This window comes from Thermogymnomonas acidicola (genome assembly GCF_014646795.1).
Lineage (GTDB): Archaea > Thermoplasmatota > Thermoplasmata > Thermoplasmatales > Thermoplasmataceae > Thermogymnomonas > Thermogymnomonas acidicola.
Window position 1 is genome coordinate 139129 of record NZ_BMNY01000002.1, and the last position, 57671, is coordinate 196799.

The 57671-nt window shown below is 48.6% G+C and carries 48 protein-coding genes and 1 pseudogene (1 of these 49 running past the window's edge); 26 read left to right on the forward strand and 23 right to left on the reverse strand.

What is annotated here, in order from left to right; translation table 11 throughout:
- From IEW66_RS06640 to IEW66_RS06650, 3 genes are all read right to left on the reverse strand, one after another.
- Window positions 1-1065 (reverse strand): hypothetical protein (locus IEW66_RS06640; protein WP_188681460.1); only part of this gene is annotated, 1065 nt, incomplete at its 3' end.
- An 890-nt stretch (window positions 1066-1955) separates the two neighbouring features.
- On the reverse strand, window positions 1956-3122 hold the full coding sequence (locus IEW66_RS06645; protein WP_188681461.1) for an ATP-binding protein: 1167 nt from the start codon (window positions 3120-3122) through the stop codon (window positions 1956-1958).
- Between the two features lie 205 nt (window positions 3123-3327).
- The gene (locus IEW66_RS06650; RefSeq protein WP_188681462.1) at window positions 3328-4614 is read right to left on the reverse strand and encodes an MFS transporter; all 1287 of its coding nucleotides are present in this window, start codon (window positions 4612-4614) and stop codon (window positions 3328-3330) included.
- 503 nt (window positions 4615-5117) lie between these two features.
- On the opposite strand from IEW66_RS06650, the gene IEW66_RS06655 reads away from it, so the two are divergent.
- From IEW66_RS06655 to IEW66_RS06690, 8 genes are all read left to right on the forward strand, one after another.
- Entirely contained in the window at window positions 5118-5732 is a 615-nt protein-coding gene (locus IEW66_RS06655; RefSeq protein WP_229657540.1) for a hypothetical protein, read from the forward strand.
- 120 nt (window positions 5733-5852) lie between these two features.
- The gene (locus tag IEW66_RS06660) at window positions 5853-7175 is read left to right on the forward strand and encodes an ATP-binding protein (protein WP_188681463.1); all 1323 of its coding nucleotides are present in this window, start codon (window positions 5853-5855) and stop codon (window positions 7173-7175) included.
- 350 nt (window positions 7176-7525) lie between these two features.
- Window positions 7526-7765, forward strand: a complete 240-nt coding sequence (locus tag IEW66_RS06665; RefSeq protein ID WP_188681464.1) for a hypothetical protein — start codon at window positions 7526-7528, stop codon at window positions 7763-7765.
- Between the two features lie 249 nt (window positions 7766-8014).
- A complete protein-coding gene (locus IEW66_RS06670; protein WP_162509217.1) occupies window positions 8015-8317 on the forward strand; it encodes a hypothetical protein in 303 nt (100 codons plus the stop codon).
- Between the two features lie 159 nt (window positions 8318-8476).
- The gene (locus tag IEW66_RS06675; RefSeq protein WP_229657563.1) at window positions 8477-9643 is read left to right on the forward strand and encodes a glycosyltransferase; all 1167 of its coding nucleotides are present in this window, start codon (window positions 8477-8479) and stop codon (window positions 9641-9643) included.
- Window positions 9644-9725: 82 nt separating this feature from the next.
- Window positions 9726-10424 carry a class I SAM-dependent methyltransferase gene (locus tag IEW66_RS06680; protein ID WP_188681466.1) on the forward strand — a complete coding sequence of 233 codons (699 nt, stop codon included), beginning with the start codon at window positions 9726-9728 and terminating at the stop codon, window positions 10422-10424.
- Between the two features lie 410 nt (window positions 10425-10834).
- Window positions 10835-11929, forward strand: a complete 1095-nt coding sequence (locus IEW66_RS06685; protein ID WP_188681467.1) for a glycosyltransferase — start codon at window positions 10835-10837, stop codon at window positions 11927-11929.
- 16 nt (window positions 11930-11945) lie between these two features.
- Window positions 11946-14042 carry a DUF2079 domain-containing protein gene (locus IEW66_RS06690; protein WP_229657541.1) on the forward strand — a complete coding sequence of 699 codons (2097 nt, stop codon included), beginning with the start codon at window positions 11946-11948 and terminating at the stop codon, window positions 14040-14042.
- Between the two features lie 749 nt (window positions 14043-14791).
- Here the strand turns inward: IEW66_RS06690 and IEW66_RS06695 are convergent.
- The 3 genes and pseudogenes from IEW66_RS06695 to IEW66_RS06705 all read right to left on the reverse strand — a co-directional run.
- Window positions 14792-15064 (reverse strand): glycosyltransferase family 2 protein, encoded by a 273-nt coding sequence (locus IEW66_RS06695; RefSeq protein ID WP_162509222.1) that lies wholly within the window; start codon window positions 15062-15064, stop codon window positions 14792-14794.
- Window positions 15065-15345: 281 nt separating this feature from the next.
- On the reverse strand, window positions 15346-16227 hold the full coding sequence (locus tag IEW66_RS06700; RefSeq protein WP_229657542.1) for a transposase: 882 nt from the start codon (window positions 16225-16227) through the stop codon (window positions 15346-15348).
- Window positions 16228-16303: 76 nt separating this feature from the next.
- A pseudogene (locus tag IEW66_RS06705) lies at window positions 16304-16531 on the reverse strand (phosphoadenosine phosphosulfate reductase domain-containing protein); the annotation flags it as partial.
- Window positions 16532-16971: 440 nt separating this feature from the next.
- Here IEW66_RS06705 and IEW66_RS06710 point away from each other — a divergent pair.
- The 4 genes from IEW66_RS06710 (at window position 16972) to IEW66_RS06725 (ending at window position 22044) form a co-directional block, all read left to right on the forward strand.
- Window positions 16972-17139, forward strand: coding sequence for a hypothetical protein (locus tag IEW66_RS06710; RefSeq protein WP_188681470.1), 168 nt, complete (start codon window positions 16972-16974; stop codon window positions 17137-17139).
- Window positions 17140-17389: 250 nt separating this feature from the next.
- Window positions 17390-18703: an MFS transporter gene (locus IEW66_RS06715; RefSeq protein WP_229657544.1), complete on the forward strand. Its 1314-nt coding sequence runs from the start codon at window positions 17390-17392 to the stop codon at window positions 18701-18703.
- A gap of 85 nt (window positions 18704-18788) precedes the next feature.
- Window positions 18789-20573 (forward strand): thiamine pyrophosphate-binding protein, encoded by a 1785-nt coding sequence (locus IEW66_RS06720; RefSeq protein WP_188681471.1) that lies wholly within the window; start codon window positions 18789-18791, stop codon window positions 20571-20573.
- A 4-nt stretch (window positions 20574-20577) separates the two neighbouring features.
- Window positions 20578-22044: an aldehyde dehydrogenase family protein gene (locus IEW66_RS06725; RefSeq protein ID WP_188681472.1), complete on the forward strand. Its 1467-nt coding sequence runs from the start codon at window positions 20578-20580 to the stop codon at window positions 22042-22044.
- A 1-nt stretch (window position 22045) separates the two neighbouring features.
- Here the strand turns inward: IEW66_RS06725 and IEW66_RS06730 are convergent, their stop codons facing one another.
- On the reverse strand, window positions 22046-23050 hold the full coding sequence (locus IEW66_RS06730; protein WP_188681473.1) for a zinc-dependent alcohol dehydrogenase: 1005 nt from the start codon (window positions 23048-23050) through the stop codon (window positions 22046-22048).
- Between the two features lie 16 nt (window positions 23051-23066).
- On the reverse strand, window positions 23067-23438 hold the full coding sequence (locus IEW66_RS06735; RefSeq protein ID WP_075056499.1) for a cupin domain-containing protein: 372 nt from the start codon (window positions 23436-23438) through the stop codon (window positions 23067-23069).
- 200 nt (window positions 23439-23638) lie between these two features.
- On the opposite strand from IEW66_RS06735, the gene aroQ reads away from it, so the two are divergent.
- The gene (aroQ, locus tag IEW66_RS06740; protein ID WP_188681474.1) at window positions 23639-24076 is read left to right on the forward strand and encodes a type II 3-dehydroquinate dehydratase; all 438 of its coding nucleotides are present in this window, start codon (window positions 23639-23641) and stop codon (window positions 24074-24076) included.
- A 42-nt stretch (window positions 24077-24118) separates the two neighbouring features.
- On the opposite strand, the gene IEW66_RS06745 is transcribed toward aroQ, so the two are convergent.
- The gene (locus tag IEW66_RS06745; RefSeq protein ID WP_162509226.1) at window positions 24119-24772 is read right to left on the reverse strand and encodes a helix-turn-helix domain-containing protein; all 654 of its coding nucleotides are present in this window, start codon (window positions 24770-24772) and stop codon (window positions 24119-24121) included.
- 1015 nt (window positions 24773-25787) lie between these two features.
- Here IEW66_RS06745 and IEW66_RS06750 point away from each other — a divergent pair.
- Window positions 25788-26354, forward strand: coding sequence for a hypothetical protein (locus IEW66_RS06750; protein WP_075056501.1), 567 nt, complete (start codon window positions 25788-25790; stop codon window positions 26352-26354).
- 1017 nt (window positions 26355-27371) lie between these two features.
- On the opposite strand, the gene IEW66_RS06755 is transcribed toward IEW66_RS06750, so the two are convergent.
- The 5 genes from IEW66_RS06755 to IEW66_RS06770 form a co-directional block, all read right to left on the reverse strand.
- Window positions 27372-27665 (reverse strand): NAD-dependent epimerase/dehydratase family protein, encoded by a 294-nt coding sequence (locus tag IEW66_RS06755; RefSeq protein ID WP_075056502.1) that lies wholly within the window; start codon window positions 27663-27665, stop codon window positions 27372-27374.
- A gap of 518 nt (window positions 27666-28183) precedes the next feature.
- Window positions 28184-28570, reverse strand: a complete 387-nt coding sequence (locus IEW66_RS08690) for a glycosyltransferase family 4 protein (protein ID WP_229657545.1) — start codon at window positions 28568-28570, stop codon at window positions 28184-28186.
- A gap of 251 nt (window positions 28571-28821) precedes the next feature.
- Window positions 28822-29259: a glycosyltransferase gene (locus IEW66_RS08695; RefSeq protein ID WP_229657546.1), complete on the reverse strand. Its 438-nt coding sequence runs from the start codon at window positions 29257-29259 to the stop codon at window positions 28822-28824.
- A 61-nt stretch (window positions 29260-29320) separates the two neighbouring features.
- Window positions 29321-30334 (reverse strand): glycosyltransferase family A protein, encoded by a 1014-nt coding sequence (locus IEW66_RS06765; RefSeq protein WP_188681475.1) that lies wholly within the window; start codon window positions 30332-30334, stop codon window positions 29321-29323.
- 218 nt (window positions 30335-30552) lie between these two features.
- A complete protein-coding gene (locus IEW66_RS06770) occupies window positions 30553-31701 on the reverse strand; it encodes a glycosyltransferase family 4 protein (protein ID WP_188681476.1) in 1149 nt (382 codons plus the stop codon).
- 577 nt (window positions 31702-32278) lie between these two features.
- Here IEW66_RS06770 and IEW66_RS06775 point away from each other — a divergent pair.
- The 3 genes from IEW66_RS06775 (at window position 32279) to IEW66_RS06785 (ending at window position 35411) form a co-directional block, all read left to right on the forward strand.
- Window positions 32279-33139, forward strand: a complete 861-nt coding sequence (locus tag IEW66_RS06775) for an O-methyltransferase (RefSeq protein WP_188681477.1) — start codon at window positions 32279-32281, stop codon at window positions 33137-33139.
- A gap of 9 nt (window positions 33140-33148) precedes the next feature.
- Window positions 33149-33928, forward strand: coding sequence for a hypothetical protein (locus IEW66_RS06780; RefSeq protein WP_188681478.1), 780 nt, complete (start codon window positions 33149-33151; stop codon window positions 33926-33928).
- A 367-nt stretch (window positions 33929-34295) separates the two neighbouring features.
- Window positions 34296-35411 (forward strand): hypothetical protein, encoded by a 1116-nt coding sequence (locus IEW66_RS06785; RefSeq protein WP_188681479.1) that lies wholly within the window; start codon window positions 34296-34298, stop codon window positions 35409-35411.
- A gap of 579 nt (window positions 35412-35990) precedes the next feature.
- On the opposite strand, the gene IEW66_RS06790 is transcribed toward IEW66_RS06785, so the two are convergent.
- From IEW66_RS06790 to IEW66_RS06815, 6 genes are all read right to left on the reverse strand, one after another.
- Complete coding sequence (locus tag IEW66_RS06790; protein WP_188681480.1) at window positions 35991-37004, reverse strand: glycosyltransferase family A protein; 1014 nt, start codon at window positions 37002-37004, stop codon at window positions 35991-35993.
- Window positions 37005-37007: 3 nt separating this feature from the next.
- The gene (locus tag IEW66_RS06795) at window positions 37008-38015 is read right to left on the reverse strand and encodes a glycosyltransferase family 2 protein (protein WP_188681481.1); all 1008 of its coding nucleotides are present in this window, start codon (window positions 38013-38015) and stop codon (window positions 37008-37010) included.
- Between the two features lie 427 nt (window positions 38016-38442).
- Window positions 38443-38955, reverse strand: coding sequence for a class I SAM-dependent methyltransferase (locus IEW66_RS06800; protein WP_229657547.1), 513 nt, complete (start codon window positions 38953-38955; stop codon window positions 38443-38445).
- Window positions 38956-39531: 576 nt separating this feature from the next.
- Window positions 39532-40548, reverse strand: coding sequence for an NAD-dependent epimerase/dehydratase family protein (locus tag IEW66_RS06805; RefSeq protein WP_188681482.1), 1017 nt, complete (start codon window positions 40546-40548; stop codon window positions 39532-39534).
- Window positions 40549-40794: 246 nt separating this feature from the next.
- Window positions 40795-42627, reverse strand: a complete 1833-nt coding sequence (locus IEW66_RS06810; RefSeq protein WP_188681483.1) for a peptide-N4-asparagine amidase — start codon at window positions 42625-42627, stop codon at window positions 40795-40797.
- Window positions 42628-42966: 339 nt separating this feature from the next.
- Window positions 42967-43548, reverse strand: coding sequence for a ribbon-helix-helix domain-containing protein (locus IEW66_RS06815; RefSeq protein WP_188681484.1), 582 nt, complete (start codon window positions 43546-43548; stop codon window positions 42967-42969).
- Window positions 43549-43692: 144 nt separating this feature from the next.
- Here IEW66_RS06815 and IEW66_RS06820 point away from each other — a divergent pair, with 144 nt between their 5' ends.
- From IEW66_RS06820 to rfbC, 5 genes are all read left to right on the forward strand, one after another.
- Window positions 43693-45048: a cytochrome ubiquinol oxidase subunit I gene (locus tag IEW66_RS06820; RefSeq protein ID WP_188681485.1), complete on the forward strand. Its 1356-nt coding sequence runs from the start codon at window positions 43693-43695 to the stop codon at window positions 45046-45048.
- Complete coding sequence (locus tag IEW66_RS06825) at window positions 45039-46001, forward strand: hypothetical protein (RefSeq protein ID WP_188681486.1); 963 nt, start codon at window positions 45039-45041, stop codon at window positions 45999-46001. The genes IEW66_RS06820 and IEW66_RS06825 overlap by 10 nt, the downstream gene beginning before the upstream one ends.
- A 214-nt stretch (window positions 46002-46215) precedes the next feature.
- Window positions 46216-47262: a glucose-1-phosphate thymidylyltransferase gene (locus IEW66_RS06830; RefSeq protein ID WP_188681487.1), complete on the forward strand. Its 1047-nt coding sequence runs from the start codon at window positions 46216-46218 to the stop codon at window positions 47260-47262.
- A 5-nt stretch (window positions 47263-47267) separates the two neighbouring features.
- Window positions 47268-48119, forward strand: a complete 852-nt coding sequence (rfbD, locus tag IEW66_RS06835; protein ID WP_188681488.1) for a dTDP-4-dehydrorhamnose reductase — start codon at window positions 47268-47270, stop codon at window positions 48117-48119.
- Between the two features lie 6 nt (window positions 48120-48125).
- Entirely contained in the window at window positions 48126-48671 is a 546-nt protein-coding gene (gene rfbC / locus IEW66_RS06840) for a dTDP-4-dehydrorhamnose 3,5-epimerase (protein ID WP_075056651.1), read from the forward strand.
- A 97-nt stretch (window positions 48672-48768) separates the two neighbouring features.
- On the opposite strand, the gene IEW66_RS06845 is transcribed toward rfbC, so the two are convergent.
- Entirely contained in the window at window positions 48769-49758 is a 990-nt protein-coding gene (locus IEW66_RS06845; RefSeq protein WP_188681489.1) for a glycosyltransferase, read from the reverse strand.
- Window positions 49759-50371: 613 nt separating this feature from the next.
- Between IEW66_RS06845 and IEW66_RS06850 the strand changes: the two genes are divergently transcribed.
- Together IEW66_RS06850 and IEW66_RS06855 are read left to right on the forward strand one after the other, a co-directional pair.
- The gene (locus IEW66_RS06850; RefSeq protein ID WP_188681490.1) at window positions 50372-51625 is read left to right on the forward strand and encodes a glycosyltransferase family 4 protein; all 1254 of its coding nucleotides are present in this window, start codon (window positions 50372-50374) and stop codon (window positions 51623-51625) included.
- A gap of 343 nt (window positions 51626-51968) precedes the next feature.
- Window positions 51969-53060: a glycosyltransferase family 4 protein gene (locus tag IEW66_RS06855; protein WP_188681491.1), complete on the forward strand. Its 1092-nt coding sequence runs from the start codon at window positions 51969-51971 to the stop codon at window positions 53058-53060.
- Between the two features lie 343 nt (window positions 53061-53403).
- Here IEW66_RS06855 and thiD read toward each other — a convergent pair whose 3' ends face one another.
- Together thiD and IEW66_RS06865 are read right to left on the reverse strand one after the other, a co-directional pair.
- Window positions 53404-54207 carry a bifunctional hydroxymethylpyrimidine kinase/phosphomethylpyrimidine kinase gene (thiD, locus tag IEW66_RS06860; protein WP_188681492.1) on the reverse strand — a complete coding sequence of 268 codons (804 nt, stop codon included), beginning with the start codon at window positions 54205-54207 and terminating at the stop codon, window positions 53404-53406.
- 308 nt (window positions 54208-54515) lie between these two features.
- The gene (locus IEW66_RS06865) at window positions 54516-55574 is read right to left on the reverse strand and encodes a mannonate dehydratase (protein WP_188681493.1); all 1059 of its coding nucleotides are present in this window, start codon (window positions 55572-55574) and stop codon (window positions 54516-54518) included.
- A gap of 110 nt (window positions 55575-55684) precedes the next feature.
- Between IEW66_RS06865 and IEW66_RS06870 the strand changes: the two genes are divergently transcribed.
- Both IEW66_RS06870 and IEW66_RS06875 read left to right on the forward strand, forming a co-directional pair.
- Window positions 55685-56989, forward strand: a complete 1305-nt coding sequence (locus IEW66_RS06870) for an MFS transporter (protein ID WP_188681494.1) — start codon at window positions 55685-55687, stop codon at window positions 56987-56989.
- On the forward strand, window positions 56986-57671 hold the 5' portion of the coding sequence (locus tag IEW66_RS06875) for an MBL fold metallo-hydrolase (RefSeq protein ID WP_188681495.1). 247 nt of this gene lie beyond the right edge of the window; 686 of the gene's 933 nt are visible here — the first part of the coding sequence; the start codon lies at window positions 56986-56988; the stop codon falls past the right edge of the window. Before IEW66_RS06870 ends, IEW66_RS06875 begins: the two co-directional genes overlap by 4 nt.

Below are 57671 nucleotides of genomic sequence, written 5' to 3' on the forward strand. Positions count from 1 at the left end.
GAGGTACTGGCCCACGTGTCCCACTACCACCGTGCTGTTATGCCCTCCCTGCTGCATCACATAGAAGTACTGCGCCTGCCCGGATGTCAGGTTGGTGGCGTTCCCCGTGCTGTTCGCGGAAGCCTGGATCGATGAATAGGCCCTGTCGGCAAGGCTCGTGTTGTTCAGTGCAACATATCCCAGGAGGAGCAGTGAGGTGCTTGTCGTGTACCCGGACACGCCGAACCCGTGTATGAGGCTGAAGTTCCTGTAGTCCTGGTATGTGGCGTTATACGAGGAGTTCTGGAGTGCATTCCTGATGTCCTTCAGACCAGGGCCCTGCAGCGCAATGCTGAAAGAGACGTTGAAGTCGCTGGCCCAGCTCTGTCCCGTATCAGACATGAGGTCACTGTCCGTGAGGGCACCCGGAGGCGTCAGGGCACTCAGGTTGTACGACCTGAATATGGAGACCTGGTAGGAGGCGATCTGCAGGAAGCTGCCCGATGACCTGAACTGTGTTGAGTTGTAGAACTCGAACATGAAGAACTGGCCGTATATTGCATACAGTGCCTCCACGTAGCCGGTCGAAGTCCTGTTCCAGCCGAACACGTAGAAGTAAGAGTCGTTCACCCCATATGACACGTTGGCCTTCCCGAGCCTGCTCAGGTTGCCGAACACGGTGGTGTTGAAGGACAGGATCGAGGATGAGTTCCTGAAATGCAGGAAACCTGAGATGAGGTTGCTCATATTCGTGTTCACGAACACTGCAGCCTGCATCTCCGTTATGTTACCGGGCACGCTGCTCATGCCTATCAGGGGCGGCGATGAACCGTTGGAAACGTATTCATACATCCTCTGGAACTGACTCACGTTATTCGCTCCCACAGTCAGGTTCATAACCTCATACCATGAGCCGCCTATCGACCTGTTCACCTCGCTCCCCGGCACAACCAGCATACCCGGGGCTGTCTCGGGCTTCGCAGGTGATGTGGATGGCAGCTTGCCATGGTAGACGTAAACGTAAACCCCGACAGCGGCGACAACAACAACCACGGCCACCACGATGGCCACAGCCGATGACTTCATGCTAACTGCTAACGCTCTTTGATAATAAATTTTCGTATTCGCATATTAATAAATTAATAATATACTTTCCCATAAAATATTAACTTTGTTCATCAGTGCGCACTCCTGACCTGCACCGTCCAACGGGTGCTGCCCTCTTCCTGCCCAGGGAACTGATGCGACAAAAGGCAGGGCGGTCCAGGGATAAAGGGGATGGGTCAAAGAAGGTGCCACGGAGAGATGCCGGGCCACGTTCAGGCGGACGGCACGCGGGCACCGACCTCAGGCGTTTCCACCGTGGTTGCACTTGCGCAGCGCTGTGACCTATTGGCCAGGCCCGGCCAGTCAACTGTAAGACGCCAGTGCTCGGGACAGCTGCAACATCATGGTCCTGCACCCATAGGGTCACCTGGAAACAGCGAGCGTTAAGACTGTACCCGCCCGTGCCGGACACGATCGCTGGAGATCCCGGGATTCCGATCCTTCCCTACGCGTATCCCGTACTGAGCGCAGCCCCTTTTTTTCTGGCCCGGAGAGCAATTCCTGGCCCCCATTTGGTTTGCGGGTTTTCCCTGTTTTGCTCCCTTCCCCTGCACCAGGGAATTTGGAACTATAGTTGTACTGTTATCTTTGATGGTTAAAATCAATTAATATTTCTCATAGAATTATTATAACTATATTTACAACTCGATTAAAATAACTATAATATTGAATTTTTTAAGTATTCTTATCGTATTATCAGCTTAATTCAATTAATTGAAATAATTTATCATAAATTTATAGATTATTGTCAATTCAAAGTTTCTATAAATTTCTGTACGTTCGTATATACTATATGTTTGAATGGGAGCGGCCACTCTCCTGGCAGGGCGCCTGAAGGGCCACCGTCCGCCTGTTACACCTAATCTGGCCTACATATCGGCAACGTGCACTATTTTCGCGTCCTGGGTGCTGAAGTCGCAGCCCTCCTTCGTGTAAATCACAAACACCTCGTTCCTGTCACCGTTGTGCCAGTGAAGGTTTGCCGCCTGGCGCACCAGCCCCGTGAGGGCGCCCTTCTTCACCCGCCCCTCCCACTGTGCGTGTATGAAATGAGCAGTCAGCGTTTCCTCATCCAGGACGACACCGAAACTGCTCTCCCTGTCCCAGTACTGCCCTGCCTGCGAATACCTCCCGTGCAGCAGGCTGATGCGGTAGTGTTCCAGGGCAATGTCCGCAAAGGCCGATGAAACATGCTTCGTGAATCCCTCACTGATGCGGGCGAACACCTCCTCCCTGTCCATGGACTCCGCATCCCTCAGGAACCTGGACCAGAACAGCATGTACAGGTCGTTGAATGAGTACCTGGCGGACATGTGCCTGTTCTCCAGGGTCACGGGATACTCCTTCCTCAGGATGGCCATGCCCTCAGTTAGGAAGGATAGGTACCTGGAGAGCTCCCTTGCGGGGATGCCTGTGAACTCAGATATGGCTGAGTGTGTCCGGAAACCGGATGCGACCGCCCGCATGATGTCCAGGTACCTGGTGTATTCCCTCGTGTGCCTGGCCATAAGATCGGTGGGGAAGTGCAGTGCGTAACCGTCCTGCTCAATGAGGGAGAGGACATTCGAGAGGGCATCCCTCTGCCGCACCCAGTTAAGGGCAACCGGCATGCCGCCGAAGGCCGCGAAGTTCTCTACCCTCTCGGCCGGAGATAGGTGTGGGAAGCTCCTCGAGAAGTCCGCGAAACTCATGCCAGTGACCCTTACCCTCTCAGACCCGGGGATCGAGTGCCTCTCCATCGCCTGTGCGTCGTTCCACACGAGGACCAGGAGGGCACCAGAGTCGTCCGGCACCCCCGACCATGCCTGGAACACCGGCTCAAGCGTCAGGCCTGAACCCCAGGGCAGCTCGCAGTTGTCCACCACAAGGGCACCGGGGGCTGCCTTCCCCATCCGGCTAACTATGGATACGCATTCACCTATCCTCTCCCTCATCTCGCCGTACGACCCATAGAGGCTCACAAACGCTGTCCCGTCCCTAGAGAGGTACCTGGCCAGCGTGCTCTTGCCCAGCCCTTCATGGCCGCATATATTCACAACATGTTTCTTCTGAAAATGTCTTTTCAGAAAGAGGTATTTCTCATAGTGACTGTAGTAATTCATACACTGTCAGCGGCGCAACTCATATAAAGGTCTCCACTTGCAGTTACAGAAACAGGGAGAGGTATGCACCTTGAGGCGTCCCTGGCCCCGGGTGCGCCGAGGGCCCCGGCAGAGTCCGGGCACCTGCCGCCCACTGCGCTCAATCAGCAGGCTCCAGCCTGGCAGCCCCCTCCTCTGGCCCCGGCAGCCGAGACCCCACAAGGTCCCTGCTGTAGCCATATATTTCCCTGAAGACCAGGACAGATGAGAGGAGGCCGGCTGCGGGTGCCAGGGAAACGGCGAGCGTGGCTAACCCAAGGCCAACAGAGTGCACGAAGCCCTGGAAGAGGCTCACCGTCACGAAGGTGGGGAGCAGCGATATGAAGTTGCTGAAGCCCGTGGCCTTTCCCCTGTAGCCCGTGTCCGCCACCATGGACTGCGATGTGAGTGTGGGCTGGCTGTTCCAGTGGTTGCCCCAGACGAAGAGGAGCGCGAACAGGGGCACCAGGAGGTACTGCCTGAGGACGAGCGACAGGCCCGCACCCACAAGTGACACTATGGTCGAGGCGTACCCGACCGTGCTGACCTTCCTGAGGCCGAGGCGCGGGAGCAACAGCGGGCCCGCTATGCCTGCGGGGACGCCGAAGGAGTATATGGCTATGGTCACCTCCCTGGAACCTATGGGGCCCGTTATGCCAAGCCCGGAGACGATCACCGGTATGAAGAAGGCGAATGTCCCCACCTCAAGCGTGCTTGCGGCCCCGGATATCCAGGAAAACACCGACGCCCTCCTCCTGGTCTGGTCGGAGAAGATCGACCTGAACATGGCCCTGAAGGTAACCCTCTCCTCCATCCTCTCCCGCCACTGGCCCGTCTCCGGCACCCTGAGCACCATGATGGCACCGGCCAGGGCGGGGAGCGCCGACAGGGCCATTGGCACCCTCCAGTCCATGGCAGAGGCGGGCCATGTAAGCATCATGAGGAGTGCAATGGTGTTGACCGAGAGGATGGCGAATGATGCCATGAGGGTGTTCATTGTGCCAGTGACCTCCCTCCTCCCGGGCCTTATCGTCTCCATGAGGAACGCGTACCCGCTTGCGAGATCCGCGCCCACAGGGAACCCGGTAATGGCCCTCAGGGCGAGAAGCGAGGCGAAGTTCCGGACGAAGAGTGTCGATATGCCCGTGGCCGCGAACAGCACCATGTTGAGGAGGAAGACCCTCTTCCTGCCGAGGGCATCGGTCAGGTAACCGCCCGCAAGCGATCCGACGGCAGCGCCCCCTATGACGGCAGAGGTTACAAGGCCCATGGCCAGGGAGCCCAGGTGGAAACCCCTCTCTATGAACGCGGAGAGCATCGGGACCGAGAAGTAGTTCCACTCGTCCACGAATATAGCCAGGAGCGAGACAGCACTGATGTATCTGGGTGACACCGACGTTCCTGCCAACGGCACACCTCCTCCTGCGATTACGATGCCATAGTTATGCCTGGGCATGTGTGCAACACTTGCACAGATTTTCTCTGGCCTGTAATGGCCCAATGTGAGATGGCCACAAGAGAGAGCGTCTCCTGTGCCCTCCTCCCAACGGTTTTATTCCTCACGTTCCGATCCCTTATACGTATATGGATACAAACAAGGTTGACTGCACGGGGCCCACGTGCGAACTTAAAGGGTGGTAAAAGGGCAAGTCAGGGAAGTATAGGCCTGGAATTGCGTCAGCGCCGATCCTCCGGCTGCCTACCATAATAAATATTGTCTGGATGTCCTAAACCCTTCAATTCTGTTTTTATTAATGCGCCATATATATCCTTCCTTCCCTTGTGGTACCAGGTGAATGCGCATGGCACTGCCAGGCAGGACCGACCATCCGCCTACCCCGTCCTGTTGCCATTGTGGCTGAATTCGTGACAGCATGTTTTTATAATAATGTGCTAATAGAGACATGGTAATTGGAGTTGTCAGATTTCGGTTCACAGAAAGTGGTACAGAGGGTCAGGGACTGGGCTCACAGTAACTACGGTGTTCCTGAGAATGGAGTGAACATCTATTACCTCAAGAGGCTTGGGAACGGCACCTGGAGGGCGAGGTGTTCGTTCATCTACAACAACGAGGAGAAGAAGTTTACCCTTACCATAGGCAGCGACGGCGAGATCACGTCATATTCTGACCTGTCAAGGTCAGGGCCCTCAGAGATGGGGGCCGCGCCCACCATGGTGCTGATAGCAGAAGTCTTCGCTATACTGGCGCTCATAGGCTTCACTTTGGGCGCCATAGTGCTCCTCGTATCCTATGCAACTTCTGTTTCTGTGGCAGGCGCCGGATTGTCCTTTATCAGTCCTGCAATCTTCATATTCCCGGGCCTGCTCATCATCCTGGCCGTTATCAGCGGTTATATAGTTAGCAGGACACTGAAGATCAGGAGTTACATTGAGCAGGGGGACGCTGTAGCTGCCCTCCAAATAGACAGTGTTGGCCTGGGCGTGCTGGCACTGCTCTTCAGCGGCGTCATCTCTGGCATCCTGCTCCTCCTGGCCAGGGAAGACCTCCGGAGGGCCTCACAGTAAAGCAGTTGAGGAAGGCGATTGCACCCTGAACCTAGAGTTTTCCGGTTCGGAAGGCCCTTATGTTCATTCGTTTATCATACTATACGAATAATTGATATATTCGTATATTATAGTAAGCTAATGTGGGAGAGATATCCCATGAACGACAGGGCACTGTACAGGTTCAACGAATGGTGGGCAACCGGTTCAGTGAGGAAAAACCTGACCGGGACGTTCAGGCGTGAGGACTACGCGAAGTGGAGGGAACTGCTGGGCCACAGGAGCATCCTCCTTTTCTACGGCCTCAGGAGGGTTGGCAAGACCACAATGATGCACCAGCTCATAGATGACCTCCTCAGGTCAGGTGTGGAACCCGAGAGGATACTGTACTTTTCATTCGACGAATCCCCTGGCGATTTGGACGCAGTGATTTCATCGTACGCCAGGTCGGTCCTCAAGAGACCTTTGGCCGAGGCCCGAGGCGTATACATCTTCTTCGACGAGGTGCAGAAGGCCAGGGACTGGGAAAACAAGGTCAAGATCTACTACGACCTATACCCGGGCATCAAGTTCGTCCTCTCAGGCTCATCATCGCTGAACCTGGCCAGGAGGTCTTCTGAAACTCTTGCAGGCAGGATCATGAGGGTCAGGGTTGAGCCCCTCTCGTTCAGGGAGTTCTGCAGGCTCAGGGGCCATGACATTTCCTACGATAGGCTTAGGTATGCCGGCGACGCCCTGGAACCACTGCTGTCAGAATACATGGAAAAGGGCGGCTTCCCTGAACTTGTGGGGGAGAGCGATGGGTTCAAGATAAGGGAATACGTGAGGAGCATAGTCATCGACAGGATAGTGGCCAGGGACATACCGGAGGAGTTCGGTATCAGGGACCTGGACCTGCTGAGGAGGCTCACCGAGGTCCTCATGCTCAACCCGGGCATGATCGTGAACCTTGACAAGCTGGCCTCGTCCCTGGGGAGGAACCGCATTACCGTGTCGAACTTCCTCTCATACATGGAGTATTCATTCCTGATAAGGACGGTCGGGAACTACCGGCCGGGCGTGGAGGCTGCATCCAGGAAGCTGAGGAAGGCCTACCCGTACCTGCCCGCATTCCACACCGCCATGCTCGGGGCCAGCGGAGCCCAGGACCAAGGGAGGATCCTGGAGAACACCATGGCCTCGGTACTTGAGCCTGAATTCTACTACAGGAGCGGTGATACCGAGATAGACTTCGTCTTGAGAGAAGGGGGAAAGGCAATACCTGTGGAGGTGAAGAGCGGAACCTACCGAAAACAGGACTTCGCAAGGGCATTACAGAGGATTGGATCTGACAGGGGCATAATCGTGAACCGGGAGCGGTGGGCTGTCACCGGCACAGACCACATGAGGATACTGGAGTGCCCCGCATATGTGATGGCGATGGATCCACAACGTGTCTTGGGCGACCTGGCCTCCATTCCATGAGGTGGGCCTGTGCTCCAGTTTCAGGGGTGGCTGCCCATGGTACCTGGCTCACGAATGCCGTATAATAATAGTTATACTGCGTTATGGAGCCTGTTCACAAACCTGGAGTTCTACGAGAAAAACTTCTAATTATTACTGCTAGATGTGTGTTGCAAAATTCCTCTGTACAATAAAGTAAGGTAGAGTGATTTATCGTTGTCACTGCAAGACAATCACACCTATAAGCAATAGAAGCACAGAGAGGTATCGGATCGGTCCAGATAGAGGGTTGGACATGTACAAGAGGGCCCAGTGGGCAGGATCGAGAAAATGAAGGGATCCATCATTTTTGATGGGCTGGAAGGCCCTCCTTGGAAAGCAACGGGGGAAAGAGGAAGCATCCCGATAGGACACCAGATACATTCATAACATTCCTTGCCAGGCTAAGGGCAGTATACGATGTACCTTACAGACCATTTGAAAGCTTTGCAAGAATATTTGCAAAAGCCACAGGTACAGCAACAGTATCCTGTACAAGCATATTCCGAAGAATAAGGAAGATCGTGCTTGAACTCCCTATTCCCGTGGAAGGCCCCTGGACTGTGCAATAGATACAACAGGATTCGAGAGCATTATCAGGGTGACTATATGGGAACAATGTGGATCAAGGAGAGAAGGTGATGATCAAAGCTCCAATCTGTCCCTAATGGGTGTCCCTGTGCTATCATTTGCAATCGTAGACGGACGTGTTCCATGATGCCAAAATTGGAACAAAAATTCTGAAAGAAATTAGTGACAGGACAAAGAAAATATTTGGAGGCAAGAGAAATGATTCCAAGTAAACTCACAGTATGTTAGGAGTGTACATACAGTCATATATTTATATTGGTGTTGCCATTCTATGCACTGTCAAAGGTTCACTGATCGTTTTTACCGTTGAAAGGTCCGGAAAAGGTGTCAGCCCTGCATCATATTCTGCGTTGTACAGGAAGCTATATGGCTACAACAACTCATCCCACTACGGAAAGTACCACTCCAGGATCCCAGGATTCCTTGACCGGATTGGATACATCAAATACGCAAATGGTGTGATCCTTGTACCGAGTGAGAAGAGCAGCCTTGTTATCGAGTACCTCAAGGAGAACGGTGCAAAGGTTTTCTAGTGGGAGGTGGAGCTGTCAGAGAGGGAGGAAAAAGATCTGCGGGATGGGAAACATTAGCAGAACCGGCTAAACTCTATTTATATATTTATTCAACACAGCACTGATACTGTGATTTTATGCTTAACTTTAAGAAATCTAGAGTTATGCACCATTGTGAGAATGGCCTATATAGGGGATTTCATAAACCATGGAAAATCATTAAAAACCAGTGGGACATCAATTATAATCCTTCTCTCTCTTCTAGAAGATGTGGATTCCATCGATGTGTTTTGTCCGCAAGTGAATGAAGATATTGAAGAATTTGAAATCCCACCCAAGGTTAAGTTACAAGAATTTTATACATATGATGATTCAATATCGATTCTTCGTCTTTTGAAGATAAAATGGAAGAATTATGACACTGTCATTTTCAATATGCTACCAACCGGCTTTGGTAATGGGACTCTTGCAAATGCCATTGCTCTATTTGTACCAATATTATTGGTGAAGTTTTTCAGAAGAAAAAATATTAAGATTATATACCACAATTCAGTGTTCACCAATGATGTCAGGAAATTAGGTTACAACTCTACATTCGACAAGATACGGTCATTTTTTCTCAGAATAGTTGAAAGGATCTTGTTCAAAAATGTCGCTACATTTGTACTACTTAATTTATATAAGAAGCGAATAGATGATGCAATAGGATATAATAAAGTACATTTTTTGAATTGGAAATATCTCGAAACAGTTCCTACGCTCTATCTAAATGAGATAATAAATTTTCATGATATAAAAACTCAAGATAGTAATATCCCAACAATACTTATGCATGGTTCATGGGGGCCCCAAAAGAACATTGAATTAGGTTTAATGGTTCTAAAGAAACTTAAAGATGAAGGTGAGGAATTTAAGTTAGTAATTTCCGGTGGTATAAATCATCATTTCCCAGACTACGAGATAAAATTTAAGGAAATCCTGCGTTCATATTCCGGGCTAATTGATGAATACCTTGGTCCTATTACAGAAAGGGAGATCACGAAAATTTTTTTGGAAGCCTCTCTATTAATTCTACCGTATAATGCACCAGGGGGGCTTTCTGGAGTGCTGGAACAGGCCATATTCTTTGAAGTGCCAACTATTGCTATCGATTTTCCTGAGTTTAGGGAGCAAGCGGCAGGAGTGGGCTTTGTGAGACTAGCAAATTCTGTGAGTGATATAGAAGACTATGTCCGCGAATTTCTAATGAATTGGGATGCGTATAATGCAAGACAAAGGAGGATAAATATTAGCAAAAAGATAACACAGGCAACTGATAACATTAGAGTGCTTTTACGCAATGATTAACGAAATGACGCATACCCGTTGAATCATGCAATCAATCATAAGACGAAAAATTTTGATATGATTAGAATATATCACCCTGAGAATGCTGTCACGCCAAGAGAAAAAGCAATTTAATAGGTATATGTCTCAATTTGAGAATTTCAGAAGAGTTGAACTTAAGAATGGTGTGGACCCGGAACCATTCAGGATGCCGTTGTTCAGTAAAAATTTTGCCAAGAGGGTTGGGGTGTTAAGTAAATACAGGCATATAACGCAATACCTTAAAGTAAATTCAAAGAGAGGAAAAGCGCTGGATTTCGGCACAGGGTTTGGAGCATTTCTTCCAGTTTTATCCGAATTGAACGATGAGGTCATAGCGGTAGACGCATTTGACGATCAATTAAGGGCAGCCAAAGATCTCTGTCTCTATATGGGTCTGAAAAATGTGACAGTGTTGAAAGTAGCAAGAATTAATGGCCTTTCTGGGTTCGAAGATTCCACTTTCGATACTATACTTGCCACTGATGTGCTTGAGCATAATCTCAATTATAAAGATATAGTAGTTAAGTTAAAGCGTGTATTGAAAACCGGAGGCCCGTTAATTGTGTCACTTCCCCGGGAACATTTGCTTTACAGAATCTTTGCAAGGAGAGAAGTTGAACATGACAGGGAGAGAGGACACGTATATCACTCAAGCAAGGGAGCTGACGAGGTGGAACTGTTTTTGCTTAAACACTTTGATCTAGAATTGAAGGAGAGCGCGCACACATTCATACATTATACCTTATTAAGAGGTGGGTGATCACGAGGATACTTTCTTATTCTGATCATTTGGTCGTTGGTGACATTGCAAAAGCCGTCGCTATACGAGACGCCTCACGTCTTGATGGGCACGAATTTGTCAAAAATAACATGATGTTAGAAATAGTCCATTCTATTTACGATTATATCTGCGATACTACTCTCTTTAAAGCAATATCAAACCTATTCTATCAATATACCTCTATTCTATTCTATCAATATACCTCTATTCTCACTGAAATGATAGCCGATAGGTATATTGTGAGCATTCCATATGGTTTCTTTGGCTTTAAATTCGTTGTTGATGCGATTGTAAAATGTTGATTACTTTGAAATTTATCACTATGTGGGAGATGACCGAGCAATTAAGACACCAGGCAGGGTAGAGAAATGCTGCGCCAGTGGTGAAAGATGAGTATTGGAAAAGTTGTCTTAGTAAGCGATCAGCCAATTACTACCGGGATAGGTAGGTATGCTTGGGCTTTAGCAAAAGCGCTCTCAAAGAAACAAATTGATGTGAGTCTTATATATAACGGATATTTTGATCCTGGCTACAAAGGCGAATATTTTGACGTTATAGAATCTTCAATTTTTAAAAAAACAACTAATTATCTTGCCATTCCTCTGGCTAGAAAAATGAACTCGGTGGCCCTTAAATTCTACGCTAAAGAGTATGAAGATTCGATAGTGCATTTTTGCGGTTCAGATTATTCCGGCCTGAAATTGTTTAATAATACGGTAGCAACGATTCACGATGTAAGGTTTGATCTTTTATTCGACTTTAAAAGCGGTGGATTTATTCGCAACTTGCTCGATTCTATATATAGAGATTTTATAAACCTAAAGATGTTAAGGGATGTCCGGAGCGCAGCGAAAATTATTTCTATCAGCAACGTAGTTAAATCTCAATTAGAAAGACATAGGATAAGATCCCAAGTGATACATCATTGGATAGATTCCTCAGTCTTTAAAAAAAGAGATAAAGCACTATCAAGGAGGAAATTGGGGCTACCAGAAAATTCGAAGTTGATCTTAAATGTCAGTAATGGAACAAAAAATAAGGCGTTAAGCTTTCTTCAGGAAACCGTTAACTTATTACCTGAAGGATATATGTTAATAAAGATAGGAACTCCATTGAAGGGTAGGAATATCTTGAACGTTGGCAAAGTTCCAGATGAACTTTATCCGCTTTACTTTAATGCAAGTGATCTGTACCTGAATGTCTCGACTTTCGAGGGCTTTGGCATACCACAAATAGAGGCATTGGGATCTGGTTTGCCAGTATTAGCCAGAGATATTTCAATAAACAGGGAGGTTTTGGCTGAAGCAGGTATGTACTTTGATGCTTATATAGAACCCCATGATCTTGCGCAAGTTGTCGTGCATTCCATTGAGGAATATGAAAGAGATGGATTGGGAGATAAGATGGAGAAAGTCGCCAGAAGGCTAAACGAGGACACCGCAATCAGCGAGTATTTGAAAGTGTACAGCTCTATAGGGCATTAACGGAGGCAGATGAATAATGAATTTTAAATTAAAGCTGGTCTTCAAAAAGCATGCTAATCTTGCAAGAGATGATCTGGGCGGAGATGGATTGAGGTACATAGCGTTCGTCATATTATTTATCGCTAATATATTATACATAGCATATTTTTCTTCACTTTCCCTTATGAGAATGTGGTCATTAAACGCCAGTGTATACGACCTTGGGGTTGCAATGGAGCAGGGCTGGCTTGTCTTTCACACCCACTGGACTCTACATCTTTTTATTTCAGATTTTGGATTATATTCTGGAAGATTCCTTCTTTCTCCCCTTTTTATTTTAGCGAATTTCAGTCTGATTCTCGTTGTGCAGACTGTTGCCATAGCAATACCGTCTTTTTTTGTTTACGGGATCGCTTTAAAGTTTATCGGAAAAAGGCTACCATCCCTTTTGATTTCACTATCGTACCTGATCTATTTCCCACTGGCCGGTATGAATCTGTTTGATTTCCACTACATGGCCTTCTTCCCATTGTTTTTCCTGGCAGCGGTGTACTATTATTTTGACAATAAGTATACGGCATCGTTGATCCTCTTTCTTGTTGCGGGCCTCGTCAAGTTCCCATTCATTGCATTTTCCGCTGGTTTCCTGATATTGGAAGGCATATCGCATCTACGGGCAAAGGAATTTAACCTACTCCCAGAGAACAAAAGGAAAACCATGTTCATAATCAGCGGCGTTTTGCTTTTCATGCTTGTTTTCGCCATATCTTATTATTCAGTGTCCTTGTTTGGGGTATCTTCCTATCTTCATTCTGGACCGTTTCAATTCAGCAATGTAAGGGACGATATAGACAATAAGATCTTCACCCTTCTGCTGATATTCATGCCGTTCCTGGCGCTCCCATTGTGGTCTAAGTATTCCTTGCTCCTCATTCCCATTATGGCTTTTGCTCTTTTTTTCACCAACGGTGCATTTATGTTCCCGGGCCTTTTTCACGATCAGTATTCCGCCATATTGGTGCCATTTGTGTATCTGGCGTTAATCGACGGTCTTGTAAACCTTAGCAGCGGATCAGATTCCATTAAACATATGCGGCAAGAAACGACTAGCGAAAATATCCGATCTGACAAAGATCTCAAGAAAATTGATGGAAGGTTTTTCCTGAAGGTTTCTGTTGCCCTTATCATTTCCATGATTCTCTTTGCCCTCGTGTTTCAGCCTTACGGGCCGCTAAACGCATCATCTCAGGATGATTACCACCTGTCTGCTATAAAATCGTACAATTATACCGTTTATGAGAACATGCTCAAGGTTGCATCCCTCATACCAAAAAACGTGAGTGCCTCCGAGATACTCGTGGAGAATAACATACCCTTCATCTTCCCTAGGGTAGATAGCTACGGTCTTAACGTCTCTAATCCTCTAACTGCACCCTTAGAGGTGGACTACAATTATAACTTCTTTTATAATTTTACGGAACTTGGCCCCGACGGAGAGTACATCCCAATCGTTCCCGAATATATAATTATGTATCCCTATGGAGGCATGTATAATCAGGGATACTGGGGATATGCCGGCACAGATGGGCCATACCCTCATAACATATCAAATGCAGCTCTCATCGATCATCTTGTTTCAACGCACCATTACGGTATGGTGGCAGAGGCTAGTGGCATTTTTCTGCTAGAGCTGAATTATTCAGGCCCTCTTAGATTCTATGTCCCATTCAATTATTACTATCCGCCCAATTACTTTAACACCTATCCAGATTCAAGCCTTACGATGGCAGGGATTACTGGAACAGATATTAGAAACGGGGGACTATTCTGGGGCCAAACAGTATTACTTCCAGGCACCTACAATATTACCTTTTCCTTTACAGGAACCTCGCAGAGTTCGAATAACTCTTTGATCCTAAATGTTGCTCATGATAATGGATTGATCGACTTAGCCTCTAGAACTATATATCCCCATAACCTCACCAGTCTCGATAACTTTAATGTAACTTTCACTGTGAGTACAGAAAGAATACTTGCATACACCATATATTCCGTATGGGTACCAAACTGGGAAGGAACTATAACCTTTACCGGTATACACGTCACACAGATCAAACCTCCAGGTCAAAATTAGCGCTACGTTGTTTCTCTATGCTGGTTTAAAGCTTATCGTTCATAACCTCAAAGCGTGACAGGTTGAATCAGGCATTCGAACAATGGAGATCGGATATTCAAAGCATAGAATAAACGCCCGGTTTCATCAAGATTATTTCAGAGGGGGAATTTTCTATGCAGCCTGTACATGGAAAGTAGGTAAGAGAATGAAAGATAAGCTCTTTTTGAGATTAAAAGAACAATTCCCAAAAAAATATGCAATGATATGTGGGGGATAATTTCCGGAAATGTGTACCCATTTGAAATAAGGGATGGCCTATTTGATCCTCTAGGGCTGATCCACGTTTTTTCTGGGCAAAAGCAGAGTATAGGAAAATATAATATGACTTCCTCAGCACCTCAATATCCCTTATCTCCCTGTGCTGGAATATCTCCAGGAACAACGAATGCAACTTGACATTTTCCATAAGCTTATCCTCTCCCTTTATTCTGTATCTTTTGAAGTCGCCAGAGAGCGAGGTTATTCCTTCATTATGAACTCTATAAAATGTTAGTTTGTCGGTAATCCACCCAACATCATATCCACTGGCAAAAACACTATATAAGGCAAGGCTGTCATCCGATGTATTGAAAAATGAAAAATAGTCTAGATACCTTATCCCTGCACTTTTTCTAATGCTTATTGAACTGAGATTTCTGTCACAATTATTCCTTAGCGCATCCTTTAAACCGTTTGCAATAATTAAACGTGCATTTCTCCTGGGTAAATCATTGATTATATATGAATAGGCTTTTGGTATCTTCGCCTATTGTTAAGCTTCCGTTGTGGATCAAGCCGAGATTTTGGTTTTTCTTGAAGAGAGGCACTATGGTTTCAGCCCTGTCTTTAGCAATGATATCATCAACCAGAAAAAGAACAATGTTGGAGGATGCCTCCTTTACTCCGATCTCAACTAGTTCGCTCTTGTTCTTTGCCGTTTCAGCAAATATAATTTTGATCTTTCTGTCTTTATCAGTTAAGTTTAAGTGCTCTGCGGGCATCTTTGTCACTAAAATAATCTCTAAATTTTTAAAGTCTGATTCAGTGCGGATGATATCGCATCTTCCAGAAATGGCCTTTTAAAGAACGCGGTCAAGACAATCGTAGCCTTGGGAATAGTTAAAATCGCCTCCTCTTGCTTAAGATATAAAGCTGATCATAATACTTGCTTTCGAAATAGGCACGATTGCAGATGTCTTTAAGAACTCTAAATTCTCCTGTTCCAAACGAAGACGCAACGAAGTAGCCAAGCTTAAATTTTATCCATAGGGCGTCTCATGTTTTAGCAACTGACGATTTTCATTATCTCCCTTGGCTTTTCTCCTGCTTTCATGTTTGATACAACCACGAGATTGTATGCAATTGCCTTAAGGCCAATTGCAATATCATATGATCTGTTCCTTGTGTACCAGATATTCTCTGCCCTCATGATCTCTTCAAGTATTGAGAATGTCCTCTCTATTTCCCATCTCAGGGAATACAGCGAAGCGTATTCCCTGAGATCAATTCCGATCTTCCTGTTCATGGACAGTCTTTCAGGGATAATGCCCCTTCTTCTGTTTGTGTAAATCACAGGAAGAGAATGTGTGTTCTCGAACACATAATCGTATATGTCAGATGTATCATATGCTGAGTCTGCAAGAATATATGAGAAATTCCTGACAGAATCCACCAAGTCATGTGATACGCGTGAATTATGCATGTTACCTCTGGTAACAATCCAGTCCATGACAAGGAGGGAATCCACATCCAGTGACATATGGCACTTCCTGCCATATGTCCATCCCTTTGTTGTCTTGGACCATCCGCTCTCAGGATCCTTATAATTTCCCCGGTGTTTCATTCTCATTGCAGTGGAATGCTTGGATGTGTGGATCATGAAGGAATCCACCGCTGCAATTTCCTTCATAGAATACAGGAATACTATCTCACGGTTTATTGCATGCAGATCAAATTTCCTTGCTCTTCTTGACAGGGTCTGAAATGATGGTATCTCGCTGATGCGAATCATCCTGAGATATTCCTCATGATTGGTGAGGAATATCCTGGCTGATGGATAGGAAATTCCGGAAATCTGCAGCAGCACAAGAATCTTCAGGATCTGCCGATCTGTATATTTTCTTCTCCTCTGATCTGGCGAAACAATATTGTTTATGATATCCATTATCAATGGGATATGCTGCGTGGGCATATCCCAATATTCTCATTCTGTTAATAATGTTCGACATCTGTCTGACTACTCATGAAATGTGAGACGCCCTAACATGTATAACATTATTCTTAACCTTTGAAAGTGCATCATCGTTTCTCGCATATATGGCCTTGAAGCTACATTCCTTGGGTATCTCATCAACCATTTTATAGGTCTCATCGTAGTGCTGACCATGGTCGATGAAAAGCGCTGGAATCATATCCATCTTCAGCTCCTCGCACGTGGTCTTTACCAGATGCAGAACAACAGTGCTTTCCTTTCCTGCTGATCAGACAACAAATGGTCTTTTGAACCTCTGAAGCGCATTTCTGATTACGATCCTGTCTATATCCCTCTTGGCGTCAAGGGATAGGTGGCGCTCTGCCCTGACGGTAGTATCCATGATTGGCAGTAAACAGCATCTATATTAGTTTCTTCATTTAATCCCCTCCTCCCACTAGGTACGGGCAGGAAAATTCATGGGATCTGAATTCTAGCCTATGGCATCTGGTGGATACTGACTGAACGGCGAAGGCTGAATCCTCCACATGTCCAGTTAACTGCGAAATCACTGCGCCAATCGTATTGTACGTTAAGGAGCAAAGAAGTCAGGCAATTATGGATATTATTGCAATTGTTATAATAGTTGCATCATCTTTTAATTGTAAAAGTCATATATTATAATAATATTTTAATATGTTTTATTGATCCTAGGCAATGGCTCATGGAGGAAAATTGATAGATACGAGCAAGGCTACTCTGACCAACCGCACATTGAGGATCTCATTAACAAAGAGGATAGCGAAGCTTCTTGATGCGTCCCAAGGTGACATAATCGGGTTTTATCAGGCGGATGGTAAAATTTACATCGCTGTCGTGAAATGACAGAATAAATAATTTTCAGGTATCATGCTGAAATGTAGGTCAACATTATATTGATAGTATCTGCGATCATAATTGCCTCGTCAGATCGGTTTGAACATTGTAAATGGAAGAAGATATTTCAGTAAAGATCCCTCGGGAAATGTCCATCAAGCAAAGCCGATTGCCATTATATTTTCCTCCATTTTCTATCTGCAATTTCTTCTAATGTATTTGAAATGGGATATAAATAAAGCTTGCTCCATGTTAGAATATGGCTGAAAAATTGACAGAGGTTAAGAATGCAAATAGGCCGGTAGGGCACATACGGTGGACGATAGTCCTCATGGTCTTTGGCTTCATAACGTTCGACTATATAGACCGTGGGCTTGTCACCTCAGCGCTTCCGGTGCTGACAACGGAATTCCATCTCAGCCCACTGCTTCAAGCAGCAATCGGAGACGGATTCACCTACGGATATCTTATAATGAATCCAGTAGTAGGATACATACTGGATCGCTATGGGGCGAGGCTTTCAGTGACGAGATTTGGGCTTGGATGGGGCGCAGTGCAGACCATAACCGCCGGAGCTTTCTCGGCAGCCTATCTGGTCATAGCGAGGGTGTTCCTGGGAATAATGGAAGCCGTAGGTTTCCCTGGGGTCACAAAAATTACCGCGGAATGGATGCCTAGACAGGAAAAGGCAAGAAGTGGAACCATAGGGGACAGCGGTGTCAACGTTGGAATAATACTCGGCTCCCTTCTCCTCCTTGGGGTCGACCTAATCATCCCATCCAGCATTGCATGGAGGTATGCGCTACTTATAAGCGGTATCCTGACCATCCTGCTTTCCTCTGCGCTGATCTTCATACTGTACGATACGCCTGAAAAGCATCCTAAAATCAGCAAGGAAGAACTTGACTATATAAGATCGAACCAGGAGAAAGCTGTTGAGCAGGTAAAGGCACCAGTGTCCAGCTGGTTCAGGACCAGCGATTACTGGGGTTCCATGATGGGGCTCGGTGCACAGGCTGGTATATTCTTCGGTCTCCTTACATGGCTTCCACTCTACCTCTATGAGGCCAGGCATTTTACACTCACATTCACGCTGGCCTACACGGCACTGATATGGGGCTTCGGATTCATAGGAGAGATAACCGGCGGTTTCGTCATAGACTACATAAACAGGACTCGCGGCCCAAACACCGGAATGAAGGTTGGCTTCACAGTGAGCTCGCTCGGCGTGACGTTCGGTCTCTTGGCAACAGCATTGGCAAGATCGCCTATCCTCGCAGTTGAGATCCTTGCGGCGACCTTCTTCTTCCTGAGGTGGTCTGGCATACAGTGGGCTGTAAGCTCATTCCTCGTACCCAAGGAGTATGCAGGACAGTGGGGTGGCCACATAGGATTCTGGGAGACGCTGTGGGGCATAATTGTACCTCTGGCCTTCGGGGAGTTGCTGTCTGTTACGCACAAGTATACGCCCGGGATATACATGTTTGTGCTCATTGGCATCGTCTACTTCGTCGGCACAGTAATATTTACCAGGTACCGCCCACTGATGTTGAAAACGGCTGTTCCCTCTTAGGGACAGCATTTAACCTTTTTTGATACCTTTTTGGTTTAATGCATTAGATAACAAGTATATTAACAAATTTCGGTTTCTTTTTCATATGGCATCAGAGAAAATTGCTAAATCTGGAGCGGATATAATAGCCGAGTATCTCGAGAGAAATGGCGTTGAGTATGTCTTTACTCTGACAGGCCATACAATATTGAGTCTGTATGAAGCGATAAGAAAGACGAAGATAAAACTCATCGCCGTCAGGCACGAACAGATAGCAGCGCATGCCGCTGATGGTTATTTCCGGGCATCCCATAAGCCAGGCATCGTGATAACACATATCGGTCCGGGACTCCTCAACGCCACCACTGGTGTTGCCACGGCGGCACTCGATTCATCACCACTCATAGTAATATCTGGAGACGCCCCGTCCGTTTATGAGGGAGCTGGACCACACCAGGAAATAAACCAGGTCACCGATCTGTCCCAGTATCTTGTATACGTTCCCTTTGTAAAGCGGGCTTGGAGAGTAAACCACGTGGAAAACATAGAGAGAATAATGGATCGTGCCTTCTCAATAGCTCTGGGTGGCAGGCCCGGAGTCTCGCTCGTTGATGTACCGATGGATATATTCGCATTAAAAACTGACAAGCATAGCCTATACACCACCAGGCACAGCCTGAACGAAGCCAGGTTTGCACCGGATCATGAGACCATAGAGAGAGCCGTTGATTTTATACTAAAGCATAAAAAGATACTCATACTGGCAGGCGGTGGTGTCAGGCTATCGGAGGCAGGCAGGGAGATTGCTGATCTGTCAGAGGCTCTGAACGCTCCAGTGGTTTCGACCATGGGAGGTAAGGGAACCTTTCCGGAGCACAATGAACGTGCGCTGGGCTTTCTCGGTGGCTGGGGGAACCCCTATGCCAACAGGGCATCGCTTGAGTCTGATCTCATAATAGCCGTCGGCACGAGGTTTGGAGAGGTAAATTCCAGCTCATGGATAGAGGGCTACACCTTTGATTTCAGCAAGACCCATTTGCTGCGCATAGATATTGACGAGAAGGAAAGATCAAAAGATTATCCGGAGGATATGTTCCTTCAGGGCGATGCCAAGACCACCCTGTCAGAGATCATCGCCGAACTGAAGAAGAGATCTGCCGCTCGGCCTGCTGCAAATTCAAGCTGGTACTCTGAGTTGAGAAAGGGCCTTGATGACTATTACAGGGACTTCATGAACTGTGAAATGGGCAGCGACAAGATAAAACCAAATTACGTAATACGTGTTCTCCAGGAGCTGATGGATGAAGACCGTTCCATATCGCTGATCACAGACGTCGGCTGGAGCAAGAACGGCATAGCGCAATATTTCAGGATAGACGATCCCCTGAACTTCATCACCCCAGGAGGCCTGGCGACCATGGGCTTTGCCCCAGGGGCGGCTGTCGGCTTCAAGATTGGAGCTCCAGACAGGAAAGTCATCGCAGTTGTTGGTGATGGTGGCTTCAGCTCAGCCATATCAGCGCTCTTCACTGCCGTTCAATACAGCATCCCTGTTGTTTTTCTGGTCATGAACAACTGGAGTTTCGGCACCATTCAGGGACTGCAGAGGTCATACTTTGACAGGAAATTCATAGGCACTGCCTTCACGGGTTCCGGAACTGATCTATACAATCCAGATTTCGTGAAGATAGCAGAGGCGTCCGGAGCCCTGGGATTTGATGTGAAGAACGGATCAGAACTCAAGGCTACTGTCAGAAAGGCCCTCAACGGAGGCAGACCTGCTGTCATAAACGTTCCAACCGATCTTGAACCCGATGTGCCGATAACAGGCCATTGGTCAATAACCGATATCTATGCGGGCAACGTGAAATACATGTTCGATAGAAGGTGAAGGAATGATAAACGCAGATCCTTACATAAACGGCGAATTTGTCAGATTCCCAAGCAGGAAGAAAACCATAAATCCTGCAACAATGCAGGGGGTAACCGAATACAGCGAGGTGGATGAAGGAGGAGTGGAGAAGGCCCTTGCCTCAGCTGAGCATGCGTTCAGATCATGGAGCAGGACAAACGTGACCGAGAGGGCGGTATTTTTGAAGAAGGCGGCTGATTACATAGATGCACACAGACAGGATATAGCAGAGCTTATAACGGATGAAGAGGGAAAAACAATTGGTGAAGCCCTCAACGAGGTTAACAATGCCTACAAGGTCCTCTATTATTACTTCGGAGAGGGCAGACGCGTCACCTCTTACGTGGTTCAGAGCGAACAGAACGAGGTCTTCGCAGGAACGATACGCATGCCACTCGGTGTTGTATACGTTGTGAGTCCGTTCAATTCGCCATTCTCTATCCCATTCTGGAACATAGCTCCGGCTCTGCTGCATGGCAATACAGTGATATTCAAGCCCTCAAGCATAACCACGGGCGTCGGTTATATGGTATCAGTGGCGTTCCATGCGGCAGGCATACCGCCGGGAGTTTTCAATACCCTCTTCGGAAATTCGGACATGATATCGCAGAAGATACTCTCCAGGGAATCTGTCCAGGCCTTCGCATTTACTGGCGGAACTGAGGTCGGCAATAAGCTCTCAGAGATCAATGGCAGGTACAAGAGGAGGCAGATACTGGAACTTGGAGGAAAGGATCCGGCGATCGTGTGCGCTGATGCCAACCTGGACCTTGCCGTGTCAAGTCTGCTGTTCGCCTCATTCAGCAATGCCGGACAGAGATGCACGGCCGGATCGAGGATAATAGTCGAAGAAAAGGTTTACGATGAATTCAAGAAGAGGTTCGTGGAGGGTGTAAAAAAAATAAAGGTGGGGTATGGAAAGAACAGGGACGTGAAGATGGGCCCAGTGGCAGGCCACAGGCAGTATTCCAAGGTTAAATCGTACATCGAAGACGCAGTAAATCGTGGTGTGACCCTTGCTACACAGAGGAGGGAATACGCAGAGAACCCTGAGGGCTATTTCATCTATCCCACCGTCTTCTCAGAGGTTGACAAGGACGATGTTCTGTTTCAGGAAGAGATATTTGGCCCTGTTGCAGTCCTGACGCCTGCAAGGGATGTGGATGAGGCAATAGAGCTGGCAAACCACACGAAGTATGGCCTAGTATCTGCAATATACACAACCGATGTCAGAAAGGCGTTCAGGGCGATAGACGAAATACATGCTGGCGTTACTTTTGTAAACCAGGGCCCAACTGGCATAGAATATTCCCTTCCCTACCTCGGACATAAGGAATCTGGATTTGGGGAGGAACTTGGCCTCACATCTATAATGAATTACACCAAGACGAAGAGCATATACATAGACTATTCCTACAGTGAAAGGCCATTTTTCTGGGATCTAAAATAGATTAAATTTTTAAAACTAATTTTATGTCTGCGGAGTTCAGTATCCGTGATCTGAGTTCACCGACGATCCTTTGTGCATCGGCAACAGCGACGGTCTTGGCCAGGGCATCAACGTTATTGTAAAGGATCTCCCTGGCCATCACAAAATCATTCGGTATGTATATTATCGACCCGTGCAATGTCATCTCCCTCCTGACCAGATAGGCCTGATGCATGGCATACTCCTGCGATTCAAGGCCGTTTATGACGAATTCAGATCCAGAGGCTACCATTTCCGAAAGATGCTCGATCTCTGAAATTGTCTCTGCTGACCCCACCGTATCAAGCACGCAGACAGGATCAGTGGAATATCCAATGGCCTCTTCCAGGCTACCGTAAACGCTATCCACATGTTCCCTGAGCTCGGATACCTTTCTTTCGATCTTCTCAACGATGCGGACGTCATTGAACCCGAGATATCTGGCAGTTATGTACGATGATATTCCAACGCTTCCTCCCCCGATTATTATAAGACGGCGATCTCTGCTGGTAAACTTCCTGATGGCATGCACGGCAACGGCGATCGGCTCGATAAGTGGCGCGATCTCCGGATCTATTCTGTTGTCCACACGTATGGTGAACTTCGGATCAACATCGAAAAACTCCTGCATAGCTCCCTGGGCGTTGACGCCTATGCTGACCTTGTTCTTGCACGTGTTGTAATGGCCATGGCGGCAGTCTTCACACTCTCCACAGTAATAATTGGGCAAAACAACTATCCTGTCTCCCTCACCCAGGTGATCTCCGGCAAGATCCAGCCCATGGCCTTCCAGTATTTTCCCGGTTATCTCATGTCCCATTACCAGTCCATTGTAGACCTTACGCTTACCGGAAAGTATTGATTTATCCGACCCACATACACCTATGTAGTCTGGCTTTATCCTGATGTTTGGCGCCTGAAGAGGCTGGATGTCGCCTGACACCTTCTCAAAGCTGCCCTCAGCCTGATGGTAGATGATCCGCCACATATGATTCACAGATGCCTTAATCCTTTGGGAGCTCGCCCGGCGGAGTATAGGCCCAGAACAGAATGAGGGTCTCACTTCCCGTGTTCACGTGCCTGTGCATTACTCCCTTTGGAATAAACATGTAGTCGAACTTCTTGAACTTGGCCTGTTCATTGCCGCTGTAGACGATTCCTTCTCCCTGAATTACGAAGTCTATCTCCTCGGACTGCGGGTGGTTATGCATAGACGATGACTCGCCTGGCTCAAAATAGGTTATGCCAGAGACGAAATACTGCGAATTGACCAGATCCTTATCTATAGCCCTGAAGACTTTCCTTATGTATCCTTCCTTATCTCCAAGCCATATCTTCTTGCCATCCTTGATAGGGTCTATCACTTTTATTTCCATTCTTTCACCATATGATTAAACCGTTGTTTCTATATTACCGTTGATTATAACCTGTTAGAACTTCTATGCAAGCGGAACCCACATTTCAGGGCATGCAATGATTGACAATGACTATCTATTTGGCGTTCGATCAGCCACCTCAACGGAAGGTCTATCCTGTTTGATGCAAACTTAAAATATATCCCATTGCCTTAACAATCATGAAGAAGATTCTGGTTTTACATGGGGTAAACCTGAACATGTTCGGTAAAAGGGATCCGAATGTATACGGAACGATAACGCTTGACGAGATAAACGATAAGATCAGAGAACTCGCTAAGGATCTTGGAGTGGACGTGGATATATTTCAGACCAATGATGAGGGAAAGATGTGCGAGCGTATCCACCGGGCTTCAATGGAGGATATTGACGCGGTTGTTATAAATGCCGGAGCATGGACGCACTATAGCTACGCCATAAGGGATGCGCTGGCCATACTGAAGGTACCAATCATAGAGGTGCATATGTCTAATATACACGCGAGGGAAGAATTCAGGCACACATCCGTCATAGCACCCATAGCGAAAGGGCAGATAACCGGGTTCGGCGTTGGAAGCTATCTCCTGGGACTGAGGGCTGCCGTTGAATATTGCCAGTGATCATCGGAATATGACATCTCCGGTTCTGAGCTTCACATAGGGTCACTTGCTGAATAGGGACCTCATAACCTTCCTTTCGGCATTACGAATGTGATACAGCACCGTTGGTTTTGACAATCCAGTATCCCTCGATATATCTTCTAGGCTGAACTGCCGGGGCCAAGTGTAGAAACCTGAGGTGAATGCTGCCCTTATGATCTTCTTCTCAAGCGGCGTTAGATCCGTCACGAGTACATTGCTGAACAGAGATTTTATATTGTCAATGATGGAATCGCCATCCCTTATCCGGAGGTAATCCATAGTGACCACATCATTATGGGACTTCACCGCATCTATTATGTAATCAAGGCTCTCCTTTGTGAAGAGCAGCACATTAAACGTTTCTATCCCACCATCGGCGTAGGTTGGAAAGATAGGAATGCCACCATTGGCCGTTATGGATGGTATTATGCCATGAGAATGCTTCACGCCTGTTATGAATGTGTATAGTTTGCCCTTCACTATTGAAAAATTCTCAAAATCCTTGCTGAAGGCCTTTTTCATGTCCACAACATCATTTGCCACGGTAAAGGCGACTATGTAATTGAAATTTGATGAACTGTTCACCGCATTGATCGAGATTATTTTTTCTCCAGCCTGTGAAGCAGCTCTGGAGAGCCCGCAATCACTTTTTATGGAGAAATTCATAAAGTACATATACACTAATCACGCACACGTTATTTATATGTTATGTTTTAGTTCCCATTAAGATCCCAGCCCACCATGTCTGCTGAGATCATATATATAAAATATCGATCATTAAGAAACACTCTTTGACCAGCTGCTTAGGATAACGTGGCAAGAAAAGGAACATAGCGAGTAATATTGTTCCAAATATCAGACTTGTTCCGAATATTTCAAGATGGCTTTTTATGCCAAATATAGAATACCAAGTGATCGGTCCATAATTGAATGTATGTATGACTGACATTACGTTACCGATGATAGAGAACTGGAAGAAGCGGTCCCTTAATAAAGATACACGGCAGTATTCCTGGATGCAATGTTCTTCTTCCTCGGGAGGGATACGGTACAGAAGGAATGCAAGATATTCGCCATGGGTATAAGCGAATACGGACACTATGAGATATACAGCTTACAGGAAGGCTCCCATCAATCTGCATGAAAGCGGAGTGGAAGAACCTCTGCTGGTCGTAGAGGATGGTTTGCCTGGAATAGAAGGGGAGATAAAACAGTTCTATCCAAGGGCGGACTTTCAGCTATGAACCTTCGAATCCAAGATACGGGTATCCGACAGGAGCGAAGCTAACAGTGATCTTAGGGAAATATTCCTTTCCGGATCCAAGCACGAGGCGATCAGGGTGCCCCGATGAGTTCAGGAATAAGTGGTCACCGAAGTACCCGAAACCGGTATGCAGCATGGAGAAGAATTTAAGGATCGTTATTGAAACACTATGAATACCCAAAATTTATCCGAAGGTTGGTACATTCCACTAATATATTATAAATAGGGTGTTCTCACATTTCCCAGATGACTCGACGCGTGCCTAAGATCATCAGGCAGAGTTAAGCGAGTTTCCAATACTGTAGATTTCCAAGAAAGGTTTGTGTACAAACTTGTGGTGATATCAAGCATCGGATCGATAGGGGAGAGATGTGATGAAGCTAAATCGCTGAGCGCTATAACATGAGACCCCCTATAATATAAAGAATGAACGAGGAAATACGGAGAAGGATCAAAATAATCACTTCAATAACATCTTCGTATGAGAGAGAAGGAATTTTAGTTTTCCTAGGAGATGCAACCGAGACTGACCTAATGGCACTAAAAAATACTCTGCATGTCCTATCAGATGGGCATTTTAGAAGAATAGATTATTTCGGAAATAGGGAATTGGGTAAAAGATTTGAAGAAGCGTATAATATAGAAATGAATTTTATAGGTAAGGTGGATAGGGAAGAACTCATAAGGCAGTATGCTTCCCACGCCTTAACGATCGCACCCATATTTAATTGTAACTTTGAAATTTTGAAATGGTACCTATTCAGAGTCTGCTTTCTGGAACGCCTGTCATCAGCTTCACCACAGCCCTTTATGGAAGTAACCGGTAAATGCGAGATGGTTGCCAACATAAACAATCCCGGTGAGATGAGGAGAAAATCTAGGATATGGCATGAAATCGATAACAGACAGAGGAAGAAAATTAAAGAGACTATCTTAGAAAAGATGGACTCTGAAAGGGTTGCGAGGGATCTTATGACCTTCCTGGTGACGTAAGCAGTGGTTGAGCTAAATACCCGAGTGGCCCCCGCTTTGTCTATGGCGAGTGCCTTCCAGTATCGATTCTGAACCCAAAACGCGAGGCACACTTCCAGACACTGTGCTGAAGGTGTGCCGTTTAATCTAGAAGCTACAGGGAAAACAAAATCACCTGCGACATATGGACAGTGCTCTTTTCTTTGGTGTCGATACGAGAACGGACGCACTATCGAGTTCTGTTAACCTTTAGGACACAAACTGACCATATCTCGAACGACGAGATCATTTCGATTTCGATATGCATTGCCAAATGTAAGTTAATGCATAAATGAGTAAGGCAGTGAGCATTCTGATGGCCCTAACGAGGGTTAGGGAGCCAGGCAGCTGCGCTCGATCCTTCCGGAATTGCCAGATATTTAAAAGGAAAATTTATCCTTGGACACTCTGGTTTCTGTTTAACATTTATCCTCAACTTCCCATTCACCTTCCTACTCGTGCCCAGCACTACTGTGCTCTTCATTATGAGATCCTTGGACCTGCATTAATAACAACATAATCTGCTGCAACGAATACGTAGCTCAGATCGATCCTAATCCTCCTTTCGGCGTGGGGAACACAGAGGAAGACAGACAGCCTTGCAGTCGAAGGAGGTTTGAAGGATGACGAAGCCTATCCTATCGCGAGCACTATCAAGCCCCATTCCTGAACTCTGGATCTAAGATCGGCACCCTGCCCGATAAGAGAGCATTAATCTTATCCCCGAAGATATTGATGCCCACCACACTGTTACCCTAGTTCGCCAGGCATATAGGTGTGACAAGACCTACTTAACCGAGGGCGACCACGCCTGTTCTCAATCTGCATTCTGCCTCATCCAATAGATCGCCATCATGAGCCCCTCGTCAAGACCGATATTAGACTCCCATCCAAGCAGTCCCCTTACCGTTGTTATGTCAACTACCAACCTGTCAGGATCGTCCTTTCTCCTATGCTTTTATACGAACTGGGCCCCGAACAACAAAGATACCTTATCCCCTATGTGAGTTTCAAGATCTTAACCTCCTTTAGCGACCCAGCATTGGGTATCTCGCTATACAGGCTGTCCCTGATTATCACTGACCAAGTAACCTGTAGCAAGTCTTGGACATATAAGAACGCCATTGTCTCCATTCCGCCACCTTGTAACGTTATGTCCTCGTGACTCTGGGCCGAGTATATGAACCTCTGCACCACACGTCCGTAAACGCCATCAGTCCTTGTCCAGAGGCAGTAGAAACTGAACTGCCGCTGTATCCTCGTGTCCAGGCCATAGCTCCTGTGGTACGCCATTGTAAGCGCTCCGGAAGAACACTTACGTTGGTCTTAGTATCTCCTGGCACCCCAAGTATCTCAAACAGCCGTAGCAGCTCTCGGGTGTCGGTACCACCTGAGCACCGCCGTAAGTTTTCAAAGAGAAGGCGTACGAGAACTTGGAATCATGCGCTCTTGCCGGTACAGGCAGGTGATATGCGCCCAGTGAGTTGGATGTAAACGTTTCTACGGGCTTGATGTGTGGTCATCTGGCGACAGGCTAGGCGCCAGGTGGGCTATGCAGTCGTACCTATCATCTATGTCTGTTTCCTCAACTTTGCCCCTAATGATCCTGACCCTTTGCGGGACATTGTCCCTTCAGTACGTTGAGAAATTATCGATGACCTTTACGTAGAACCCTTCCTCAAATGCCTTTTCCGCTAGGTGTGAGCCGATGGAGCCGTTCCCGCCAGATTTAAGGATCCTCTCCATCCCGGCGTGATAAACCTGTTACATATTTGATTTTTATGTGACACTGCATATGCGGGCGATAAATGTCATTCAGGCACTCCATCCCCCCTCAGCATCTGCGACCACTTCCTTGCCGTCTCGTCCAAGGTGAAGCGCTCCGCGAACTCCCTAGAAGCCCTTGAGAACCTGTCCAGATTACCTATTATATCTAGTATCCTATCCGGGAATTCACTAATGTTATTGACTAGGTAACCGTTGTAGCCATCCTGTATGACGTCAACAAGCCCGGGTACACGGAAGGCCACGGTCGGAGTGCCAGAAGCACAGGCCTCAATCACAGAGTATCCCCAACCCTCAGTCACGGAGAAGTGCAGGTTCACCCATGATTCCCTCAGTAGCCTAGCTAGCTCTTGATCGCTTACCCTGCCGGTGAACACTATGTTGTATCCCTTATCCCTTACCATCTCCCTCATTTCGTCCAGTAGAGTGCCATTCCCTACCACAAACAAGGTTAGATCTGGAACACTACCTAGAAGGGATTCGTAAACAATCTATTGCGTACATTGGCCCCTTGTGGGCCCTGAACCCCCCAAAGTAAATGAGCTGGGGGTGCTTTACTTTCTCGCCCGGGTGGAACAATTCCAGATCCACTCCTGGAGGTATTCTTATTATGTTCTCTCCCCTAACTCCCAGCCATTTGAGATCACTTTCGGATGTCCTCGATTCAGTAACAAAGTGCTCGTTCCCGTAAATCCAGGGATACAGGCGTTCGATGAAGGATATGGTGCGTGCCAAAATTAAATTGACCTGCCCCGGAAGAGATCTGGCATGTAGGTGACGGAAGAATACGATAACTTTCTTTTTTTGTGAACCAAGGCGAACACCACGGGATAGCGTGGCCTAGGTCATCGATTATCACATCTGGATCGATCCTCCTGATCATCCTGCCGACGAGCAGGTGGGCCACCACGTTCCCCCTGATCCTGTGTATCTTTACTCCTTCGATCTCCTCAAAGGGCATCAGGTTTCCTGGATTGACGGATACTACGTTCACTTCAACTCCCATCTTAACGAGGCGTCTGCCCACCTCGTAAATGGTCCTCTCCGCCCCTCCGGCCCTCGGGTGCCTGATGTCCCTGTGCGCGAACCACAGAACCTTCACATCGCGGTTAAAGGCGAAGTCAGTAATTGCTGTTTCCTATCAGTGCATGCTAACAATAGAACTATTCATTTCCCTGTGACGCGGACACTGAAATGGTCTGGATTCTTTCCTTTACGTACCTATCGTGAAGTAACTTCAAATCGTCCTGACTGGATACCTGGTCTATATTTCCCATGATTAACCCTATGGTATCGAACCAGATCTTCGCTTCAGCGACTCCCAGCCTAGATGTCAACCTCATCAGTTTCTTGATCCTCTCAATGCGTTTATAGTCGAGTTCAAAGCCCATTGCCTTGAGCACCAGGGGACTGAACAAGACGTCAATCAATCTGATCCTCATGCTAATTGGGTCATTGCTCCTTGAAAGCGAGTTCTGATCGCCTGTGATCCTAGCGTCAATATTGGATATTATTGTAGTTAGACCCTTCCTGAACGCATGAATGGCAGCATATGATTCATAGCACGATCCCAGTGGTTTTTCGAACTCTGGCAGGATTAGGTCCGAGACAGCCTCACGCCTCCATGCCATGTTCATCCCAACAGGAGCCATTGACCTTGGATTGCTAGAACAGCGAGAGGGGAATCCGCAGAGGTACCCAGCAGAGTTGAAGAACACCGAATATGTTCGCATACCTGGATCTATTGGTTGGTTGTCCAGAAGATAAGTAAGTCTTAGAAACTGTGGGAACTTTCCTGCCAGACTCCCTGTAACGGGGAGTTGACCATTTATGAGACCGCCTACCAAACCGATCTCACTTGATCTCTCAAATACCTCCACATAGCGTTCAATATGTTCAGGTGATACTGATACATCGTCGTCCAGGTTGATGTTTATCGCCTCACTCACCTTAAAGGCCAGATTCATCGCATTGAGGATTCCTTTGCCCTCCTGCTCAAGCACATTTAGCTTTAACTCGTATACATCCCTTAGGTACCGGTATGCTATTCCCTCCCCCCGTGGTACTATGAGATTTACTTCAAAGTCACCGAACGTCTGCCCCTGCAGTTCTCCAAGGAGATGTTCCAGTAAATGGATTCTGGCAGGGATAGTCGGAATTGTTATGCTGACACCCACACCTTGGCATAAGAGAGCAGGCTAATAACCATTGTGAAAAAGTCTTTAATGAATTCTTCCAGTTTAAGCTCCGACAAAGGTTGCATCCGAATAATTGTTCAGAGTTATCAGATACAGTCTGTGTTGCCTAACATCCACTGGTTCCATCTTTTACGATATTCCCTATTGTGAATAAGTTATATGTTGCTGTACTCAAATCAAAGATTACTTTCTGAAGATTAAGCATCACCCATGTTTATGATCCGTTTCCACCTTTCCATTACCTTCTCCGAGTAGTTCTTCTCTATGTAATCAATGGTTCTCTCCTTCATTTTTTCAACCCTGTCTTCTCCATTCACTAGTTCCAAGAGGGTATCTGAAAAGTCACCTATTTCTGAGATAAAGACGGGAAGGCCTTCCTTTTCTAGTCCGAAGACACCGGCAGGTGTCGATAAAACAGGAACACCAAGAGAGAGAGCGTGCAGAACCTTAGTTTTTATTCCTTTCCTGTACTTCTCGAGTATAGGGGCAAGAACCAAATAGCTATGCCTTATGAGTGTGTTTAGCTGCGGTTCTGTCAAGAATCCCATGTAAACACACAGATCGTCATCCTCATACGCATCGGTTCCCTTGCCAGCAAATACAAATTTACATGTATCGTTAAGGTTTCTGAACTTCGGAACAATGTCACGTGTAATGTAATTCAAAGAATCCACATTTTGGTCATAATCCATATTACCAAAAAAGAGCAATATTTTCATGGATGTGAACTTCTTCCGTAGAAGGTTCTCAAACTCCCTGTCATCGATCATGTTTGAGTTGAATACAGGTGGAATGACAATGATCTTGTTAATCGGAACATTGAACAAGTGCGAGAACTCTCCTGCTTCCTCTTTGTTAGCAATAACCGTAAAGTCTGCATTCCTGGATCTCTTCAAGAAGTGAAATATAACCCTCGACTTTATATTCTTCTTGCAACGTGCAATATTTAGCAAGGGGTCGTCAACAAAGTTTATCCACTCATTACCTAGTAGCCTGGCGAAATACCCCAGAAGCGTCAAGCTCCATCCTCCAGTTATGACAATACGTTTCCTTCTGTGATTTCTAAGCAGCACTGCTAATATCCATATATGAAACAGTAAGAAAGATAACATATGTGAAATCTCATAAACCCTATCACACAATTCGCAATACTTAACACTGTCAGTTAGCTCGATAGGAGTATCCTTGGTTGATCCTAGTCCCTGAAGTACCCCTATATTCCTGAACAAATTATGAAGGTACAGGATATTCATGGAAAAATGTCTTGATCCTCCTCCATCCACAGGCCAGATCCTGTAATAGTTAACAAAAAAAATCCCTTTGCTCATCTTCCCAACACCCTCCACATTTCAGCATTACAAGAATGTTCATTTCTGGGCTCGTCTTAATTCTTTCGTATATCATCCTGAGGCTATCCTGGCCCATTTTTCAGCACGAGCAATCACATACTACGATAGAACCTGCCATTCAGGCTACCACTGTACGCACCTCATTTACCCGTAAATGACAAACTGCTCCTTTGGATCCGAGTGTGGGCTTCATGGTGCCGAGACGTTATCTTGTTGACTTTCGGGTGACTTATGTTTACAAAATTGTCCTACGAGTGCCATAGATCATCAGGTGGAACCAATCGGAACTCTAATCCTGTAAATCTCTACCGGCGAGGATTATGTATAACCTCGTTCCAACGTCAAAAGTTAAACTCGTAAGGGCGCACATAGAGAGGCTGAATTGCTAATCGCTATAACACGAGACACCCTAGTACACGTAGTACATTTGAAGTTCTGTACCTCAGGCTCTGTAGTTTCCACTATATTATATAACTGTACCATTACACTAAATCTAGTTCGCTAAATGTGGGCTACGTTGGGGCGTAACTAAATTTCATTACTGTTTAATATCGAGACGTGTTTTGGCCACTTAGTGCTGGCGAAGGTTCAGGTGCTGAGAAAGGCGTTGGCCCTGCTGCCCCTTATCAGGAGGAATATAGAGGAACCTGAGACAAGGAAAGTCCTAGCATACATGTCTACACCAACATCAGCTACGATTAAGATAGGGTTCAGGAACGGGCCGAAGGTAAGTGTCACTCGGACTACCCTAATCACTGTCCTTCACCTTTTCGACCTGAATAAGAAATTAAGGGTCATAGGGGAAAAAGAGATAATCGAGCTCTCTGAGTTCTGTCTGGGGCTGGATCTAAAGCTGCGTTCCGCCCTGGGCCTTGAATATACGAACTTTTCTGCTGGAGGGAGATTCGGCGTCAAAGAAGCCTTTCTTTACATGCTTGTCAGAAAATACAGGCCCAACAGACTAATCGAAACAGGTGTGGCTCAGGGGGTAAGTAGCTCGGTCATACTCAAAGCAATAACTGTAAACGGGGAAGGTCACCTCACGTCCATTGACCTGCCAACTTACAGCCGAGCAGGCAGGATGAATGCTGATGGCGTGCTTGACAGGGCACATGTAGACCCGTCTCTTGGGCCTGGTTGGGTGGTCCCCAAAGATCTCAGAACTAACTGGAGCCTGATCCTGGGTGACAGCAAAGAGAAGCTCAAAGAACTGGGCGGCGACATAGACTTCTTCTTCCATGACAGCGAGCACTCTTACAGTCACATGATGCTCGAGTACGAGTGGGCCCTAGGCCACATGAGGAGTGGCGTGATATGCAGCGATGACATATCCTGGAACAGGGCCTTCATGGACTTCAGAAAAAACCATGGCCTCAAAGAGATAGAGTGGGCGAAAGACCTCGACTTTGGAGCGGTGAGTGTGGAGAACTATTAGGTGCTCTCGATGAATACAATATCCGTGGTCATTAGGTCCATCGAATTTCACAGTGACCTCAATTTGAGACTGATCACGCTAATTGGCAGGAGTGACCGAATAATAAATGTAGTCCGGGGTTGCAAATATGAAGTCCAAGATCCAAGACTGACGATTCTTGTGGAACCCACGGATCGCTTTGAGGCGTTCTTCTCCGCACTTAAGGTAGTTGACACCGAATATGTCCTGCTGATCGACGAAGACCAAATCCCTTCAGAAAAGCTGTTTGATGAACTTAGGAACATAAAGGCCGATTTCGCTATAGTGCCGGAGAGGAGCATCAACCGGAACATTTGCGGCCGAATGATGGACATTAAGAGGAAGAGGGTTGAGGAACTCGCGAAAATGTCTCTGGATCCCCTCCAGAGGGCAGTGCCGAGGTTTTACAGGACAGATATCCTAAAGGCTGCTCTGAATGGAGTTGATAGCAGGTTCGCGCCACACGAGGACTCTTTTATATTCAGCAGGGTGCTGGAAACCACGAAAAGTTACACAGTTCTGAAGTCTGTTTTGTACAACTATGACGTCAGCTTGAGGACATACATGTTAAAGTCCTACAAATACGGAGCAGCTCTGGGGAGGAATGAAAACCCAACCCTTGGGAAGTTCGCTCTTAAGATGGATCTCAGCATAATGATCGGTAGGCAGATGATCTCGCTTACCCCAATAGACCTGGTAAGGGCCTTTCCTTACGCTCTTGGCTATCTTGTCGGTAAGTTCAGAAGAAGAGGCATTTCCCGACACTCTTGATTGCCACACAGGGGAGAGTGCCCACTATCTGTATATAAAAACGACTAGCATTCATAACATCGATCTTGTGACTGACATAATGTCATTCATTACCATTTTTATTACTGGCTGGGAATCTCGTGCTTTATATTGGAAACTCCTGGCAAGCCTAGCTTGGTATGGTTTTTCTTCAGCTCCTAAAACATAGCCGTTAATTTCTCATACGGATTTATAATGCAGATAATTGGGCCTTCGCCTCTCTTTGCGATTGCTCATAAATTCAGAGTACATAAAAGATAAAGAATCATAAAGCATTAAGTGCCTTAGCGAAACAATATAACCCTTAGCTGAAAGAAAAATTTTTGAGGCGACAAACAAATTGGAAAGGGTGAAGGTCTCACTGATATTGCCATCCCAAAAATCACGCTTCTCCAATCTTTATGAGGTCTACACAGACCTGTCAAGCGGACTCACCAGGATAGGGGTAGAAAGCCAGATAGTGTGGGTCAGAACCGATGATAAGCTGAGAATCCCCTTCGGTGAACTGATCAGGACTGACGGCAAGGAAAGGTATCCGTTCGGTAGTGCGATAGAGGTCGACGGATCACAGCTGCGTACGACACTCGATGAACTCCAAAGGGAAGGCTCATTCATAGTTGGCGTCGATGACTACTGGTTCATGAACTGGCTTGGTGACCAGCACATAAGGAATCTGGCAATTTGGGCACACTACTTCTACGGCCATACGTTCCTGTTCAAGCGCTACCGGAATGCAGCGGGTGGCCTTGTACGGATGGCTACCGGGTACCTGCCCAATGAACTGGCCATCAGAACGGCAAGGTTTTACACAAGACCGATGTTTCTGCACCCAGTCTTCGCCCAGTCCCTCTGGACTTCGATGCTCCTAGAAAGGTTTTTAACGGTTAGTGTGAAGGGTGTACTGTATATCCCTGTCGAAGCGAAGCTGTACGAGAATGCCCTTAGAAAGGAAAAGAGTGGGATCCTGGCCTTTATTGGGGGCCCTAAGGACACTGATCTGTCGGCGCTGGACAGTACACTCAAAATCATGGCCCAAAGAAACGAACTTATCGATTTCTTCGGCGATGAGAAATTTGGACTCAAGTTTGGAGAGATTTATGGATGGAAAATGAATTTCATAGGGAAGGTGGAGAGGACAGAGCTGATAAGAAACTATGCCGAGCACGAGGTTGTGATCTCGCCGATCTTCAACGGCACTTTCGAAATGGTGCCTATTCAGAGTCTGCTTTCTGGAACGCCTGTCATCAGCTTCACCCAGCCGTTTATGGAGGTTGTGGGCCCAAGCGAAATGGTGGCCAACATAAACAATCCCGGTGAGATGAGGAGAAAATCTTCCATCTGGAAATGTTTAGACCAGGATACTGTAAAACGAGTCAAAGAAAGAATACTGGAAAAGATGGAATCTTCCAAGGTAGCGAGGGACCTTGTCACCATGTTGCAGGACCTGTTCATGAGAGAGTTTTAAAGCGATTGACGGAATTATCTGTCTAGTTCCTACTCAGCCTGTTATACTAGTCGCAGTCACTTATAACTGCATCTTCTAATATATTATTATCTAACGAAGAAAATAATCTTATAATATACGCTTTTTTAGTCAAGCACACAGAACTTTCGTCCCTAGAGCTTGGCATCATGAATGACCTATGCGCTGTTGATTGTTAGCGCGCTTATCTACATGCAAAATAAATAAGAGGATTCGCAACCTTAACGATAAGTTAAGAGAGCACGATAAAGAAAACAAAACATACCTAGGGATGACAGGACTCAATGAAAGACGATCTCTTCGTGCTGTGTCGTCAACAAAAGAATTATATAAATATGTGTTCAGCAGGGTGCGGGCTTCAGAAGAGAAACGCCTAGGATAGATGGGATTAGAGGACTAAACTTTAATTCGTACAATATTTTAATAAAGGTAATGTACCTAATGAATGATTGTACATATGGAGTTCTAATTTGTGCCTATTATCTTAGGACACTGGAACTCCCATTTATCTCAGTCAATGATTGGATGAGCCCATTTAAGATTTTGTATACTGTTTTTTAACTAATATCTCTTTGCTCTGTACTGAGCGAGCAGATAGCTAATAGTAACGAATAGACGCGTTGAGATCATTATCAAAAAAAAGAAGACATAACTTAGGAATCTCGGGGGGTGGTTGCCGGAATAACGGATCCACTTGAAATGCCTGTACATATTTATAATAAAAGATTCACTGAACCACGGTGTGAAAATGCACTCGTATGCCATTCTAAGAGTAAGGTAATAAGAAAGACGTAGCCTCTGAACCTCGATGAGTTGTTCACTATTGAACAATCGGAGAAAGGCTTCATGTGCGCCCACGTCACTTGCTAACTTCTCACGCAAGTGTCTAAGATAATCCCCAAAGGAGTGTCCGATGTAACCTGTTACACTGGATGCGTGTCTCCTGTAGTACGTGAGCTTTTCCGGGAGACCTAAAACGTAATTCCCGCTGTCCAGCGCGCAGTACAGAAAAAAAGTGTCATCCGCGGCTTCAATGGATTTTAGACCTTGTAGATAGTTTGATGCTATGTCTTTTTTAATGGACACTGAGCTTAGGTTCATGTCTAAATCATTTCTAGTGGCTACTGCCACTGACCCGGTTAATATCGATATACCTCTGTCTGAATTTCTACTAGAATTCCTTACAATGTTTCTGGCAGATTTCTCGGGACCACGTTCAAACACATTTACGAAGTCATTATGAATAAATCCAACCTCTGGATGTTCTTGAAATGCTTTCAATATCGTTTCGACTTTGCGCTCTGAAAAAAAGTCATCGTCGTCAAGGAATATTACGATATCGGTGTTTACTTGATTTATACCAGTGAATAGCAAATCACATTTGTTCCTAGCCTGCTCATCGATCACAACCTTAACATGATCCTTGTAGTCATTGAACTCTTCCTGAGAATAGTACTTTGAGACGACTAACAGTATGTCGAATTCCTTCGCTGTCTGCTTAAGAACGGAATCCAATGCCTCCTGAAGATATCCTCGCCTCTCAAACGCGGTAATGAGGACAGTGGCCCGATCCATGCACTAGACCCCCTGGCTTCTCTTTGTCAATATCTCGAAAGCATCACTGTCCTCACCAAATAGCTTCTCCTGAAAGTACAGCTTATTGGATAAATCCCTCAGCCACCTGAATTCTCCAGTCCCCATAGTGCTGGCACTATAACTACCGATCTGATAGTTCACAAAGCTAACCCTTCCAGGCGACTTTTGAACCCTGAAAGAAAGATCGATGTCCTCCATGCCGTTTTGATAGGTCTCGTCAAAAACACAGCCCTGGAAAATGGATGCGTAATAACCGCTGATTATGCCAAAGGAATAAGTAGCCTTTAGATGAAACATTTCCTTGTATAGCAGCCTTGAGGTTAACCCTCCGTACCAATCCCTCCACGTCAGAACCCTGAGTCCGAATTTTTTTTCGATCTTGTACTTCTGCCGGTATTTTGGAGACAGGCTCATTATTGCCTTTCTTATGAATGTACTTGTGCCTACGTACTCTGTGAGGGAATGGAGCTCTCCAGGATACTTTGTCATCACAAGATAAACTTCAGTGTTTTCAATACGGTGAAGCTCCTCCTCCAGTTCTTCGATGGGGCTGATCTTATACATGTCATCATTCGATACCACAATCCATTCTGGGTCATATTCCATGGCTCGAATTATTCCAACGTTACAATTGTGCGCAAAATTAAAATAAGGATCTGGGAACTCGCCGCTCTCAACAAATATCATGTGGAGCCCCTTAAATATTTCCTCCCTGCAATTCCTTGCATATCTTCCGTTGAAATCCGCTGTTGGTATCACGACTATAATATTCTTTCTACCTTCAACCTCGTAGAGGTTTGCGACACCTTTTGGTCTTTCCTTCATCCAACGAATCAACTCGTCTCGGTTATCGAACCCATCGTAAAATTCCAAGATCTTTTCGGGCTCATTACTCATAAAATAGCTGTTTCTGTAATCAACCAGACTGAAGAAAATGGGGGTCTCAGTATATCTAATCGGAGATCTCTTCCGACTACCTGCGACCAACATTCTATTTCCCTTATATCGAGAGATTATAATTTTTTTATGATGATGTGCATTACTCTACTGTTTTAGAAGTAATTCGCATAGATTTCGTATCCAAATCTCATGCGTTTAGGGGATGCTTCCTTTAGTGTATAGGTTTGCTGGATCTCGGCCATCATGGAATTTCCCTCGCGATAAAACATCATTTTCTTTCTAAGAGGCCTCCCAGATGTAGATCGTTTAAAATGGCTCTCTTATTATTTCCACGTTCGCTCATTGAAAGACATATACTTATAAATCCTACTCTGGGCTTTTTTTAGATTTGTGTATAATCGCTTTGCAATACGATATATTTTATCTCCTAGGCCCAATTGGATTCTCATTCTAACAGGCATTTTGGGAACCGACAATTCCCTCCTTCTACTTATTACTGAATACAAGGATATATTACTTAAATCGCGCACCTCGAAATTGATCGGTTTTTTGCCTTCATCATAACTCCCGGACTTTGGGGATCGTCCTGGGATAGGACTAATATGATAAAATCGGAAAATATAATTTTGAAATCTTCAAGAGTATATCTCCAAAAATCGTATGGAAAGCCATGATAAGGAAAACCGGGTGACCTGGTAGTTATTATCAATATTCCATCAGGTCTCAAGACCCTTTTCATTTCAGTAATGACTTTACGCCAATCATCTACATACTCTAGCATTTCTGTGGATAGGACTACGTCGAAGCTATTTTCACCAAATTTTTCCGAAAGATACCTTGCATCCCAAACTTCGTCCACCCCTTCTCCAGGCATATAATCAAAGCCTAGGTAACTCTTCGGCTTCATTCTTTCTATAATCTTTCTGGCGGTGCCATTTATGTTTCTAGAGCCAACTTCAAGGACAGATTTACCTCTAACATCAGTTTCATCAATATTTAGAACGATCCACTCTAAAACTGTAGTATGCATTATATCACTAGCATTCTCTCTGTTATAAATTTTATGTATATTTTACCACATCTACAATATATCGTTATCCGTTGATGAATTATCGCTGAATGAAAACTATAAGTGATATAACCGATCCAATTGGGAACACATAAAATGTAGCGTAGTGTGGAGTAATAATATCCGTTTCCTTTCCAAACTAAGGTGGCCAAGATAAGAAGAAACTATACGAATGTTAGCTATTCAGACAAACCTCTAAACGATTAGGTATTGTATTTCTATCGTAAAATGCAAGTAATATCCTAGAGTTCAAATCTTATTAAAGTATGTTTATCCGCTGAAACACGCTAACTGAATGGTGATTCGACCATCGTGAAGGTTGCCTCCCCTGTTAAAGATTTCACGCAGCTTGGAACATGAGCCAAACAAATGGAAAAAATATAAATGCGTTACTTTCCTGGCTTAGAGAAGCCAGACTCGGTGAGAATTGCACCCTATTCCAACTGGGAGTCTTAATCGCCCTGCAATGTTTACCTCTATTTAACAAAGAGCCTTGCTAAATCTCTTGCCTTCTGCGGCCATGCCTTCTCTCCCCATCTATATGACGATCCTGTGCCTGATGCCCATGAACCTGGAGAGGCTCTTCTCCTGGCTAATGAGCAATTTATAGTAATCGACGGTGTGCATCTGCGGGAGGTCTTCCAGGCCTGCCTTGCACCTCTCTAGTATCTCGCTGATCCCGTACTCGAGGTCGTACTTCGTACTGAATTTCAGCAGGTCCCTGGCCAGGTCGAATCGGACCCTGTAGGACCTGTTATCCGGATCGCCATAAAGTTCTATTCTGGTATCGCCGCCCAGTTTCCTCCTTATGGCTTCGGCCACATCCCTTATCTGCAGGTTCAGGCTCTCTTTGCCTATGTTGATGTGTTTCCCACCGATATCGTCCTCGCTCCCTATAGCGGTGATGATGGCCCTTGACACGTCCTTCACGTGAACGAAAGGCCTGTACTGCGTCCCATCCCTCATCATCCTTATCACACCGTTCTTATAGCCGTAAAAGGTCATAGCGTTTATCACCAGATCCAGGCGGAACCTCTCTGAGTACCCGAACACTGTGGCGAACCTCAGGGCAGTGCTCCTGAACCTGCTGTCGTTCAGGGCAAGGTTGTCCCTTTCCACAGCCACATTCGCCTCAGCATAGGTGGTCAGTGGGTTCACAGGTGTCTGTTCATCACAGAACCCTTCCCTGAAACCGTAGACGGAACAGGACGAAGCCACCACATATCTCCCTGCGCCGAGCTTCTTTGCCAGTCTCGCGATCCTAACCCTGCCGATGTAGTTTATGTCCCACGTCGACATGGTGTTAAGGTTGCCGGCAGGATCGTTTGACAGCGCTGCCAGGTCCACTACGGCGTCAAGGCCCCTCAGGAGGTCAGGGTCGCACGTTCTGATGTCATCCCTTATTATCTTAACCGAATCTCCGAAAGACTCCGAGGGATCCGAGTAGTCCAGGAAGCCCCTGTCCATCACCGTGACCTCATAGCCGTTCCTGACCAGGTCAGGTACCAAGACCCTACCTATGTAACCTGTTCCCCCCGTTACAAGTACCTTCATGGCCTATCCGCGTCCCATCGGTGGTGCATAGATAAAACTTCCCGCCTAAGCCCCTGTGTAGCACTAAGAAAGAATTTCCTCAAAACTGGTTGGTTCATACCCGCTTTGGCACATTATGGAGCTGTTTAGTGTTTCTCGTTCCGGAAACCTCGCATAGAGTCCCAATAGAAACGGTGCTGCCCTATTTAAAAAATGTAAATGTATAAGTAAAGATCATAGGAAGATGAGCAAATGTATAAGTAAAGATCATAGGAAGATGAGCCTCTCATACAGGATCGGCTGTATGTAGTCCGGGCCGTAAAGGTTGTTGCTTCCTGCCACTATCTCATGCTCGTATCCGGACACGATGCCGGACGACACTGACCTCACTGAAACCTTCAGGTCTTTCGATGTGAACCCGGATGCGTGTGATACCGCCCCAAGGAGGCCAGCGGTCGGGCTTATTAGTTCGAGCTGCGAGGTGACGAAGGAATCGTTGCTCGTCACTGTGTTGTTAATAGTGGTCACAATACCGTTCGAGACGCTGACCTGCTCCCATGACTGCAGCAGGTTAGTGAGACCAAAGGTCGCGAAACCGTACATCGGATATCCGCCGTTCGTCGTCTTTGTGATCTGTATCTCGAACAGCGTGTCCATCCTCAGGGGGAAGTTGTACTGAACGACCGAGATACTGCTTTGGTGTCCGACCGATACTGTGCTGACGAACTGCATCTCCTCGCTCTGCGTGAGGTTTTCCCAAATTGGTGTCAGGCTCTGGTTGTTTATGAACGAGCCAGATGCGCTGTCTGTCGCTATAGCGATCTTGCCGTCCATGCGGAAAACTGATGTGGAACTGTAAGAGTAGTCCATGGACTGGTTGAAGTACGCCTGCTGTGAAACGCCAGGAATGCCGACCTGCACCGTGGTCACAGGTGACATGCTGAAGTAGTACGGGCCAGGTGTCGCGGGAGACGCACTGGGGCTGGTGTAAAGGAGTAGCGAGGCAGTAACGACGAAGTACGGGTAGGCGAGGTCAGGCATGCTGAAGTTCCAGACATGAGTGCCCTCAATGAACCCCAGGTCTCCCGTGACGTCCTCGAAGTAGAACCTGTCATGGAGGGTGAAGGCTCCAGTCACAGGCCTCCATGCGAAGAGGTCTATACCACCCGTATTTATATATGGGAACGGCAGCACCGATGCCACGGCCCTGTTCGACACGTTCACCAGGAGCATGTTGAAGGAGGGCTCGTTGGAGTACCAGAACTCCTGGAAGGAGAAGCCGTAGAGCCATATCTGTATCTCTGCCCTGTACACATCGCTCGGCACCGTCACCTCCGAGGTGACGTAAGGTTTCGATGGTGTCAGGTGGTAGTCGAACGAAGACATGCTCGGGAGGATCGGTATGATCAAGTTCGGCTCACTTGTTGCCGGGAACTGCGCGTCTGCCGGGTAGAAGTAAAGTGTGATGTTGCTCTCGAACCTGCCCTGGACTATCGTGCCCGGAGAGTTCCACTGCCAGTATACCTTGCCTGTGAAGAGCGCCTCGTAGAGCGTCAGGTTCCTGTAGACCGTCCAGTTGCCGTACTCCGGCGATGTGCCCCAGAGGAGCGTGTTGTTGTCCACGTTGAAGGAATACCCGGAGTCGTATACAACGCCTGAGGCGCTCCCGTTGAACTTCAAAAGGATGAGGGCCCAGCCCGTGGGGCTCTGTGGGGCAACGAACGAGCCCGAGATTGCCTCCCTGCTCGTTGGTACCGAGGTGTTGTTCCTGTAAACTATGAAGTCATGCACAAGTTGCACCACGACAGGTTGCGTGTTTGGTATCACAGGAGGCAGTGAGGCCAGGACTGTGGACGAGTTGTATATCGGGTATCCGGACGGGTCACTCTCGCCCAGCGCTCCGGACGAAAGATCCAGGAGCCTAGATATGCTGGCAGGTGGCACTGGATGGCCACCTTGAGGTGCGGCCCCGGAGAACCCACTCAGGTTTCCTGAATGCGGAATCCCCTGCTGTGCCAGACCGAACCCCAGGACAACAAGCGCTACCACAACCGCCACTGCGAGTGTCAGGGTACGCACTATCTCCCCCCGCATGTCCATGGGTATGTGTACTAAAAAGTGTATGAAAGATTCTTACTGTGCCTGTCCATGAAGTCCCCGTGGCTCAGGACTGGTTCTACGAGCTCCCAGCCGGATTCACACGTTTAGTAGCCGAAACGAATATATGGGAAATGTGAACCCGGATCCTTCTTCTCGTACCATAGCATTCCGGGCAACTTCACCATTTCGGCTCTCCTTCCATATCACACCTTAAAAGTGTGGCCCTTCATTGAATATTGAACTCTGGCGTGACACTCGCTTCTGTGGGGATATGAGGTTCTGCCGGAACACACCTGCGGCTAACATCGTTCGGATGTGGAGACGGGCATGCGGCCCAATTCATGCCTCTTCACTCGGGGTTGATGTGACCTTCACGAACCCTTCAGAGAACTCACTCTCCACCACTTCGTACCCAAAGGCCTTCAGTAAACCCTTCAGGCCCTCTGCTGTCGACTTTGCGGATTCCCTGCTGTACCCGACACCGGACACTATGACAGTTATGCGGTCTCTGTCTTCGCTCACCTCGAAGAGGTCAAGGGGTATCAGGGCCCTGTTTGCGTTTATGAACTGCGCCAGGTGCCTTATGTCCGGGGCGTACTTCCTGAGTATGTTCCCAACAACCAGGCCACGCTCGTACCACTTTGCCAGCGCCTCCTCCTCGTTGGCCCTTGTCGAGGCCGTTATCAGGAAGTCGAGGAGCCTGCTCGGGACAGGCACTGCATCGATCTCCTTTATGATCGACATTATCTTGAACGCCCTGATGACGTCCTCGGTCCTGAGGCCCATCTGGAGAGACTCGATATAGAGGGAGGCAGATTCCGAGACTATCGAGCTCACCGTTTTTCCAGTCTGCTCGGCCAGCTCCTCCAGCATCCTTATCACATCGTCCTTCATCGAAACGTTGAGTCTCCCCATCGGCAACCGGTTGCGATATCTTCCCTGAGGATATATAATGATTTCTGAAGCACACTCAGGCGCAGTCCAGGGTACGCGTACTCATAGTTATGCATGACTGCGCACAGTTGTGACTGGAAAGGTTAACTATATGCCTGAATTATCTTCACTATGACATCTGTCATAACCTTTGACAGATTCCTCATGGGCTACACCCTCGGCGCACACATACTGATAGTGACGCTGAGCATAGCCCTCGCAGTCTTCGTCTCAACATTCGAGTTCCTATCCCTCAGAAAGAAGGACAGAGACTACGACATCCTGGCCAGGAAGCTCGCCAGGGCCCTGGTTATATTCTTCGCCGTCGGAACAGCGAGCGGCACTGTCCTGGCGGTCGAATTATTCACCCTTTGGCCACCGTTCATGGTGCTGATAGGCAAGGTGGACATCCTGCCATTCTACTATGAGATATTTGCGTTCTTCCTGGAGACAATAAGCCTCGTCCTCTACGTCTACTACTGGGACGCCTTCACAAACAGGTACAAGCACTGGGCCCTCTCGCTGTTCGTCGCCATCGGCACTGTGATGTCCGCAGTCTTCATAACCATGGTCAATGCCTTCATGAACACCCCCGCTGGCTTCAACATCAGCGAGTACCTGGCAACGGGAAAGATAACCGGAGTGAACCCACTGGCGGCTGTTGCGAACCCGTCATCGTTCATAGAGGTCAGCCATGTCACAACAGCGACATTCGCGTCCGGAGCCTTCGTCCTCCTCGGCTACTTCGCCTACAGGTACATGAAGAACAACGACGGCCTCGGCAGGGAGGTCTACAGGAAGGGCATGGTCGTTACGGCCATAGGTGCGCTCATCGGAGTAGTCCTCGCAGGCATTGCAGGCGATTCCTCCGCAAGGATGCTCATCTCGCTCCAGCCCCTCAAGTATGCTGCCATCGAGCTGAACCTGCACCCAATGGTGAACGCACCGGAGAGGATTGGAGGCATAATGATAAACGGCGTGCCAGAGTTCTACATAAACATACCCAGGCTTCAGTCCATCCTTGCGTTCCTCTCCTTCAACTCTCACCAGGCGGTGCCCGGCCTGTCACAGTTCCCGAAGTCCGAGTGGCCCCCGCTTTTCGTGCACCTGACCTTTGACGTGATGGTCGGCGGCGGCACGCTGATAGGCCTCTTCGGACTCTACCTCCTCTACAGGATCGTCAGGAAGAGGCCCATAACCTCCAGGGTCCTCCTCTACGGCATGATCGCTTCCGCTGTGCTCATAGAGATAGTGAACGACGCGGGCTGGGTGACGGACGAGGTGGGGAGGCAGCCATGGATCATCTACAACGTCATGACCGTGTCGAGCGCGGCAAACACCTCACCTTCAGTGATACCCCTGGGCATTGGCATAATCCTCTTCTACCTGATAGTTGTGCCGTTCACCTTCTACTTCGCCAACAGGGTCTGGGTCAGGAGGGAGGAGAAGGCCACAAAGCAGGTGGCAGGTGAGGCAAAATGGTCATGATACACCCGGAAGTGGGCATAAACATGGCGATCTTCGCCATGTTCTTCGCCATCCTATCCACCGAGCTCATGGCTGCATCAGCCTTCATCTTCAGGTACAGCGAGGCGGAGAAGAAGGTCACGAAGTACATAATACCCATATGGGAAATCACGGGGACATTCTTTGTGTTCTATGCGGTGAACCTCGAGGCCCTTATCCCAGAGATAATCCCGTTCGTTGCGTACACTTTCGTTGCCTACATCCTCGTCTTCCTGATCCTCTACGTCCTTAGGAATGCCAGCATAATATCGGCCGAGTTCATATGGAAGAACAGGAGGATCGACAGGAAGCTCCTCTACAGGGCGTATTCGGTCATAACCTACGTCCTCGGCGTCATAGTCCTAATAATATACACGTCTGTGATCAGCGGCGTTGGCATCGACTTCCCAGCAAGGACATTCAACCTCGCCTCCTTCGTATCCTTCTTGCCGAATGACGGCTTCATCATAGGCTCCGCTGTCCTGCTCTTCGGCATGGCGTCCATATACTACGCCCTGGACGTCAACAGGTTCCTGTCCCTTGCAGTTGTCCTCATCGGTATGGTAATAGCTGGCGTCTCTTACATCCACTTAGGTGATGTGGTGCACCCGTACTTCCTAACGATCCCTGTGGTGCTCACCATCGCAGCCCCGATCATGCAGTTCAGCAGGAAGACAGAGAAGTTCGTGCACAACAAAATCGCCTTCCAGGGCCTGATTGCGGTATCTGTGTTCTTTCTCGCATACTCCGCATACCCGTACCTGCTTGGGAGGACGCTAAACATACTGACAATACTGAACAACAGCGCCATGCAGACGCAGGTATTCTACACCACGATAGTCGGAGGCCTGATACTCCTGGCCCTATCGGTGATGTACTTCGACGTATACATGAAGAAGGGAGAGAGGGGCGACATCGAGAGCACGGAGGCCTAAGGTGCAGTCCCGTGCACCCCTCATAATTCTTAGAGGGTGCATACGAGTGGAAGTGGTGTCTTCGCATCCTGCCTCACACCTCAAAGGTATCGTTGTCACCGTTAGTATCGTAGGAGGTCTCTCCGGCCATCTAGTCCCGTTTTCAGTGTGTGACCTGGTATGCTAACAGACCTGAGTGAAAAGAGATAATTACTGTAACAGAGATTAAAGTCAGATGAAATGTATCTTGCTTCACGGTGGCCAGGGCACGAGGCTGAGGCCCATCACGCACACAGGCTCCAAGCAGCTCATTAAGATTGCGGGAAAGCCCGTGTCGAGGTGGATGCTGGAAAAGATCAGGGACCTCGGAATAGAGGAGTTCATAATAGTGCTGGGTGAGAATGATCCGAGGAGTGTCATTGACTACTACGGGGACGGCTCAGCCCTAGGAGTTCGCATTAAATACCTGTACCAGGGGAAGGCACGTGGCATCGCTGATGCAATATACAGGTGCAGGGGTATGGTGGGCGAGAACGAATTCATAGTTGCCCTGGGAGACAACGTCCTGATAGACCCGATACCTGCAAGGATGGTTGAGGCAGGGAACTCGGTGCTGCTAGCAAGGGTCAGAGACCCGAGCAGGTTCGGAGTTGCTGTCATTTCCGAGGACAGGATCGTGAAGATGGTGGAGAAGCCGAAGGAATTCATTTCAGACCTGGCCCTCGTGGGCATATACAAGTTCAGCAGCGAGATCTTCCAAGAGATATCGAAGCTCAGACCAAGTGCCAGGGGAGAGCTCGAAATCACTGAGGCTATCCAGGGTCTCATACAGGACGGCTTTGACGTTAATTATGAGGTCGTGGGCAACTGGTGGAAGGACACCGGCACCCCTGAGGACCTCCTAGAGGCCAACATGTACCTCCTGGACGCCTATGCCCAGCGCTACATCAGCGGCAGCATTGTGGACTCAGAGGTACTCGGAAGGGTCTACCTCGGACAGGGCTCTAGGATCATAAATTCCAAGGTGATAGGCCCGTGCTTCATCGGCGAAAACACTACCGTGGCTGATTCCACAGTAGAGCCATTCTGCAGCATAGGCGATGGGGCCTCTATCGAAAGATCCAACCTTTCCTACAGCCTGGTGATGGACGGTGCCAGGATTTCCAGAGTGTCCCTGACCAGGTCAATAATTGGGAAGAACGTGAAGCTCGAGAGGGCTGAAGGTAGCGAAAAAGGCGTCAATGCTGTCCTAGGGGAGAACTCCACAGTCATCCTGAGGTGATCCGCATGAAGACGCTGATCATAGGCTCTGATGGACAGCTTGGATCGCAGCTGATGGAGTTCATGCCAAACCCCACAGGGGCAAGCAGGAAGGGCAAGGACTCTATGCGGCTTGACATATCGGACGTACACGAGGTGGAAAACCTGATCCTGTCCGAGAAGCCGGACGTTGTGGTCAACGCGGCCGCGATTACGGACGTTGACCTATGCGAGAGGGAGAGGGAAATGGCCCTGAAGGTCAATGGTATTGCGGTGAGGAGCATGGCCAGGGCCTGCTCTGTGATAGGGTCCTACTTCATCCACATTTCAACCGACTATGTCTTCGACGGTGAAAAGGGTATGTACAAAGAGGACGATGCACCGAACCCCTTGAACTACTACGGCATCTCAAAGCTGTACGGTGAAGCCTCCGCGCTGGCATACGATGAGACGCTCGTTGTGCGCACTTCCGGTGTCTTTGGGTACAAGCAGAACTTCCCGCTCTTCGTCCTGAAGACGCTCCAAGGTAACGGCACCGTAAAGTGCATAGACTCCTTCTACTCCCCAATACACGCCAGGCTGCTGGCCAGGGCTATCGCTGAGCTGCTGGGCCGGAGGCCCTACGGGATAATCAACGTATCCGGTGCAAGGATATCCAGATACGAGCTTGCCATGAAAATCAAGGAATTCTTCGGCATCGATACGGGCACTGTGGTGCAGCAGCAGGGGCAGTCTGGTATCGTGAGCGCGAGGCGCCCTCACGATTCCTCGTTGGACAACTCCAGGGCCAGGGCACTACTGTCCTTCGACTTCGAGTCTGTTGAGAGCAACCTCAGAACCATGAGGGAGGAACTCGGAAGAGAAACAATGGAGGGATGAGTGGACATGCCTTTTGAGTTCGAGAAGACGGATATAGAGGGCGTTGTGGTTGTGAAGCCGAGGGTCTTCAGTGACGAGAGAGGTTATTTCACGGAGACCTACAAGAAGTCGGAGTTCTCGAGGGGCGGGATAGATGTGAATTTCGTGCAGGACAACGAGTCGTTCTCATCGGCACTCACGCTGAGGGGCCTGCACTTCCAGAGGAAACCGTACGAGCAGGGCAAGCTGGTCAGGTGCGTGAGGGGGGAGATCTTCGATGTAGCCGTTGACCTCAGGCCCAACTCCCGGACATTCGGGAAGTACGTTTCAGCCATACTCAGTGAGGAGAACAGGCACATGCTCTGGATACCTGAAGGCTTTGCCCACGGTTTCCTGGCACTCAAAGACTCTATCGTTGTCTACAAGGTAACGAATGAGTACAACAGGGAGAGCGAGGGCGGCATAAGGTGGGATGACCCAGAACTGTCGATAAAGTGGCCCATGCAACCGAGGTTCCTGTCGGACAAAGACAGGAAGTGGCCGACGCTGAGGGAATACATGAAGTCCTTATAAACACGCAATAGGGAACCGGTGTCTCACGTTGGCAGAAGTCGTTGCACTGGAGCCGAACTAGCAATTGCCTTTATCGACCCATGAATCCTCGCAGTAGTCAGGTGGACTTGATCCTCACGAGCTTCTGCAGATCCCGGTACATCTTCCTGACCGCAAACTGCCTTACGGGCTTAGGCATCATGGAGGCCAGTGAATACTTTATCCTGAAGAGCCTGAGACGTAAACTCTCCCCAAGCGGATCAATTGGGACCAGGATGGTATAGAACATCTCTGGCAGTCCCACGTCCACGGGTTCACCGTAGAGCCTGAGCTTGAATTTGGCACCCTGTATCCTGCTCACTATTGCTTCCCGCACCCTCCTGTCCCTGAAACTCGGGAGCACCTTTTCATATAACGCCACGGACTCCCTGTTCTTACCGATCTCATTCCTACAGTATGAGTCAAAATCCGCGTAAATCTTGGAATTGGAATCGCTCATAGCGTGAACCCTGTAGAGAGTGAGTGGCTTATCTATCTCCCGGATCCTTCCACCGGAATCCAGGGCACTCAGGTAAAGGAGTATATCCATTGAAGTCGCAATGTCGATCTGTCTGAACAGTTCCCAGTTTATGCACTTCTTCCTGACCGAGATAGATGAGTTGTTGAACGCCCTGGTTATTTCTGTGAAGGCAACCCTGTTTCCGTTCTCATCCACTGGTACCAGGTTGTTATGGAGGTAGCAGAGTTCCGCATCCAGGAATTCCTGGTGCACCAGCTTCAGCTTCTCGGGCAGAAACTCATCATCATCCTCGAGGAAACATATCACCTCTCCCCTGGCCCTCTGCACCCCCTCATAGACCTTCCTGTATATACCCCTCTCTGTGGAATTTATTATGATCACGCCCTTCTTTGAGAATTCCGCATCGAACTGTGGGTCTATGAAGTTCTTTACCAGTATTATCTCGAACCTGTCCCTGTCGAAATCCTGGTTCAGGACACTCAGGAGGCACGGTTCGATGAACTTCCTCCTCGTGTATGCTATGACTATCACGCTGATCTCAACACCCTGTTGCCCTGCTTCACCCATGCCATCCTGGCTGAGCACCACCTTATCATCCTCCCGTCCGGAAACATATCTCCATTTCTTCAGCGGAACAGCACACACACCTTCCATTCACCCACCGCAGTTCCTGATTTAATGATTTTGCTCAACAACATCTCTGGATTCTAGGGAGATCCTAGAGACCGTTTAAGCAGATCCCAGCGGTTTGGTGCCTAACACCTATGTTCTCCACACACCTGTTAGGCTGGCCTTTGTTTGGGCCCTTTCCGGTACTTGGAACGCATGCTCAGATATGTTTCAGGAGCATCAGCGCATTTGCTCTCACTTGTGACCATTCTCTGTGTGCAATTTCTAGTTGAGAACCGGTATGCCACACACTTAGAGAGTTAACATTCACCTGTCTTCGGCGACCGGTCATTGAAACATCTTGATCGCTGGTACCAGAGTGAAACATTAAACCCACAGCCTTAGAGTGAGAGGATCGCGGAAAGGAGGCGATATTCCTTCAACTAACAATTCATTCACATTAACCGCAATCCGTGTATCTTGGTAGCAAAGGCACATCATATCTCTAGGGAATTGCCCGTGGTTCACCTGCATCCCCGGCCAAGTTCAGTGCTATGGCAATGTTTTAGAATTGTTCCCCCCTATTGAACATGTGAAGATCCTGAGGCTGAACTCCGTGGCTGGGCCTCCGGGCGGCGTGGAGGCCTACATCGAGGGTGTTGACAGGATACTCTCAAAATACGGGCATGAGACAAGGACTATAACTCTCACAACGGGGGTGAGGCGGGAAAAAAGTGTAAACGAGATTGAGATAGTCTCCCCACCTTCCCCTCTGACTAGAGCAATCAACGATGTGATCCCTTCCGATGAGGTCTACGAGGCCCTCCTCTCGGAGTACCGTACCTTCAGGCCCGACCTGATCCACCTGCACCACCTCAGGATCGGGTTCGCTAGCGTCGTGAGGTTCCTAAGGTCTGTGGAGGAGCCGGTCGTGTTCACAGCCCACGATGCCCTCGCGGTCTGTCCCCTGTCGACGCTCGTGAAGCCAGGGAACGTGATATGCGAAGGCGGCGCATCGGTGAGGTGCGCCTTCACAGGCTGCAGGATACACAGCCACCTCCCATATGAACTGATCCTCTCCAGGGCCTTCAGGGAACTGTCAGAATCCTCAATCAGGGCCTTCATATGCCCCAGCTACGCGGTGATGCGGTACTTCTCAAGGTTCAACTTCAGGCCCACCGTACACCTCTTATCGTTCTCACACTTTGATCCGAAGCTCGTTTCCGAGGAGCCCAGGTACGGGGAGATCCTGTCGCGAAACGGCGTAGGTTACATAGGCAGGCTCGATAAGTACAAGGGCGTGGACGACCTGATCAAGGCGTTCAAAATATTTTCCAAGAGGCATGAGGGGTTCAAGCTCCTCATCGCCGGTACAGGGCCGTATGAGGGCGACCTCAGGGAACTCGCACAGAGGCTGGGGCTGGACAGCCAGGTCGAGTTCCTCGGCGAGGTCAGGGGGCGAGAGAAAGAAGAATTCTACGATTCCATATTCTGCAACGTCGTGCCTTCCAGACTCTGGGAGAACCTCCCTTTCTCGGCCCAGGAATCGATGCTGAGGGGCATACCGACCGTGGGCACAAGGATCGGTGGCATACCGGAACTCATCGAGGATGGTGTAACGGGCTTCACCGTACCGGTGGGTTCCCCTGAAAGCATGGCGGAGAGGCTTGAGGCGATCCTGAGAAATGAGGGCAACAGCGTGACCGGCATGATGGCCATGGGGAGGGAACGCATCCTCAGGAACTTCACACCCGAGAGGCACTTATCGGGCCTCATGGACATCTACGGCAGGGTGCTCGGCGGCGATGAGATCCCGGACGGCTACGACCCTAGCCCGGTAGTGTGAGATATCATCCGTTCCACGCCCAGGATCACCGTGACCGCCCTGGGTGTCAGGGCATCTTATCTCTCTGTCCCCTCCCTTCGCTACTTTCACCTGTGTTCCTAGCCAGCATCTCCCTCCCCTGTGACACAGCTCCACTGGCCTTCCACAGAAGAGGTTGAGGCCCAGACCCTGGCAGCCCTGGTTTTTCAGGTCACACTGCGACGGCTACCCAGATCAAGGAAATGAGGCATTCACAAATACGCAGGCGCGGTACGCACCGCCTCCGGCTACCGGCACCACTTGCATGAAGACCTGCGCTCAATTCGGCACGAAAAAATTTTTTCAGTGCAGCAATGCCAAGGTGTTGAGGTTTCTCCAGATAGCTCACGGCAGGATTATACCTGAGTATTCCAGCGCCTACGCCATGCGCTGCCACTCTCTACTGAGGGGACAGGAACGCAGACTGGTCTCCGTCGGCGGCACAGTGTGGAGGCACCAGGTCTCCGGCTACGCTGAACAGTTTCCATCTCTCCTCCTGATGGGGGTTGCTGTGGCACGTGGTAACAGGTCAATGGAGATACTCATATCCGATGGGAGGTATGTCAACAGGAGATACATTGGGAGGGTGAAATCTCTCATCCGGGACTCTGACGTGGTGGTCTTTGAGGGCCCATGGCAGTACCGGCTGTTCAGGGAGGAGCTGGAGGGGAAGACAGTTGTCTATGATGCGCACAACCTCGAGGCTAACCTGAGGAAGGGGAACGTATACCATGACAGGGTGAGGGAGATCGAGGGAGAGATCTCGAGGAACGCCGATGTCATACTTGTCTTCAGCAGGGAGGAGGTCGATGAATTCAGGGCCTACTACGGGGTGAACAGCAGCAAGGTGAGGTACGTGCCACACCTTGAGGACCTCTCCGGCCACCCGTGGGCGGGAAAGGGGTCAAGGGACCTGGTGTTCATAGGTTCTGTGTACCAGCCGAACATCGAGGCCCTCCGCATCGTTGAGGCACTGGCCAGGGAAATGCCAGACGCCAGGTTCCACGTCATAGGCAGTGTGTGCAGTGAGGTGAGGTACAGGGGGAGCAACCTCATAGCCCACGGCATGGTGGACAGCGCCGAGAAGGACAGGATAATGTCCGGCTGTGCCGCCGGCCTCAACCCCATCCTGACGGGGGCGGGTAGGAACCTGAAGGTCCTCGACTACATTGCCCATGGCCTGCCTGTGATAACAACGCCACTGGGCGCGAGGGGGTTCAGGGAATACGGCATTGAGAATTTCTCGATAGTAGCGGAGGCTGACCAGTTTGGTGAGGCGGTGAAGGCTATACTTTCAGACCCGGATCTTCAGGAGAGGATGAGCGGGGCTGCGCTCAGGGCATATGAGACGTTGAAACAGGTCGAGGGCTCTGCCAGTGTCGTTTCCATACTGAACGAGATATCTACCAGGCATTAGAACTGCAACCCAGTGACGCAATGCGAGCATGTGGCATGGTGCTGCTGGCCCGCCGTTGATGGCTTCACGTTGCTTCACACTCTTCACAGGCCACTCGTTTCCCGCAAAATCCTGCGGACACACTGCACCACCTGGCCCCATCGGCTGGGTTCTGGCCAGCGGACCATGTTCCACGCTGTGGGTAGAGAAATTCGGAGACTGTTGGCCCACCGTTCCGGGATAGCCATCGATATGGCGAGCAGTGTTCCTACATTACAGATACCGTCTCGAGCCTCCGCAAGCGGTTTGTGTAAAACCGTCCACTGGCCGGTGGGTGCAGAGTCCTCCTTCAGGCCAGCTGAAGTCAGAGACCGTTACCTAGGGAGCAGTTCCAGAAGTGGCCCAGGGAGCCGAAGCATTGGCCCATGGGGAAGGACGCCTCTATGGCCTTCTGGAGGTACGACTTTGCTATCCTCACAGATTGTTCAAGGGACTTTCCCATGGCGAGGCATGCGCAGATGGCCGATGACAGAGTATCGCCGGTGCCGTGGGTGTTCCTCGTCTCGATCCTGGTGCCCGTGAACCTCGATACCTTCGATGCAACGAGGATGTCCGGGACTTCTTGCAGGTTCGTGTGCCCTCCCTTCATCAGGACGCTGCACCCGAACTCATCCCTTATCTTCTCCCCAGCCCTCACCATGTCCTCCTCCCCGTTTATCCTGATGCCCGATATCACCTCTGCCTCCGGCACATTGGGTGTTACGAGGGTGCACTGAGGAAGGAGGTTGCTCTTCAGGGAGTTCACCGCGGATTCCTGCAGTAGCCTGGCCCCTGATTTCGAGACCATAACAGGATCGACGACTATGTTCCTCACGCCGTATTCCCTGAACTTCCCTGCGACGCTCCATATTATCTCGGAGGAGAAGAGCATGCCTGTCTTCGCAGCGTCTGTACCTATGTCTGTCAGGACGGCATCCATCTGGTCCTCTATGAACTTCACCGGCACTGGGTGTATAGATACGACCCTGCAGCTGTTCTGCGCCGTGAGAGCAACGATCACAGACATCCCGAAGGCCCTGAAAGCAGTGAAAGTCTTCAGGTCCGCCTGTATGCCCGCTCCTCCACCGCTGTCCGATCCGGCGACGGTGAGACACCTGGGTACGCTCATTGCACACCCTTATGGAGAGAATACGTTAAATTCCTCCGGTCCGTCAGAATGCAGAGGGTAGCATGTACGGAGGAAGTGCCAAAAGGTGTGCTCCCCAGTGCTGATCAACGGGCTCCCGCTGTACCTTGACATCTGGCCCGGCATTCCATCCAGGTGACCGGTGCCCAGCACACTGGCGCCTCTTGCTAACACTCCCCCATACTCCCTGTGTCCTTGGACATCTGGTCTGTGCGGTAACAGCAACTCTTTCTTGCGACACCGTGTATTCAGGGAATTTTCCGTCACGTGAAACAGCACGTCGATCCGGCCTACACCTGTTTATTTCCTGCCATGCTTTCGTCTTCGCCAGCTGCGTCCAGTGAACCCGGTCGGCTTGAACTCTTAGTGGCAGCAATGAGGCCCTGGATGTAGCCGATTGCGTGCAGCCTGCCAAGTATAGAGTAGCCCGGGACGCTCGCACTATCACCGTAAAGGGTGGGGGTGTGGTCCGTCCTCATTATCCCGGAGAAGCCTGTATCGAAGTAAGCCCTCATGCACTCTGCCATATCCGTCCTGCCCTGGTCTATGAATGTCTCCTCGAAATCAGCCGCCGATCCCCTGACGTCCCGGAAGTGCACGAAGAACACCCTTCCACTCGGAACGAGCTCCCTTATGACGGACGGCAGGTCATCTGTCATGAGGGTGAAGTTGCCCTGGCAGAGTGTGATGCCGTTCCTGGGGCTGCCGTTGATCCTGAGGAGTTTCCTGAAGGCATCTACAGAGTTCATTATGCGTGCCACTCCCCTCAGCGAAGGTATGGGCGGGTCGTCCGGGTGCATTGCCAGGTTCACTCCAGCTTCCTCTGCAACTGGCACCACACGGTCGAGGAACCACTCCAGCGTTTCCCAGAGCCTTTCACTGCCCACCTTTCCAAGAGACGGTGGGGGGTAGTCCTCCATGTCCTCCAGGTGAAAGGCCGTGGTGAGTGCACCGCCCCTTGTGGTCACGCTTGTCCTGCTCCTCACCCACCCGGTGCCAGCCATCCAGTTGTAGCACCAGACACTGATCCCGAGTTTACCCATGTTCTCTATCATCCTGAGGACATTCTCGAGTTCCTCTTCCCTGCCCTCAATGCCGTACCGTATCCTGTCCATGGGCGGGTTATCCTCTATGGCAACGAGTTTGAGGCCGAACTCGGACAGGTACCTCTTCAGTGAAGCCAGGGACCCGTAGCTCCATGGATCGTCAGACCTGTGCATCCTCCAATCAGAGAACCCCCTTGGCAGGACGCCCACCGCCTCGTCCACACCGACCTGCTTGAGCAGTCTCAGGGCCCTGATATCACCTGTGTCTGTCACGATCTCCGCGATCCTGAACCTGTGGCCCATAAGATGTGAACCGAATGCTGGAGATTTAAGCATTCTTTATACATATACAGATACTTTGTCCTCACGTATTCAATTAAATATCTTTAACTGGCTGAGAGTTAGGACAGCTGATGCAGAACAAAGGTGCTGAGGCGGATAAGATCGACAGGTACGATATAGTAGTGCTCATAGCAGTCTTTCTGGGCTGGGCTGTTTCAGCGACCGACATAACACTGAATGGCTTCCTTCTAGGCCAGATCACAAAGGCCTTCCACATATCCACCGCTCTGTTCGGTTTCATAGGGCTGGCATTCGGAGTCGGTGATGGCCTTGGTGGCTTCATCTTCGGAAGGATCAATGACACATCGTGGGGCCGCAAACTGACATTCCTGATTACGCTACTTGGCGTTCTGGTGTTCACAGTTCTCAGTGGCCTTTCAGTGAACTTCCCCATGTTCGTGGCTACAAGGCTCGGGGCAGGCATCTTCAGCGGTGCCGAGATGACCGGGGGATGGGTGCTCCTGGCCGAGCAGATACCGAGCTACCGCAGGAGCTGGTTCATATCAATCTCCCAAGGAGGTGTTGCGGTCGGGTATTTCTTTGCTGACCTGTTTTCCTCAACCTTCGCGGCACCAACGAGCCTAGGGTGGAGGTGGGGCTTCATTGCAAACGGCATCATAGGAACGGGTTTCTATGCCCTGAGGTTCGCACTGAGGGAGAGCCCCGCATGGTCGCACATCAAGGCATTCAAGCTAGAGGGCAAGGCCGCAGGCGCCACAGTGTCCCAGGGGGTGAGGGAGATATTCAAGTCGCCATACGGGAAGATAACCGCCCTTTCTTTCGTGGGGCTTGCAGCTGCGTTCTTTGGGACCGCCTTTCATGATTACTACTATGCCGACTGGTACGAAATAGGAGGCATTGACAGGACTCCACTACCCTCCCTCGTATACTTCCTCGTCTTCGTTGGCTTTGTCCTGGGACACTTTGCGGCCAACATGACAGAGGGCTGGTACATGGACCACTTCGGTACCAGGAGGGCTGTGCTCTTCACCTCCATTGCAGTGGTCATGATGGTGGTATTCTGGAGGGTGCCGGTGGACATATCGTATGCACTTGACTTTGTCATACTCTTCCTTGTTGGCTACGGGGTGCAGACAATATGGGGGTTCGCCCCTGCTTACATGCCCCAGGTGTATCCCACGAGGATAAGGCATTCTGGGGAGGGTTTCCTCTGGGCACTCACTTACGGGGGTTTCTATTCCCTGGCGGCCTACCTTGGAGGTGTGTGGATCGCCCTGAATGAGTGGTACCTTGTCTTCATCGTCTCGGGAGTTGCGTTCGCAATATACGTGGCCTTCATGGCATCCACTGCCATCGAGCTCAAGGGAAAGGATCTGGACTTCCTTGAGAAGTTCGGAGCGGCCGGGGGTGAATGAAAACGCCCGGGATCGCGCACAGGGAAATAGACAGCAATGTGGGTCTGCTGATGGGCAGCCTGGGTGATGTTGACCTGAACATACTGGTCATATCGCCCGATGGTGACGGGAAAAGCATGCTGGACTGTGGTACGGCTGACATGGCCCAGCAGATCCATGATGTGGCAGGAGTGCCAAAAAGGGTGTACGTTTCACACTCCCACTATGACCACGACGGCGGTGCGGGGTTCTTCTCTTCGTTGGGGTCAGAAATATTTGCGAGCCAGGCAACAATTGCCCTGCTCCAGACACCTGAAACCGCGCTGGAGAGTTTCTTTCCATGGAGGCACAGGGTTTTTCTGGAGAAGCAACAGGCTGAAAGATTCGCGGAGGAAATCCTGAGACAGTCCTCCACAGGTGCATACTTCAAACCAGTAAAGAGAGATGACGGGGAGCCAATAGAGGTCATTGATGCGCCCGGGCACGTCGCAGGAATGCAAGTATTCAGGTACAGAGATATACTGTTCACATCAGATGCCATACAGGGTTCCGGCATAAAGGGGAGTGCATACACTGACAGCATTCCGCAGATCTCTTCCTTCCAGGAGTACTTCCAGACCCTGCGCAAGGTCATGTCCCTCAAGAATGAGGTAATGGTCCCCGGACACAACTACAGTCCTGCTTCTTCAAGGGTCATTGAAGG

Coding starts and splice junctions, on each gene's coding strand:
- IEW66_RS06660 (WP_188681463.1), top strand. CDS start 5,853: ATGTGGGAGAGATATCCCATGAACGACAGGGCACTGTACAGGTTCAAC.
- IEW66_RS06730 (WP_188681473.1), bottom strand. CDS start 23,050: ATGTGGCGGATCATCTACCATCAGGCTGAGGGCAGCTTTGAGAAGGTG.
- IEW66_RS06820 (WP_188681485.1), top strand. CDS start 43,693: ATGACATCTGTCATAACCTTTGACAGATTCCTCATGGGCTACACCCTC.
- rfbC (WP_075056651.1), top strand. CDS start 48,126: ATGCCTTTTGAGTTCGAGAAGACGGATATAGAGGGCGTTGTGGTTGTG.
- aroQ (WP_188681474.1), top strand. CDS start 23,639: ATGAAGAAGATTCTGGTTTTACATGGGGTAAACCTGAACATGTTCGGT.
- IEW66_RS06675 (WP_229657563.1), top strand. CDS start 8,477: ATGGCCTATATAGGGGATTTCATAAACCATGGAAAATCATTAAAAACC.
- thiD (WP_188681492.1), bottom strand. CDS start 54,207: ATGAGCGTACCCAGGTGTCTCACCGTCGCCGGATCGGACAGCGGTGGA.
- IEW66_RS06825 (WP_188681486.1), top strand. CDS start 45,039: ATGGTCATGATACACCCGGAAGTGGGCATAAACATGGCGATCTTCGCC.
- IEW66_RS06745 (WP_162509226.1), bottom strand. CDS start 24,772: ATGTACTTTATGAATTTCTCCATAAAAAGTGATTGCGGGCTCTCCAGA.
- IEW66_RS06755 (WP_075056502.1), bottom strand. CDS start 27,665: ATGGCGTACCACAGGAGCTATGGCCTGGACACGAGGATACAGCGGCAG.
- IEW66_RS06680 (WP_188681466.1), top strand. CDS start 9,726: ATGCTGTCACGCCAAGAGAAAAAGCAATTTAATAGGTATATGTCTCAA.
- IEW66_RS06795 (WP_188681481.1), bottom strand. CDS start 38,015: ATGTTGGTCGCAGGTAGTCGGAAGAGATCTCCGATTAGATATACTGAG.
- IEW66_RS06750 (WP_075056501.1), top strand. CDS start 25,788: ATGAACGAGGAAATACGGAGAAGGATCAAAATAATCACTTCAATAACA.
- IEW66_RS06700 (WP_229657542.1), bottom strand. CDS start 16,227: ATGGATATCATAAACAATATTGTTTCGCCAGATCAGAGGAGAAGAAAA.
- IEW66_RS06690 (WP_229657541.1), top strand. CDS start 11,946: ATGAATTTTAAATTAAAGCTGGTCTTCAAAAAGCATGCTAATCTTGCA.
- IEW66_RS06870 (WP_188681494.1), top strand. CDS start 55,685: ATGCAGAACAAAGGTGCTGAGGCGGATAAGATCGACAGGTACGATATA.
- IEW66_RS06800 (WP_229657547.1), bottom strand. CDS start 38,955: ATGCATACTACAGTTTTAGAGTGGATCGTTCTAAATATTGATGAAACT.
- IEW66_RS06720 (WP_188681471.1), top strand. CDS start 18,789: ATGGCATCAGAGAAAATTGCTAAATCTGGAGCGGATATAATAGCCGAG.
- IEW66_RS06710 (WP_188681470.1), top strand. CDS start 16,972: ATGGCTCATGGAGGAAAATTGATAGATACGAGCAAGGCTACTCTGACC.
- IEW66_RS06810 (WP_188681483.1), bottom strand. CDS start 42,627: ATGGACATGCGGGGGGAGATAGTGCGTACCCTGACACTCGCAGTGGCG.
- IEW66_RS06725 (WP_188681472.1), top strand. CDS start 20,578: ATGATAAACGCAGATCCTTACATAAACGGCGAATTTGTCAGATTCCCA.
- IEW66_RS06805 (WP_188681482.1), bottom strand. CDS start 40,548: ATGAAGGTACTTGTAACGGGGGGAACAGGTTACATAGGTAGGGTCTTG.
- IEW66_RS08690 (WP_229657545.1), bottom strand. CDS start 28,570: ATGAGGGAGATGGTAAGGGATAAGGGATACAACATAGTGTTCACCGGC.
- rfbD (WP_188681488.1), top strand. CDS start 47,268: ATGAAGACGCTGATCATAGGCTCTGATGGACAGCTTGGATCGCAGCTG.
- IEW66_RS06685 (WP_188681467.1), top strand. CDS start 10,835: ATGAGTATTGGAAAAGTTGTCTTAGTAAGCGATCAGCCAATTACTACC.
- IEW66_RS06695 (WP_162509222.1), bottom strand. CDS start 15,064: ATGCCCGCAGAGCACTTAAACTTAACTGATAAAGACAGAAAGATCAAA.
- IEW66_RS06780 (WP_188681478.1), top strand. CDS start 33,149: ATGAATACAATATCCGTGGTCATTAGGTCCATCGAATTTCACAGTGAC.
- IEW66_RS06790 (WP_188681480.1), bottom strand. CDS start 37,004: ATGGATCGGGCCACTGTCCTCATTACCGCGTTTGAGAGGCGAGGATAT.
- IEW66_RS06715 (WP_229657544.1), top strand. CDS start 17,390: ATGGCTGAAAAATTGACAGAGGTTAAGAATGCAAATAGGCCGGTAGGG.
- IEW66_RS06735 (WP_075056499.1), bottom strand. CDS start 23,438: ATGGAAATAAAAGTGATAGACCCTATCAAGGATGGCAAGAAGATATGG.
- IEW66_RS06865 (WP_188681493.1), bottom strand. CDS start 55,574: ATGGGCCACAGGTTCAGGATCGCGGAGATCGTGACAGACACAGGTGAT.
- IEW66_RS06830 (WP_188681487.1), top strand. CDS start 46,216: ATGAAATGTATCTTGCTTCACGGTGGCCAGGGCACGAGGCTGAGGCCC.